This is a genomic window from Mariniflexile sp. HNIBRBA6329, from assembly GCF_043558645.1.
GTDB lineage: Bacteria > Bacteroidota > Bacteroidia > Flavobacteriales > Flavobacteriaceae > Mariniflexile.
Genome location: NZ_JBIFXS010000008.1, coordinates 1 through 57,671, shown reverse-complemented (window position 1 = coordinate 57,671; position 57,671 = coordinate 1). Strand labels below are relative to the sequence as shown.

49 protein-coding genes (1 of these 49 running past the window's edge) are annotated in these 57,671 nt (G+C 32.5%); 27 read left to right on the top strand and 22 right to left on the bottom strand.

What is annotated here, in order from left to right:
* Positions 1–560, bottom strand: the start of a protein-coding gene (locus ACGK9U_RS10505) for an HD domain-containing protein (RefSeq protein ID WP_394466331.1). It extends 667 nt beyond the left edge of the window; the window shows 560 of its 1,227 coding nt (coding positions 1–560); its start codon is at positions 558–560; the stop codon falls past the left edge of the window.
* A gap of 105 nt (positions 561–665) precedes the next feature.
* Between ACGK9U_RS10505 and ACGK9U_RS10500 the strand changes: the two genes are divergently transcribed.
* The 3 genes from ACGK9U_RS10500 to ACGK9U_RS10490 all read left to right on the top strand — a co-directional run bounded on the left by ACGK9U_RS10500 (position 666) and on the right by ACGK9U_RS10490 (position 3,665).
* Entirely contained in the window at positions 666–2,219 is a 1,554-nt protein-coding gene (locus ACGK9U_RS10500) for a PglZ domain-containing protein (protein WP_394466330.1), read from the top strand.
* Between the two features lie 91 nt (positions 2,220–2,310).
* On the top strand, positions 2,311–2,718 hold the full coding sequence (tsaE, locus tag ACGK9U_RS10495; RefSeq protein ID WP_394466329.1) for a tRNA (adenosine(37)-N6)-threonylcarbamoyltransferase complex ATPase subunit type 1 TsaE: 408 nt from the start codon (positions 2,311–2,313) through the stop codon (positions 2,716–2,718).
* Between the two features lie 278 nt (positions 2,719–2,996).
* A complete protein-coding gene (locus tag ACGK9U_RS10490; RefSeq protein WP_394466328.1) occupies positions 2,997–3,665 on the top strand; it encodes a hypothetical protein in 669 nt (222 codons plus the stop codon).
* Positions 3,666–3,668: 3 nt separating this feature from the next.
* On the opposite strand, the gene ACGK9U_RS10485 is transcribed toward ACGK9U_RS10490, so the two are convergent.
* Positions 3,669–6,086 carry an outer membrane beta-barrel protein gene (locus ACGK9U_RS10485; RefSeq protein WP_394466327.1) on the bottom strand — a complete coding sequence of 806 codons (2,418 nt, stop codon included), beginning with the start codon at positions 6,084–6,086 and terminating at the stop codon, positions 3,669–3,671.
* 201 nt (positions 6,087–6,287) lie between these two features.
* Here ACGK9U_RS10485 and ACGK9U_RS10480 point away from each other — a divergent pair, with 201 nt between their 5' ends.
* The 4 genes from ACGK9U_RS10480 (at position 6,288) to ACGK9U_RS10465 (ending at position 9,747) form a co-directional block, all read left to right on the top strand.
* Complete coding sequence (locus ACGK9U_RS10480; protein ID WP_394466326.1) at positions 6,288–7,487, top strand: alanine dehydrogenase; 1,200 nt, start codon at positions 6,288–6,290, stop codon at positions 7,485–7,487.
* A gap of 122 nt (positions 7,488–7,609) precedes the next feature.
* The gene (locus tag ACGK9U_RS10475) at positions 7,610–7,984 is read left to right on the top strand and encodes a hypothetical protein (protein WP_394466325.1); all 375 of its coding nucleotides are present in this window, start codon (positions 7,610–7,612) and stop codon (positions 7,982–7,984) included.
* Positions 7,984–8,580: a sugar transferase gene (locus ACGK9U_RS10470; protein ID WP_394466324.1), complete on the top strand. Its 597-nt coding sequence runs from the start codon at positions 7,984–7,986 to the stop codon at positions 8,578–8,580. Before ACGK9U_RS10475 ends, ACGK9U_RS10470 begins: the two co-directional genes overlap by 1 nt.
* 96 nt (positions 8,581–8,676) lie before the next feature.
* The gene (locus ACGK9U_RS10465) at positions 8,677–9,747 is read left to right on the top strand and encodes an SDR family NAD(P)-dependent oxidoreductase (protein WP_394466323.1); all 1,071 of its coding nucleotides are present in this window, start codon (positions 8,677–8,679) and stop codon (positions 9,745–9,747) included.
* Between the two features lie 3 nt (positions 9,748–9,750).
* On the opposite strand, the gene ACGK9U_RS10460 is transcribed toward ACGK9U_RS10465, so the two are convergent.
* On the bottom strand, positions 9,751–10,929 hold the full coding sequence (locus ACGK9U_RS10460) for a proline dehydrogenase family protein (RefSeq protein WP_394466322.1): 1,179 nt from the start codon (positions 10,927–10,929) through the stop codon (positions 9,751–9,753).
* Between the two features lie 97 nt (positions 10,930–11,026).
* On the opposite strand from ACGK9U_RS10460, the gene aroB reads away from it, so the two are divergent.
* Complete coding sequence (gene aroB, locus ACGK9U_RS10455; protein WP_394466321.1) at positions 11,027–12,094, top strand: 3-dehydroquinate synthase; 1,068 nt, start codon at positions 11,027–11,029, stop codon at positions 12,092–12,094.
* A 74-nt stretch (positions 12,095–12,168) separates the two neighbouring features.
* Here aroB and ACGK9U_RS10450 read toward each other — a convergent pair whose 3' ends face one another.
* Entirely contained in the window at positions 12,169–13,299 is a 1,131-nt protein-coding gene (locus ACGK9U_RS10450) for an aminotransferase class I/II-fold pyridoxal phosphate-dependent enzyme (RefSeq protein WP_394466404.1), read from the bottom strand.
* 483 nt (positions 13,300–13,782) lie between these two features.
* Between ACGK9U_RS10450 and ACGK9U_RS10445 the strand changes: the two genes are divergently transcribed.
* Both ACGK9U_RS10445 and ACGK9U_RS10440 read left to right on the top strand, forming a co-directional pair.
* On the top strand, positions 13,783–14,790 hold the full coding sequence (locus tag ACGK9U_RS10445) for an SDR family oxidoreductase (protein WP_394466320.1): 1,008 nt from the start codon (positions 13,783–13,785) through the stop codon (positions 14,788–14,790).
* Entirely contained in the window at positions 14,791–16,071 is a 1,281-nt protein-coding gene (locus ACGK9U_RS10440) for a nucleotide sugar dehydrogenase (protein WP_394466319.1), read from the top strand.
* Positions 16,072–16,177: 106 nt separating this feature from the next.
* Here the strand turns inward: ACGK9U_RS10440 and ACGK9U_RS10435 are convergent, their stop codons facing one another.
* Entirely contained in the window at positions 16,178–16,657 is a 480-nt protein-coding gene (locus ACGK9U_RS10435; RefSeq protein ID WP_117177339.1) for an Lrp/AsnC family transcriptional regulator, read from the bottom strand.
* Between the two features lie 70 nt (positions 16,658–16,727).
* Positions 16,728–17,888 carry a M14 metallopeptidase family protein gene (locus ACGK9U_RS10430; protein ID WP_394466318.1) on the bottom strand — a complete coding sequence of 387 codons (1,161 nt, stop codon included), beginning with the start codon at positions 17,886–17,888 and terminating at the stop codon, positions 16,728–16,730.
* Between the two features lie 289 nt (positions 17,889–18,177).
* Here ACGK9U_RS10430 and ACGK9U_RS10425 point away from each other — a divergent pair, with 289 nt between their 5' ends.
* Positions 18,178–18,549 carry a helix-turn-helix domain-containing protein gene (locus tag ACGK9U_RS10425; protein ID WP_394466317.1) on the top strand — a complete coding sequence of 124 codons (372 nt, stop codon included), beginning with the start codon at positions 18,178–18,180 and terminating at the stop codon, positions 18,547–18,549.
* A gap of 38 nt (positions 18,550–18,587) precedes the next feature.
* Positions 18,588–18,962: a DNA topoisomerase IV gene (locus ACGK9U_RS10420; protein WP_394466316.1), complete on the top strand. Its 375-nt coding sequence runs from the start codon at positions 18,588–18,590 to the stop codon at positions 18,960–18,962.
* On the opposite strand, the gene ACGK9U_RS10415 is transcribed toward ACGK9U_RS10420, so the two are convergent.
* Complete coding sequence (locus ACGK9U_RS10415; protein WP_394466315.1) at positions 18,955–19,455, bottom strand: hydrolase; 501 nt, start codon at positions 19,453–19,455, stop codon at positions 18,955–18,957. The two genes, ACGK9U_RS10420 and ACGK9U_RS10415, sit on opposite strands and share 8 nt — an antisense overlap.
* 11 nt (positions 19,456–19,466) lie before the next feature.
* Positions 19,467–20,228, bottom strand: a complete 762-nt coding sequence (locus ACGK9U_RS10410; RefSeq protein WP_394466314.1) for an MBL fold metallo-hydrolase — start codon at positions 20,226–20,228, stop codon at positions 19,467–19,469.
* Between the two features lie 256 nt (positions 20,229–20,484).
* On the opposite strand from ACGK9U_RS10410, the gene ACGK9U_RS10405 reads away from it, so the two are divergent.
* Entirely contained in the window at positions 20,485–21,957 is a 1,473-nt protein-coding gene (locus tag ACGK9U_RS10405; RefSeq protein ID WP_394466313.1) for a TonB-dependent receptor, read from the top strand.
* A gap of 40 nt (positions 21,958–21,997) precedes the next feature.
* Here ACGK9U_RS10405 and bcp read toward each other — a convergent pair whose 3' ends face one another.
* Entirely contained in the window at positions 21,998–22,450 is a 453-nt protein-coding gene (bcp, locus tag ACGK9U_RS10400; protein WP_394466312.1) for a thioredoxin-dependent thiol peroxidase, read from the bottom strand.
* Positions 22,451–22,482: 32 nt separating this feature from the next.
* Between bcp and nth the strand changes: the two genes are divergently transcribed.
* On the top strand, positions 22,483–23,148 hold the full coding sequence (nth, locus tag ACGK9U_RS10395) for an endonuclease III domain-containing protein (RefSeq protein WP_394466311.1): 666 nt from the start codon (positions 22,483–22,485) through the stop codon (positions 23,146–23,148).
* A gap of 229 nt (positions 23,149–23,377) precedes the next feature.
* Here the strand turns inward: nth and ACGK9U_RS10390 are convergent, their stop codons facing one another.
* Positions 23,378–23,962, bottom strand: coding sequence for an RNA polymerase sigma factor (locus ACGK9U_RS10390; RefSeq protein WP_394466310.1), 585 nt, complete (start codon positions 23,960–23,962; stop codon positions 23,378–23,380).
* A gap of 236 nt (positions 23,963–24,198) precedes the next feature.
* Between ACGK9U_RS10390 and uvrA the strand changes: the two genes are divergently transcribed.
* The 3 genes from uvrA to ACGK9U_RS10375 all read left to right on the top strand — a co-directional run bounded on the left by uvrA (position 24,199) and on the right by ACGK9U_RS10375 (position 32,515).
* A complete protein-coding gene (gene uvrA, locus ACGK9U_RS10385; RefSeq protein ID WP_394466309.1) occupies positions 24,199–26,985 on the top strand; it encodes an excinuclease ABC subunit UvrA in 2,787 nt (928 codons plus the stop codon).
* 215 nt (positions 26,986–27,200) lie between these two features.
* The gene (locus tag ACGK9U_RS10380) at positions 27,201–29,663 is read left to right on the top strand and encodes a hypothetical protein (protein WP_394466308.1); all 2,463 of its coding nucleotides are present in this window, start codon (positions 27,201–27,203) and stop codon (positions 29,661–29,663) included.
* Positions 29,664–29,875: 212 nt separating this feature from the next.
* The gene (locus tag ACGK9U_RS10375) at positions 29,876–32,515 is read left to right on the top strand and encodes a hypothetical protein (RefSeq protein WP_394466307.1); all 2,640 of its coding nucleotides are present in this window, start codon (positions 29,876–29,878) and stop codon (positions 32,513–32,515) included.
* Between the two features lie 82 nt (positions 32,516–32,597).
* Here the strand turns inward: ACGK9U_RS10375 and ACGK9U_RS10370 are convergent, their stop codons facing one another.
* Together ACGK9U_RS10370 and ACGK9U_RS10365 are read right to left on the bottom strand one after the other, a co-directional pair.
* The gene (locus ACGK9U_RS10370; protein ID WP_394466306.1) at positions 32,598–33,455 is read right to left on the bottom strand and encodes a DUF3667 domain-containing protein; all 858 of its coding nucleotides are present in this window, start codon (positions 33,453–33,455) and stop codon (positions 32,598–32,600) included.
* Positions 33,456–33,470: 15 nt separating this feature from the next.
* Positions 33,471–33,635: a hypothetical protein gene (locus ACGK9U_RS10365; protein ID WP_394466305.1), complete on the bottom strand. Its 165-nt coding sequence runs from the start codon at positions 33,633–33,635 to the stop codon at positions 33,471–33,473.
* Positions 33,636–33,869: 234 nt separating this feature from the next.
* Between ACGK9U_RS10365 and ACGK9U_RS10360 the strand changes: the two genes are divergently transcribed.
* Together ACGK9U_RS10360 and ACGK9U_RS10355 are read left to right on the top strand one after the other, a co-directional pair.
* Complete coding sequence (locus ACGK9U_RS10360; protein WP_394466304.1) at positions 33,870–34,517, top strand: hypothetical protein; 648 nt, start codon at positions 33,870–33,872, stop codon at positions 34,515–34,517.
* 285 nt (positions 34,518–34,802) lie between these two features.
* Complete coding sequence (locus tag ACGK9U_RS10355) at positions 34,803–35,984, top strand: hypothetical protein (RefSeq protein ID WP_394466303.1); 1,182 nt, start codon at positions 34,803–34,805, stop codon at positions 35,982–35,984.
* Positions 35,985–36,085: 101 nt separating this feature from the next.
* On the opposite strand, the gene ACGK9U_RS10350 is transcribed toward ACGK9U_RS10355, so the two are convergent.
* The 4 genes from ACGK9U_RS10350 to ACGK9U_RS10335 form a co-directional block, all read right to left on the bottom strand.
* Positions 36,086–37,546 (bottom strand): polysaccharide biosynthesis C-terminal domain-containing protein, encoded by a 1,461-nt coding sequence (locus ACGK9U_RS10350; protein ID WP_394466302.1) that lies wholly within the window; start codon positions 37,544–37,546, stop codon positions 36,086–36,088.
* Positions 37,547–38,827: a glycosyltransferase gene (locus ACGK9U_RS10345; RefSeq protein WP_394466301.1), complete on the bottom strand. Its 1,281-nt coding sequence runs from the start codon at positions 38,825–38,827 to the stop codon at positions 37,547–37,549.
* 81 nt (positions 38,828–38,908) lie between these two features.
* The gene (locus ACGK9U_RS10340) at positions 38,909–41,350 is read right to left on the bottom strand and encodes a YfhO family protein (RefSeq protein WP_394466300.1); all 2,442 of its coding nucleotides are present in this window, start codon (positions 41,348–41,350) and stop codon (positions 38,909–38,911) included.
* Positions 41,351–41,379: 29 nt separating this feature from the next.
* Positions 41,380–41,655, bottom strand: a complete 276-nt coding sequence (locus ACGK9U_RS10335; RefSeq protein WP_394466299.1) for a DUF4834 family protein — start codon at positions 41,653–41,655, stop codon at positions 41,380–41,382.
* Between the two features lie 156 nt (positions 41,656–41,811).
* On the opposite strand from ACGK9U_RS10335, the gene ACGK9U_RS10330 reads away from it, so the two are divergent.
* Together ACGK9U_RS10330 and ACGK9U_RS10325 are read left to right on the top strand one after the other, a co-directional pair.
* On the top strand, positions 41,812–42,810 hold the full coding sequence (locus tag ACGK9U_RS10330; protein ID WP_394466298.1) for a transporter: 999 nt from the start codon (positions 41,812–41,814) through the stop codon (positions 42,808–42,810).
* Between the two features lie 21 nt (positions 42,811–42,831).
* Positions 42,832–43,950 carry a GTP cyclohydrolase gene (locus ACGK9U_RS10325; RefSeq protein WP_394466297.1) on the top strand — a complete coding sequence of 373 codons (1,119 nt, stop codon included), beginning with the start codon at positions 42,832–42,834 and terminating at the stop codon, positions 43,948–43,950.
* A 50-nt stretch (positions 43,951–44,000) separates the two neighbouring features.
* Here ACGK9U_RS10325 and ACGK9U_RS10320 read toward each other — a convergent pair whose 3' ends face one another.
* The 3 genes from ACGK9U_RS10320 to ACGK9U_RS10310 all read right to left on the bottom strand — a co-directional run bounded on the left by ACGK9U_RS10320 (position 44,001) and on the right by ACGK9U_RS10310 (position 48,706).
* A complete protein-coding gene (locus tag ACGK9U_RS10320) occupies positions 44,001–45,260 on the bottom strand; it encodes an aminotransferase class I/II-fold pyridoxal phosphate-dependent enzyme (RefSeq protein ID WP_394466296.1) in 1,260 nt (419 codons plus the stop codon).
* Between the two features lie 255 nt (positions 45,261–45,515).
* Positions 45,516–46,556 carry a PLP-dependent cysteine synthase family protein gene (locus tag ACGK9U_RS10315; protein ID WP_394466295.1) on the bottom strand — a complete coding sequence of 347 codons (1,041 nt, stop codon included), beginning with the start codon at positions 46,554–46,556 and terminating at the stop codon, positions 45,516–45,518.
* Between the two features lie 83 nt (positions 46,557–46,639).
* The gene (locus ACGK9U_RS10310) at positions 46,640–48,706 is read right to left on the bottom strand and encodes a S9 family peptidase (RefSeq protein ID WP_394466294.1); all 2,067 of its coding nucleotides are present in this window, start codon (positions 48,704–48,706) and stop codon (positions 46,640–46,642) included.
* 73 nt (positions 48,707–48,779) lie between these two features.
* Here ACGK9U_RS10310 and ACGK9U_RS10305 point away from each other — a divergent pair, with 73 nt between their 5' ends.
* Positions 48,780–49,103: a YbaB/EbfC family nucleoid-associated protein gene (locus ACGK9U_RS10305; RefSeq protein WP_394466293.1), complete on the top strand. Its 324-nt coding sequence runs from the start codon at positions 48,780–48,782 to the stop codon at positions 49,101–49,103.
* A gap of 22 nt (positions 49,104–49,125) precedes the next feature.
* Here the strand turns inward: ACGK9U_RS10305 and ACGK9U_RS10300 are convergent, their stop codons facing one another.
* Positions 49,126–50,148 carry a threonine aldolase family protein gene (locus ACGK9U_RS10300; RefSeq protein WP_394466292.1) on the bottom strand — a complete coding sequence of 341 codons (1,023 nt, stop codon included), beginning with the start codon at positions 50,146–50,148 and terminating at the stop codon, positions 49,126–49,128.
* A 95-nt stretch (positions 50,149–50,243) separates the two neighbouring features.
* Between ACGK9U_RS10300 and prfB the strand changes: the two genes are divergently transcribed.
* From prfB to ACGK9U_RS10280, 4 genes are all read left to right on the top strand, one after another.
* Positions 50,244–51,354, top strand: a protein-coding gene (prfB, locus tag ACGK9U_RS10295) for a peptide chain release factor 2 (RefSeq protein WP_394466291.1) whose coding sequence is annotated in 2 segments (ribosomal slippage) — positions 50,244–50,306 and positions 50,308–51,354 — 1,110 coding nt in all. Because the reading frame shifts where the segments join, the coding sequence is not laid out codon by codon here.
* Between the two features lie 42 nt (positions 51,355–51,396).
* The gene (locus ACGK9U_RS10290; protein ID WP_394466290.1) at positions 51,397–52,014 is read left to right on the top strand and encodes an HAD family hydrolase; all 618 of its coding nucleotides are present in this window, start codon (positions 51,397–51,399) and stop codon (positions 52,012–52,014) included.
* Positions 52,014–52,355 (top strand): arsenate reductase (glutaredoxin), encoded by a 342-nt coding sequence (gene arsC, locus ACGK9U_RS10285; protein ID WP_394466289.1) that lies wholly within the window; start codon positions 52,014–52,016, stop codon positions 52,353–52,355. The genes ACGK9U_RS10290 and arsC overlap by 1 nt, the downstream gene beginning before the upstream one ends.
* Positions 52,356–52,453: 98 nt before the next feature.
* A complete protein-coding gene (locus ACGK9U_RS10280) occupies positions 52,454–54,988 on the top strand; it encodes a TonB-dependent receptor domain-containing protein (protein WP_394466288.1) in 2,535 nt (844 codons plus the stop codon).
* A gap of 97 nt (positions 54,989–55,085) precedes the next feature.
* Here ACGK9U_RS10280 and ACGK9U_RS10275 read toward each other — a convergent pair whose 3' ends face one another.
* Positions 55,086–55,262 carry a hypothetical protein gene (locus ACGK9U_RS10275; RefSeq protein WP_394466287.1) on the bottom strand — a complete coding sequence of 59 codons (177 nt, stop codon included), beginning with the start codon at positions 55,260–55,262 and terminating at the stop codon, positions 55,086–55,088.
* 93 nt (positions 55,263–55,355) lie between these two features.
* Entirely contained in the window at positions 55,356–55,997 is a 642-nt protein-coding gene (locus ACGK9U_RS10270) for a peroxiredoxin (RefSeq protein ID WP_394466286.1), read from the bottom strand.
* Positions 55,998–56,184: 187 nt separating this feature from the next.
* Between ACGK9U_RS10270 and fumC the strand changes: the two genes are divergently transcribed.
* Positions 56,185–57,582 (top strand): class II fumarate hydratase, encoded by a 1,398-nt coding sequence (fumC, locus tag ACGK9U_RS10265; RefSeq protein WP_394466285.1) that lies wholly within the window; start codon positions 56,185–56,187, stop codon positions 57,580–57,582.
* The last annotated feature ends 89 nt before the right edge of the window (positions 57,583–57,671 follow it).

Genomic DNA, 57,671 nt, shown 5'->3' with positions numbered 1-57,671 from the left:
GTTATTAAGCGTTCGCTATTTACGTTACCTTCTGCAACACCGGTGTAAAAACTATCACGTTTTAAATAATCGGCTCTATCCATGTCAAATTGCCCCGAAATAAGTTGGCACATGAACTTTCTAGGGTATTCACCTTTAAATATTTGGATGGCAAGCGTTAAACTTCCGTTAAATTCTTCGTTTAATTGTTGCATAAAAAGCAACGAAATTTGCTCGTGAGATACACTTTCTACTATACTATGTTCCATAGCATGGGAGAACGGGCCATGACCTATATCGTGCAATAAAATAGCGGCATACAAGCCTGACTCTTCTTCGTTTGAAATTGTAACTCCTTTAAAACGAAGTACATTAACCGTTTTTTGCATTAAATACACACAGCCAATAGCATGATGAAACCTGGTGTGGTGTGCACCCGGATATACCAAATAAGACATCCCCATTTGTGTAATTCTTCTTAAGCGCTGAAAGTACTTATGTTGTATTAAATCAAAAATAAGAGAATTTGGAATTGTAATAAATCCGTAAATTGGGTCGTTTAATATTTTAAGTTTGTTCAAACTTTAAAAGTTAATGTTTTACAGACACAAATATAAATACTATGATGTGTATATAAAAGCCTATAATCAGAACAAATTGAATTAACACTTATTTAAAACACTTAAATGAATACAATAAAAATACTTTGGGTAGATGATGAAATTGATTTACTAAAACCACACATTATATTTTTACAGCAACGCAATTATAACGTAACTACTTGTAAAAGTGGAACAGAAGCCATTGAAATATTAGAAAGTGAAAATTTCGACATTGTTTTTTTAGATGAAAATATGCCAGGACTTACCGGTCTTGAAACATTAAATGAAATAAAAGAAAAGCAAGACAATCTTCCTATTGTAATGATTACAAAAAGTGAAGAAGAATATATAATGGAAGAAGCTATTGGAAATAAAATAGCCGATTACCTTATAAAACCAGTGAACCCAAACCAAATTCTTTTAAGCCTGAAGAAAAATTTAGACCATTCCCGATTGGTTTCAGAAAAAACGACTTCTAATTATCAACAAGAATTTAGAAAAATAGCCATGGATTTATCTATGGTGAATTCCTATGAAGAATGGGTAAGCTTGTATCAAAAACTAATTTATTGGGAAATCAATCTTGAAAATATAGAAGATGCAGGTATGTTTGAAATTTTGGAGTCCCAAAAAACAGAAGCCAATACGCAGTTTGGAAAGTTTATTGAAAAAAATTATGCCAAATGGTTTCAGCCAAATAATGATGCTCCCATAATGTCACATACACTTTTTAAAGAAAAAGTAGTGCCAGAGCTAAGCAAAGAACAACCTACCCTATTGGTTGTTGTTGATAATTTGCGATATGACCAATGGAAAGTTTTTGAACCCATCATTAATAACCATTATAAAAAAGAAAAAGAAGAAGCTTTTTTTAGCATACTCCCCACAGCGACACAATATGCCAGAAATGCTATTTTTTCGGGTTTAATGCCGAGTGATATGGAAAAACTTTTTCCTCAATTTTGGAAAAATGATACCGATGAAGGTGGTAAAAATCTACATGAAGAAGATTTTTTAAAAACCCAAATGAAACGCTTAGGGTTAAATCAATACACCCATGAGTTTCATAAAATAACCAATTTAAAAGCTGGAAAAAAATTGGTTGACAACTTCAAGACTTTAAAAAACAACGATTTAACTGTAGTTGTCTATAATTTTGTTGATATGCTTTCGCATTCTAAAACTGAAATGGAAGTTGTTAAAGAATTAGCTTCTAATGATAAAGCATACCGTTCATTAACATTAAGTTGGTTTAAGAATTCGCCTCTTTTGGAAATGGTACAAATGGCTCAACAGTTAGGGTTTAAGCTTATTTTAACTACCGATCATGGCACCATTAATGTAAAAAACCCTTCAAAAGTAATTGGAGATAGAGATACAAGTTTAAATTTACGCTACAAAACTGGTAGAAGTTTAACCTTTGAAAGCAAGGAGGTTTTGGTATTTAAAAATCCTCAAGATGTACACTTACCATCAATAACCATGAGCAGTTCTTATATTTTTGCAAAAAATGACTTGTTTTTTGCCTACCCAAATAACTACAATCATTATGTAAGTTATTTTAGAAACACATACCAACACGGTGGTGTTTCACTTGAAGAAATGATAATTCCTTTTGTTGTTTTCAACCCTAAATAATCTATGTAATGCTAAAAACATCGATAAAATACACTTTTTATTAGTTTATTTTAGTTTTAATTTGTAATATTGTCTTTAAAATAAAATTAAGTTGGAAATAGAATATCAACTAAGTGATTTAGAATCTGTTGCAAAGCAATTATTAAATAATTTAAATTCAAAAACCCTTTTATTTCATGGGGAAATGGGGGTTGGTAAAACCACTTTAATAAAAGCTTTGGTAAAAGAGTTAGGAGGTAATGATGAAGTTAGCAGTCCAACGTTTTCAATAGTTAATGAATATGAATTAAAAAAAGATAAAATTTTTCATTTTGATTTATATAGAATAAAAAACTTAGAAGAAGCGTACAATTTTGGAATTGAAGATTATTTAGATGCAGGTCATTGGGTTTTTATAGAATGGCCAGAAAAAATAGAAACGATTTTAAATAACGATTTTGATAAAATAATTTTAGAGTTAAATATTCAAAATATCAGAAAATTAACCCTTAAAAGTTAAGTAAAACAATAAAGCAAAAAGCTATAAACAACAACATAAACCAACCAGAAATGTGCTAAATTTTAAGTTGTTACGGGAAACCCACAGCGAGAAATTTAAAAAAGATTGTTTTTAACATAATTTTAACATTTTGTCATACACTCCGATATAGTCTTTATTTACATTTGGGTAATTAATTAATTAAATCCCTTATAAAATGAAAACTAAAATGTATTTAATTGCATTTGCAATTATCGGAGGCATGTTGTTTACGGCTTTTACAATTAACACCCTAAGCAATGAGCAACAATCAACAAAAGTTGACAAAGCAGCAAGACCAATCCTTGCAGAAGCAAGAGTTGACAAAGCAGCAAGACCAATCCTTGCAGAAGCAAGAGTTGACAAAGCAGCAAGACCAATCCTTGCGGAAGCAAGAGTTGACAAAGCAGCAAGACCAATCCTTGCTTAATGATAAATTTGTCAGTAAAAAATTAATTATAGGGAGTCTAATTGCAACCCTTGTTGCCCTGACTCCCTATTTATTTTCTTTATATGAAAGTGTTCCAAATACACCAGTTTGGGACACTTTTTTATTTACATATAATAGTGGTTTTTTTGGGGATGCTAATTACGCGATGTGGGTGCTAACTGGCAAATTAATCCCTTTATATATATTGTTTATTTGGTTTTTTACCTGCAGGCATTGGTGGTATCATACTTTATTAGTACCAATAGCTATGTACATCTTTCAAATAGGAGTTGTGTTTAGTGGTGAAAGTAAAATTGTTGATGAATTTCAGTTAATTTATTTATTGCCAATAATGGCCATTGTTATTCCAACCATTTACTTAATTAGAGCCAAAATGTTTAACCAAATTAATACAGCAAGTAAAAGCTTACAGGAGTTGGAAGATGAATTTAAAATATCACCGAAAAGTTTTTGGGGTAAGGTCAAGCAATATTTCTAGTCATTACTTTAATCGATCTCTTTCTTCAAAATCAATTTGCTTTTTATTGTTTTTTAAATAAGAGTTTCCAAATTTGTAGGTAAACCCAAATGTAAAGGTTCTATTCTCACTCCTGTATTTGGTATATGCATTTTGATTTAAGTATTTAACAGTATTATCGAAATTTTGGGTATTAAATATATCGGTTACCCCTAAATTTAAAGACGCCCTGTCGTTCCACAACGATTTTCTCATACTTATATCCAATCCTGATCTAGAACTAGTATCTGTTGGTCCGTCGTTTGTTGCAGATATGTATGTGAATAAAACATCTGCTGACAAACTTTTATCTTTTAAAAAAGAAAAACTATTGGTTATTTCTCCATAAACGGACCACTTGTCAGCAATAAATAATTCGTCACTATCCAAGGTAAAAAATTTATTTTTATAATAAAAAAAAGATGACAATAAATATAAATTCCAGTTTGGTAGTATTTTGGTATAAGTAGTAAAATCTAAGCCATAAGAAAAAGCCGTATCTGTATTTGTATTCTTATATATAATTTGTTTGTTTTCATTATCCTGAAAAATAAATTGGAGTGTTGGATTAGCTTCATTTCTATAATACAGTTCAAAAGTGTAATTTTTATTAAATGTATAGCCCAAAGTAAAAACATCATCAATTTGAGGTTTTAAATTGGGATCGCCAATAACATACGTATTGTCATTTAAAAAATATTTGAATGGATTTAACTGACTGTATCGTGGACGGTAAATACGCTTCTTATAATTAAAGTAGATTTCATTATTGTCATTCAGTTTATTAACTATTTGCAACGAGGGAAAAAACTTTATGTATTTGGAGTTATTAATTTGATTAGTAGACAATGAGTTTCCCATAATTTTAGTATACTCAGTTCTTAATCCTGATTTTAAGCTCCATTTATTCCATTCATTTGAGTATAAAAAATAGGCAGCATAATTAGTCTCATCATATAAAAAAGTATCTGAATTTAGTAAATCTTCCTTTTTTACACCATTTTCAAAAACATATTGTGTTATAATATTACCTGTACCAATATTAGAAATTTTAATTCCAGTTTCAAACTGCGAAGTATTGCTTATTGGCAATTCATAATCTATTTGGCCTGTATATAATTTAGCATTTTGACTAGAGAATGTCTGAAATATATTGTTTCTTATAAGAGACTCATCGGGGAAAAAATAATCAGTATTTACATTTTGGAAACTTGAGAAATCATAATTTGTATGATGAACATTTATAGAGAGCTTCTCTCCTATTTTTTTAAATTTGTGCACATATTCTAAATTAAATGCCAAATTGAATGTTTCATCTACGCGTCTATTCAACGTTTTGAACGTTGAATCTAAAATTCTGCTAGAATCAAAAATCTCGGTTAAAGAATTAGAAGCGGTTTTATTATGGTCCCTTGGTAATACTAATATAGTTGTAGAAAAGCCTAAAGTGTTTCTATCGTTTAATTCATATTCAATATTGGCTTTTATATTATGGGTTCGGGTTTTACGGGTTCTTTCAAAATTTGTTTCCCAAATAGATTTAACTAAAGATTGATCATCTAAAAAGTTTATAAATTCGGTATTCTGCAAGTATTCCTTTCTTGGAGCAATACTATAATTTAAATAAGTGCTTAACTTTTTTGTTTTAAAAAAATGACTTGTTCCAAATAGGTATTTTGGATATTCGCTTCCTTGGGTATAATTACCAAATACGTTACCATTATACCCTGCAATAATATTTTTACTTGTAACAATATTTATCACCGATCCACCTTCAGCATCATATTTTGCTGATGGATTTGTAATAACTTCAATAGACTTGATATTATTTGCAGAAGTACCTTCTAAAAGTTGCTGAATCTCGGAAATAGATAAATGTACTTTCTTATCATTTATATAAACAGTTGGGATGGATTGTTTTACCGTTATTTTGCCATCATGTACCAAAACCCCTGGGGTATATTTTAAAACATCCAGCACATTGTTGTTGGAAAGCGTAGAATTTTCAACATTAAAAACCAAACGGTCTACCAAGCGATTAACAGTTGGTCGTTTAGCAACAACAGTAATACCATCTAAAGTTTCAATTTTTTCTTTAAGAACAATCGTTCCTATACTTTTTGTTTTATCAAGATTGATAGTGCTTTTGTTCTCTTCAAAACCTAAATAACTCACTATAATAGTATAGTTATTAGGCTTTAAATTTTCAAATTGAAACTCCCCATTTTCATTGGTTGTTGTTCCTTCAACGAAAGTGAAATTTTCAGCATTATATAAAACAACATTAGAGAAACTAACAGGGAAACTTCTGTCATCAACAACATTGCCTGTTAAAACAAAATTTTGTGTAACACTAATTAAAGGTAATAAGTAAAAAAAATAGATTAATAATTTTTTAGGCATATAGTTGTTTCTCTCAACAAAAATATAAATTTATACTAATTACTGGTATACTGCGTTAAATTTTGGGCTTTTTCGTTCAAATTCAAAAAATACTATTAATAATTATAAAATGCCAACTTTTAAAATCTAAAATATTATTTTTGATATGTTTCAATTCAATAAAATTTTATTTGTAATTTGAAATTTGAAAATTAAATAACCATGGGTAAACAATTATCTCCTTTTACTAAACAACAACTCTTACCACAAGAAGAAACCCTTGAGATATTTAAACGTAAGGGAGAATTATTTATTGGCATTCCCAAAGAAACTGCTTTTCAAGAAAAACGTGTTTGCCTAACGCCCGATGCTGTTTTCGCTTTAGTTAGCAACGGACACAGAGTGTTGTTAGAGTCAGGTGCTGGTGATGGCGCAAATTTTAGTGATAAAGATTATAGTGAAGCTGGTGCAGAAATAACCAACGATACTGCAAAAGTTTTTTCTTGCCCTATGATTCTTAAAGTAGAACCGCCAAGTTTAGAACAGATTAAACTTATCAATCCACAAACCATTTTAATTTCTGCTTTACAAATAAAAACACAAACCAAAAAGTATTTTGAGGCACTCGCTTCAAAGCGCATTACCGCCTTAGCATTTGAGTTTATAAGAGATTCCGATGGTACGTATCCTGCAGTAAAATCGTTGAGTGAAATTGCAGGTACGGCATCAGTTCTTATTGCTTCAGAATTACTTTCAGACACAAAAGGTGGCAATGGCTTAATGTTCGGCAACATAAGTGGCGTTCCTCCTCTAGAAGTGGTTATTTTAGGTGCTGGTACTGTTGGAGAGTTTGCTGCAAGAAGCTCCATAGGTTTAGGTGCCAATGTTAAGATTTTTGATAATTCAATTACAAAACTAAGACGCATACAAACACATTTGGGTAGACCGCTTTTCACATCTACCATCCAACCAAAAAACCTCACAAAAGCTTTAAAACGTTGCGATGTAGTAATTGGTGCCGTTCGGGGTAATAACCGATCGCCTATTGTTGTATCCGAATCTATGGTGCAAAACATGAAAAAAGGTGCCATTATTATTGATGTAAGTATAGATATGGGTGGGTGTTTTGAAACCAGCGAAGTAACATCGCATAAGCAACCTACTTTTATCAAGCATGGCGTTGTACATTATTGTGTACCAAATATCCCTGCAAGATATTCCAGAACAGCTTCAGTGTCAATTAGTAACATCTTTACACCGTATTTATTGAAAATTGCTGAAGACGGTGGATTGGAAAATTCGCTTCGTTTTGATAGAGGTTTGAAAAATGGGTTGTATTTTTACCACGGAATTTTAACCAGCAAATCTGTTGGTGAATGGTTCGATTTAAATTATAGCGATATTAATTTGATTATTTTTTAATAAATCGCTTAAATAAAACGTCTTCAAATTAAATGTAACATACATGTTAAAAGCACTTTTATTAAAAGAAATTATGGTTAAGTATGTAACATCTGACCTTAAAAAACAATTTAAATAAACAGATGAAACTAATTCAACGTATTGGCTATTATTTAGGAGGTTTTTCTCTTGGATTAATAATATTAGCTTTCTTTTTTAATGGTAAAAAAACATCGTGTAGTTATGGGCCTGATGCCCGTGTACTTAAAAATATTCGATTGAAAAAAATAGAATATTCTAACGATGCCTACTCTCAATTAACCAACAACAACTTAGATTCTACAGCTATAAACCATGTTTTGAAAAAAGGAAATATCAATTTTTCTGAGAGCAATGCAAGGCAAAAACCATGTGGCGTTTATTTGGTTGAAGGTGATTATAATGAAAAGGACATAGAATTAACTGTTGAAAACTGCGATAGCATAGCTACCATAACTAATTTTAGAATTACCCGTTAATGATTGCTAAACGTTGTTTTGACATTGTATTTTCATTTATAGGTTTAATCATTCTACTTCCTTTTCTCATTATAATAGCTCTTATTATCAAAATAGATTCCAAAGGACCTGTTCTGTTTATCCAAGGGCGTGTTGGAAAAAACAATAAAGATTTCAATATTTATAAGTTTCGTACTATGCATATGCAATCTGAAATTAAAGGATTGCTTACCATTGGAAACCACGATTCCAGAATTACCAAAGTGGGATATTTTTTAAGGCGCTATAAAATTGATGAATTTCCGCAACTTATAAACATATTAAAAGGCGATATGAGTTTTGTTGGCCCCAGGCCAGAACTTCGCCATTATGTGAATTTTTATAGTGAAGACGATATGAAAATATTTTCAGTAAGGCCAGGTATTACGGGTCTCGCTTCATTAAAATATAGAAATGAAGTAGAGCTTTTAAAAGCCGCCGAAAATCCCGAGGAATTCTTTATAAAAACGATTATTCCTGATAAATTGAAGTACAACAAAACGTATATTAAAAATCGTAGTTTCTTCTTTGATTTAAAGCTTATTCTCATCACCATTATAAAAGTTGTAACAAAATAATGCTTGGCAGTTTTCCGTTTGTATAAATAGTATATTATTTCTACTTTGTAGGTGAATTTATCCCGTAAATTAGCACTTAACCCGAATACGCATTTAATGAATCAAGATACCTGCAGCGATATAAAACAATTAATAGTAGATTCTGGATTAATTCATTCAAAAGAAAAGACCGAGAAACCGTTTCAGCACTTTAATTTTGAAAACGAAACTATATTAATTACTGGTGCTGCGGGTTCTATAGGGAGTGAACTTGCTAGACATTTATTGGTTTGTAATTACAAGAAACTTATTCTTATTGATATTGCTGAATCACCACTTTACAATTTAATTAAAGAGTTTGAAAATGAAGATTCAAACAAAATAGACTGTATCCTTTTAAATATTAACGAAACAGATTCTGTTGAATACCTTTTTAAAACCAACAAACCCACCATAATTTTTCATGCTGCAGCTTACAAACATGTGCCGTTAATGGAGAATCATCCTTATGAAGCGGTTAAAACAAATATTTTGGCAACAAAATTATTAGCAGATTTAGCTATAAAGTATGAAGTTAAAAAATTCATTTTCATATCTACCGATAAAGCAGTAAACCCTATAAATGTTATGGGTATTTCCAAACACATTGCTGAAAATTATATTATAGAATTAGCTGAAAAAAGTGAGACTCAGTTTTCAATAACCCGATTTGGAAATATTATAGGATCGAACGGTTCAGTATTACCACTTTTTATAAAGCAAATAGATTCAGGTTTACCATTAACAATAACCAGCAAAACCATTACACGTTATTTTATTGATAAACACAAGGCTTGTAATTTAATTTTGAAAATTGCTACTTTTAATAAGTTAGACGAAAATGTGTTTACCTTCAATATGGGCGAGCCCATTAAGCTGATAGATTTAGCTAATTGCCTCATAGAGCTCTATGCCAATAAGCATACTAAAACCGACATAAAAATTACAAGCTTACGCCTAGGAGAAAAACATGAAGAGGATATTATTTCAAAAAACGAATTACTTGTAGCAACTTCAGACAAAGATATTTTAATGGTGAAAAGAAAAAACAATAAACCATATAAAAAATCCGATTTTAGCAATTTGATAAATATAACTCCTTACCAATCTTCCGAAACAATAAAAAATATTCTATTAAGCTATATTTAATATTTACAGTGTTTTACGCCTTTTTTTTTCTTTAGTCAAAAGCACTAATTCTCTACCCGTCTGTCCTGCTACCGAGGTGTTTTCTTCTGCACGACGTATCAAATAAGGCATCACATCCTTCACTGGGCCAAATGGCACATATTTAGCAACATTATATCCTTTGTTGGCCAGATTAAAGCTGATATGGTCGCTCATGCCATATAATTGTCCAAACCAAACTCTGAAATCGTTGTTCTCTAAGCCTTTTTCTGCCATCAAATCCATAAGTAAATAAGAACTTGCTTCATTGTGGGTTCCTGCAAACAACCACATATCATTTAAATTATCTAGAATATAATTTAATCCAGCATTAAAGTTGTCATCTGTAGCGGCTTTGCTTTTACAAATAGGCGACTCATAACCCATCTCTTCTGCCCGTTCATTTTCTTTTTCCATATAGGCACCACGCACCAACTTATACCCTAAAAAATAACCACCTTCTTTTGCTTTTTTATGTTCGTTTTTTAAAAACGCTACTCTATCATGTCTATACATTTGTAAGGTGTTAAAAACAACAGGTTTTTCAGTATTGTATATTTTCATCATTTGGGTTACCAAGGCATCGGTAGCATCTTGTATCCAACTTTCTTCCGCATCAATTAAAACAGCAATATTATTTTCTTTAGCTTTTTTACAAACTACATGAAAACGTTCTACAACTTTTTCCCATTCCATTTGTTCCTTCTCAGTTAGGTTTTTCCCGTTACTCACTTTTTCATATGAATGGAAGCGTCCAAATCCCGAGGGTTTAAAAACAGCAAAAGGAATTGCTTTAATTTCTTTGCAAAAATCTATAATTTTTAGGGTTACATCTCGGGCATAATCAAACTCATTTTCACTTTCTTTGGCTTCTACAGAAAAATCTAAAACCGAGCTTACGCCTTTTTCATACATTTTATTAATAACAGGCAAACAATCTTCTTCATTAACGCCTCCACAAAAATGGTCAAATACCGTAGAGCGAATCAATCCTTCAATAGGTAAGTGTGCTTTTAATGCAAAATTAGTGGCGGCTGTACCTATACGAACCAAGGGTTCAATGGAAATCATTTTAAACAAAAAATAGGCACGTTCCAATTCAGAATCACTCTTTAAAGCAAAGGCAATTTCAGTATTATCAAAGATAAGGTGTTTTTTTTGCATTTTATTCAAGATTTGAAGCAAATATAATTAACCGCAAGTTATCATTTTATATAAAATCTCCTTAATTTCGTGGTTTCAAAAAAAAATTAACTATTTCATGGATTCAATTACAACAAACAATTGTACTATTCATTTTAATAACATTTGTTATTCGTCTTTAAACGAACATATTAAAGAACGAAATTTTTCTAAAATATTTATTTTGGTGGATGAAAACACACATCAATATTGCTTACCATATTTTTTAGAAAAACTGGAAACAACTATTGCTATTGAAATTATTGAAATAGAATCTGGCGAAATTAATAAAACCATTGACACCTGCGTTGGGGTTTGGAATACGCTTTCTGAACTTAATGCCGATAGAAAAAGTTTACTTATAAATATTGGCGGTGGTGTTATTACAGATTTGGGTGGTTTTGTAGCATGTACTTTTAAACGAGGTATTGCTTATGTAAATGTGCCTACTACCCTACTTTCTATGGTGGACGCATCTGTTGGTGGTAAAACTGGGGTAGATTTGGGGCATTTAAAAAATCAAATAGGCGTTATAAGCAATCCCGATTTAGTTCTTATTGATACCTATTTTCTAAACACACTCCCACAAAACCAGATGCGTTCCGGTTTAGCAGAAATGCTAAAACACGGGTTAATTAGCAATGAAAACTATTGGAACAAATTTCAAGATTTATCTAAACTTTCTTTGGATGATTTAGATGAATTGATTTATGAATCTGTGGCTATAAAAAAGAATGTGGTTGAAGAAGATCCTTTTGAAAATGGTTTGCGTAAAACTTTAAATTATGGACATACGCTTGGTCATGCTATAGAATCTTATTTTTTGAGTAATCCCAACAAAACAACATTATTACATGGCGAGGCAATTATTATAGGTATGATTTTGGCATCCTATATTTCTACTGAATTAGCGGGGTTCCCCAAACAAATTGCACACCATATCAAAACGCTTTTTATTGATTATTATGGTAAGGTAACCATTGATAAATCAGAATACGCAACCATTATCGAATTGCTTAAATACGATAAAAAGAACAACCACGGTAACATTAATTTTGTGTTGTTAGAAAACATTGGAGTACCAAGAATAGATTGTTTGGTAGATGATGCCATTATAATTGATGCCTTTGAATTTTATGCTTCATAGGCAAAAAAACAAATTTTATTAGCCATCTATGCTGCTGCATATTTTTTTTGAAAGATATGTAATACAACTGCTTATTATAAGTTTGGTGTTTTTAAAATAACACTTATAATTCTGTCTAAATCTAATTGGCTCAGATTAGATCCACTTGGTAATGAAAGTCCTTTTTCAAAAAGTTCTTCTGATGTACCGTCTGTAAAATACAAACAATTTTTAAAAACAGGTTGCATATGCATTGGTTTCCATAATGGTCTTGACTCAATATTTTCTTCTAAGAGATTCAGCCTTATTTGTTCTCTCATCTCAAATGAACTTGTTTTAATACAAGTAAGCCATCTATTAGAAAAGAAACCATTTGGCTCTTCTAAAAGTGAAATTGAATTAAAATCCGATAAATTTGCTTTATAAAAATTATAGTTGTTTCTTCTTGCTACAACGCGGCTATCTAAAACTTCCATTTGTCCACGTCCAATACCTGCTAAAACATTGCTCATCCTGTAATTAAATCCAATAGATGAATGTTCATAATGAGCTGCATTATCTTTGGCTTGGGTTGATAAAAAAATAGCTCTGTTTTTTATATCTAAATTATCAGTCACTAATGCACCGCCTCCAGAAGTTGTAATTATTTTATTGCCATTAAATGATAAAATACCTATGTCAGAAAGCATTCCACAAGCTGTATTGAAATAAGTACTTCCCAAAGCTTCTGCACTATCTTCCACTACAGGAATATCATATTTTTTAGCAATAGCATTAATTTCAGTAACTTTATAAGGCATACCGTATAGATGGACAGCTATAATGGCTTTAGGTTTTTTGTATTTTTTAATCCTATCTAAAATAGCAATTTCAAGTAATTCTGGAGACATGTTCCATGTATCCGACTCACTATCTATAAAAACAGGCGTAGCCCCTTGGTAAATAATTGGGTTTGCAGAAGCAGAAAAGGTGAAACTTTGGCATAACACCTCATCTCCTTTAGTCACATTTAATAGCAGAAGCGCTAAATGGATAGCTGCAGTTCCAGAACTTAAAACCGCAACTTGAGAATTACTTCCTAAATAATGCTGTAAATCTTTTTCAAAACCATCTATATTGGAACCTAATGGAGCAATCCAATTAGTTTCAAAGGCATCATTAACAAATTTTTGCTCCGATCCACCAATGTGAGGTGGTGATAAGTATATTTTAGTTTTAGTCAATATTAAATTTGGTATTTAAAGTGATAAAGGTTGAAAATTGATGTGTAGAAAGATGCCTTCAGCAAAACTAACATTTTAATCCACGTGGTTATTTTTTAATTGTTGAATCTGTCATATATAAACAAAATTTATTAATTATTTAGCCAAACTTTAACTGACATTAAATGCTTCAATAATACTTTATCCGTTTTGAATCGTTAGTTATTGAAAGTTAGAAAAATTAGTTGCCATTTATAAAATTAAACTAATAATACTATTGATGAATTCAATTTTATGCTTAACGGTATAAATTTAGCAATTGTTTTCGATCCATAAGCTAAGAAGAATGTTGATTTGCCAGTAGAGCAATTTAAATCAGCTAACTAAATGTTAATTTTTACATAGTTTTAAATTTCTTAGGAAAAACCACAACATTAGTATAATAGTTAACATATCTAAATATTTTTTACAATATTTGTTCTGATATTAATCGTACCAAATCTAAAAATGACCGAACAGCAATTAGAAATACTAAATAATAAGCGCATTCTTATAACGGGAGGCGCTGGCTTTATTGGGTCTAATCTGTGCGAAACCTTACTTATCAATAACATTCAAGTAGTTTGTTTAGATAATTTTTCTTCGGGAAAATTAGAAAACATAGAACCTTTCCTTAAAAATAAACTTTTCAAACTTATTAAAGGAGATATAAGGAATCTTGAAGATTGTAAAGCCGCTTGTAACAATATAGATTATGTGTTGCACCAAGCAGCTTTAGGGTCAGTGCCAAGGTCTATTAAAGATCCCATCACTACTAACGATGTGAATGTTTCGGGGTTTTTAAACATTCTTGTAGCAGCTAGAGATGCGGGCGTTAAACGCTTTGTTTACGCCGCTAGCTCATCTACATATGGAGACCATGAGGCTTTACCTAAAGTAGAAGAAACCATAGGCAAGCCACTATCTCCATACGCCATTACTAAATATGTAAACGAGTTATATGCTGATGTTTTTCATACCACCTATAATTTTGATACGATTGGGCTTAGATATTTTAATGTTTTTGGAAAAAGACAAGACCCTAATGGTGCTTATGCAGCTGTAATACCAAAATTTATACAGCAGTTTATCAATCATGAATCTCCTATCATTAACGGTGATGGAAGTTATTCAAGGGACTTTACTTATATAGATAATGTTATACAAATAAATATTAACGCGTTAACTACTTCTAATAAAGATGCTTTAAATACTATATATAATGTTGCATTTGGTGAAGAAACCACACTTTTAGAATTAACTAGTTTATTAAAATCATACTTATCTGAATTTGATTCAGAAATAAATAATGTTGAAATAAAGCACACAACAAACAGGGCAGGAGATATTCCACACTCTTTAGCATCAATTGAAAAGGCTAAAAAATTATTAAATTATCATCCAAATTATAATATTAAAAACGGCTTAAAAGAAGCTATTAATTGGTATTGGGAAAATTTAAAAAAACAAAAGTAAATGGATAGTATTAAAATTGCTATAATAGGTCTTGGTTATGTCGGATTGCCTTTAGCTAGACTTTTTGCCTCAAAATATAGTGTTGTTGGATTTGATATTAATCAAAAACGAATCAGTGAATTAAACCAAGGAAAAGATATAACCTTTGAGGTTGAAGAGAGTCTTCTTCTATCGGTTTTAAAGAAAAATTTAAATGATGATATTGGTCTATATTTATCCACAAATTTTGAAGATTTAAAAGATTGTAACCATTATATAGTAACAGTCCCTACACCAATTGACAAAAACAATAGGCCTGATTTGACACCTTTATATAAATCGAGTGAAATTGTTGGAAAGGCACTTAAACATGGTGATATTGTAATTTACGAATCAACAGTATATCCTGGTGTTACAGAAGAAGAATGCGTACCCATCCTAGAAAAAAATAGTGGATTGAAATTTAATGAAGGGTTCTATGCAGGTTATTCTCCAGAACGTATTAATCCTGGAGACAAATTACATACTGTAGATAAAATACTTAAAGTAACTTCTGGTTCTACACCCGAAATAGCAAAAAGGGTAGATTTGTTATATGCCAGTGTTATTACTGCAGGAACTTATCTTGCGCCTACAATTAAGGTCGCAGAAGCAGCAAAAGCAATTGAAAACACCCAACGTGATATAAATATTGCATTTGTGAACGAATTAGCAAAAATTTTCAATTTAATGGATATTGATACCCATGCTGTACTGGAAACAGCTGCTACCAAATGGAATTTCTTGCCTTTTAAGCCAGGTCTAGTTGGTGGGCATTGTATTGGTGTAGACCCCTACTATTTAGCTCAAAAAGCCCAAGAGATTGGATATCATCCCGAAATTATTTTGGCAGGACGTCGTGTAAATGATAGTATGGGTAAATATATAGCCTCAGAAGTTATTAAACTCATGCTTTTAAAAGATATAAAAGTTAAAGATTCTAAAATATTAATACTCGGTATAACATTTAAAGAAAACTGTCCAGATGTTCGCAATACAAAAGTTGTAGATGTTATTCGCGAATTAAAAAGTTATGGAACACATGTTGTTGTTCATGACCCTTTGGCTAATCCACAAGATGTGAAAAAGGAATATGGGATAATTACTTCAAATGCATTGCCACAAGATACTTTTGAAGCAATTGTTCTAACAGTTGCGCATAATGACTATTTAAGTATCGATTTAAGTCCTTTATTAAAGAATAATAGTGTTTTATATGATGTTAAAGGAGTTCTAAAAAAATATGTAGATGGAAGATTGTAAACCTAGAAAACATAAACTTTGAGTCAACTTATTTCAGGACGAGAAAAATTCAAAAAAAAGCCAGTTCAAAATTGAACTGGCTTTTTTTTGAATTTTTATATGTTATCTACATCTCATTAAAAATAGAGTGCATCAGTCGTTTTTTATCATTGATACTTTCTTCTAAAGAAATCATGGTTTCTGTTCTATAAACACCATCAATATCATCTAATTTAAATATAATTTCTTTTGCGTGCTCTGTACTTCTCGCTCTGATTTTACAGAAAATATTAAATTTCCCCGTTGTTATATGTGCCACAGTTACAAAAGCAATTTCATTAATACGCTCTAATACAAATTTAGTTTGCGATGTATTATTCAAATAAACACCTACATAAGCTATAAATGAATAGCCTAATTTTTTGTAGTCCAGCATTAATGATGAGCCTCTTATAATGCCCTGCTCTTCCATTTTTTTCACACGTACGTGAACCGTACCTGCTGATATTAATAATTTTTTTGCAATGTCTGTAAACGGAATTCTTGTGTTATCGATTAACATGTCAAGAATTTGATGATCGATTTCGTCTAATTTAATTTTCCCCATAATTAACTATTCTTAAATATAAACCAAAATTAATACATTTTCACTAATAATTATGCATTATACCTGTACTTTATTTCGGTAATAATGAGATTTTTTCATTATTTATTATTACGAAAACGTTTTCGTCACCAATTTTCAATAATTGACTTTCATTATCAAATACCTCTGTTCTATTGCTATGAATTGTTTTATGAGCAAAATACATATCAAGATTTTCAATTTTTTCAACTTTAGGAATAAAATGAATTTTTTCATCTACTAATTTCTCTTGATACAAAATACCTATATCTGTTATAACCGTTTTGTTGTTCACTTTCGTTTTTGCATCCTTTATAATTATGTCAAAAAAGTATTTTTCATTCTCTGGAATATTGAAATAAGGTTTGTAATTATCTCCAGAAATATCGTTTTTTGAAATATAGTCCAATGAAATTAAATATGATATAAAAATAAATTCTCTTGTTTTATCGCGTGCATAATCATTATTGTAATGACCAGCTTCAAAAAGGATTGTAGGGATATTTTTACTTTGAAATGTATCTCCCACACAATTTAAATTAAAAGCGTCATCGTAAACACCAACTTGATTTGGAATTATTTGTTGCAAAGTATCGTTCATTACTCCAATAATTTCCATAGCTATTTTTCTATTGGGGGTTACGGTACAATCTTTATCTTGCGCTGGCGCTAAAAAGGACACGGTGGCGGGTTTATTGGTATTTCCTGCGCTAAATATAGTACGCTGCCCGTGTAAATTATAGCAATAGTGTGGCTTAAAAGAATTAAAAGCATCTTGAAGCACTTTGCTTTCTGGTTGTGTTAAATTTTGGGCATCTCTATTTAAATCAACTTCATTGGCGTTTATCCTAGTATAAGCGTTTGCACCATCCGGATTCAAAATAGGTATGATATATAAAGTACAGGTATTTAAAATGTGATTTATTAATGCATCTTCTGCTAAAAATGTATTAAATAAATCAAATATTGCTTTTGTAGTGGTCGATTCATTTCCATGCATTTGAGACCACATAAGTATTCGTTTGTCCCCGTCACCAATCTTTATTCCATAAATAGGATTATTTAAAACTGAACTTCCAATTGTTTCAATCTCCAATTTATTAGCCATTTTTTCCAACAAGGGTTCAATGTGCTTATTGGTAATATAGCGATGACTCAAACTGATTTCTTTATACTTTAAAAACAACGATTTTATAACTTCTATTTGCATCATAATACTTTAAGGATACAAATGTAAACAATTACAAATTTACATTTGTAAACACAAAAAATCATCAATTTGTTTACAATATTATACACTTAAAAGTATTGATTCAACACATTACTTAAGCAAATTATTTTAAATCATATTTATAAACTTCAAATAATTGCATTTCAGTATAATAAGACACACTATATGAAGTTGTAATATAAGTAAAATACACTTTTAACACTCCTTTATACCCATTTTAAATTATATATTGTTACATTTGTAAATCATAATTGCATTTATTTATGTTACAATGGTAAACATTGAGGATTTTTCTAAAAGACTACAAGAAGTAATAGATTATTACGGAGAAACAGCATCTTCTTTTGCTGAAAAAATTGGTGTGCAGCGTTCGAGTATTTCCCATATTTTATCGGGCAGAAACAAACCCAGTTTGGAATTTGTTTTGAAAATACTTGGCTCCTTTCCTGAAGTTGAATTGTATTGGTTGTTAAATGGTAAAGGTGAATTTCCCTCAACAAAAAAAACTCCTGAACCAGATTTAGTTTCTCCCACTTCTACCATTATAGAAAGTAAAATTGAAACAAAAGCAAAAGAAGACAAAACCATCGAGCGCATTGTTATTTTTTATTCTGACGGAAGTTTTAAAAATTTCCAGAATTAACTATTTAGTTTAGTAATTTTGTGATGAAATTTTTTATTATGAAGTTTACCTGTCTTTTACTTTTTTTAAGTTTTTTAAGTTGCTATGAAACCACTCGCAACTGCACCGATTATAAAACTGGTAACTATGAAAGCGAGGTAATTATTGACGGAAAAGTTTTTAAATCGAAATTTAAGCGCACTGAAACGCTACAAATTGAGGTTTATAACAATAAAATCGATTCCACTCAAATACGATGGATAAATGATTGCGAGGTTGTATTTAAAACCATAAAACCAAAAAATATGGCTGAGCAGAAAGATATTCATTTAAAAATACTTACCACCACCGATTCCTCATATACGTTTGAATACTCGTATGTTGGAGAAACAAAAAAACAAAAGGGAATTGCTTATAAGATTGAATCTAATTAAAAGGGTACAAAAACGATTCTACTAAATTGAATTTAAGTTGCTTTTCTTCCGTAATTTCATAGGTCAAAAAAAGCTCGCCCCAATAGTGTCCATCTGAAAAATCTGCTATAATCCATTTGTGGTTTAGCAGTTTAACAGTGTTTATCATCATACGTTTTCCTTCTTCCGATGCATAAGGAATTATTGGGTGCTCATCCTTTTCTTCGTTCAACTTGTAAAGTTCATCTTTTATTAACGGAATCAATTCGGCTACGTTATAACCTTGGTTTTCAAAATAACTAATGGCATCTTCATTTCTTTCCAAATTGAAATGTGATAAATCTAAATTTTCATCTTCTAAAACCGCCAAAGAATCTTTACAGTGCTCTAATTGATTTTTGTATCCTTCTAATTTTCGATTCATATCTTCAAAAACACGTTTAGAATTTACGTACTGAAATAAAACCAGTAGGATTGAAAAAACGAATAAATACATGAAAATTTTCTGTCTCATTTTATAAAAATTTAAATTGTTATTTGCAAACTATCATAAGCTAAAAACACGTTTTTTGGCAATGTTTTTTCAACCTCGTCATGAAACCCTAACATATGGCTTATATGGGTTAAATAAGCTTTTTCCGGTTTTACCTTGTCAATAAACTGCAACGCTTCGTCTAAATTAAAATGCGATTGATGCGGTTCAATCCGTAAAGCATTAACTACCAAAACCTTTATGTTTTTTATTTTTTCAATTTCCTTTTCTTTAACAGTTTTCATGTCCGTTAAATAAGCAAAATCTCCAAATTTAAAACCAAAAACCTGTAATGTATCGTGTTTTCCATTTACTGGAACCACCTCTAGATTATTCAAAGTAAACGCTTCGTTTTTTATTCGATGTGTAATAACAGAAGGTGCTCCAGGATATTTATTTTTAGTTGTAAATATATAATCGAACCGTTTTTTAAGCGATTTTAAAACCCGCTTGTGTGCATAAATTGAAATATCGCCTTGTCTAAAATAAAAAGGTCTAATATCGTCTAAACCTAATGTGTGATCTGAATGTTCATGTGTATATAAAACCCCATCTAATTTAGTACATCCCGCACGCAACATTTGGTATCTAAAATCCGGTCCGCAATCTACAACATAAGTAAATGTATCCCATTCAACCAGAATCGAAACACGCAAGCGTTTATCCTTTTTGTTGTCACTTAAGCACACAGGATGCGTACTCCCAATTATAGGAATACCCTGTGATGTCCCAGTGCCTAAAAACGTTATTTTCAAAAATTAAATATTTACTTTTTATTCAACTATTTATACTTAATTGCTTCTTTTTCAAAATAATTAATACGAAAATTGAAATTCCACATTGAAATTGATAATTTTTGCTCTATAATTTTACAGAAATATTAAAATAATGGAGTCCTTTTTAATGCATACTAAAAGGGCTCTTTTACACGAACAAAATTAAAGTTATTTTTTTATTTACTTCCATTATTTGATACCTTTGTTAAAATTACTAAGTAACCCAAACAGTAACATGGAAATTACCTTAAAAGGAGACAGGGAATTTGAAGAAATACCTTCGTTAAAAACCAAAGCACTCCGAATAAATTTAAACGAAAACATTTACGGTACTTTTGCGGAAATTGGAGCAGGACAAGAAACCAGTCGGCATTTCTTTAGAGCTGGCGGTGCTTCTGGAACCATAGCAAAAGCAATGTCTGCTTACGACAAGGCCTTTAGTGATGCCATTTATGGAGCTGAAGATGATGGGCGCTATGTGACTGAAGGTCGTTTAAGAAAAATGCTTAATCATGAAATAGACCTTATTGAAAAACGTCTTTCTAGAAAAGATTACCCAAATAAGCTATTTTTCTCGTTTGCAAATACGGTTACCACCATCGATTTTGCTAAACAATTTAAAGGTCATGGCTGGATTGGAATTAAATACCAAATAGAGCCAAACCAAGAATATAACGACATTCTTTTGCATATCCGTTTTAAAGAAACGGACGCTAGGCTACAACAAGAAACCCTTGGAGTTATTGGTACAAATTTAATTTATGGTGCTTTTTACAAATATAATGAGCCAAAAAAATTATTACGTTATTTGTACGACCATCTAGATAAAGATCAATTAGAAATTGATACCGTTAATTTTTCTGGGCCTTTATACAAAAATGTTGATAACCGATTAATGAGTTTACAACTTGTAAAAAATGGTATGACCGATGCCGTAATGTTTGGACCTGATGGAAAGAACGTACTGCCAGCTCGTGTATTTTACAAGAAAAATATTCTAGCTTTTAGAGGAAGCTTTAGACCTGTAACACAAGTAAATATAGATATGTATGAAAATGCATATAAAATGTTTATTGAAGAGAAAAAAGTTGATAAAGAAAATACCGAAGTGGTTTTTGAAATTACATTATCTAACTTAAGAGCTGAAGGCGAAATTGATGAGCAAGATTTTATGGATAGAGCCGATTTGTTATGCTCTTTAGGACAATCGGTTATGATATCCAATTTCCAAGAATACTATAAGGTAGTTGAATATTTCTCAAACTACACAAAAGCTAGAATGGGACTTGCTATGGGTGTAAGCAATTTGGTTGATATTTTTGATGAAAAATATTATCGCCATATGAGTGGAGGCATTTTAGAAGCGTTTGGAAAATTATTCTTTAAAGACTTGAAAGTCTACTTATATCCCATGATTGATGTAGCTACTGGCGAACTGATCACCAGTGAAAACCTAAAAGTGTACCCACGTATGAAAGAATTGTACAAATTCTTTAAATACAACGGAAAAGTAATAGATATTAAAGATTACGACGATAAATGCTTAACCATATTCTCTAGGGAAATTTTACAACAAATAACCGACGGAAAAAGCGGTTGGGAAGATAAATTACCCGAAGGTATTGCCGATTTAATTAAAGATTACCGCATGTTTGGCTACACTAGAAAGCCTTTGGTTTTGCCCAAAAGAAAGAAATACACCAAATAAAAAAACTAAAAATCCTTCTAAAAATTAAGAAGGATTTTTTTTATTCTAAAATTTGTGCGGCATGAATTTTTGCTTTTACAGCGTCGATAACACGATCCACTTTGCCTTCTTCATCTATTACAAATGTTTTTCTATGGATGCCATCAAACGTTCTGCCCATAAACTTTTTTGATCCCCAAACACCAAAGGCATTAATCATGACTTTATCTACATCTGCAATTAAAGGGTATTGAAATTCGTGCTTCTTTTTAAAATTAGATTGCTTTCTTTGGGTATCGGCACTCACACCTAATATTTCATAACCAGCATCGGATAATTCTTTATAATGATCTCGTAAATTACAAGCTTCTACAGTACAGGTAGGTGTACTTGCAGCCGGATAAAAGAAAACCACAAGTTTTTTTCCTTTATAATCTGATAATTTTATAATGTTTCCTTGTTCATCAAATACCTCAAAATTTGGTACGATATCGCCTTGTTTTAATGTGTTCATAATAGTAACTTTGATTTTTACAAACATACAACATGACAAAGGATAAAAAGGTAGAATTCGTAATAAAAACACTCCAGGAATTATACCCGACCATACCCATTCCATTAGACCACAAAGATCCATACACCTTATTGATAGCAGTTTTAATGTCTGCACAAAGTACCGATGTTCGCGTTAACCAAATAACTCCTTTATTATTTAAAAAAGCTGATAATCCGTATGATATGGTAAAACTTTCGGTTGAAGAAATTAGGGAAATTATAAAACCCGTTGGCTTATCGCCGATGAAAAGCAAAGGCATCCACGGGCTTTCTAAAATTCTAATTGAAAAACACAATGGAAAAGTGCCTCAAAGTTTCGAAGCTTTAGAAGAACTTCCTGCTGTTGGCCACAAAACGGCAAGCGTGGTGATGTCTCAAGCATTTGGAGTACCGGCATTTCCTGTTGATACACACATACATAGATTGATGTATCGATGGAATTTAACAAGTGGAAAAAACGTGGTTCAAACCGAAAAAGATGCCAAAAGATTATTTCCAAAAGAACTTTGGAACGATTTACACCTTCAAATTATATGGTATGGTCGTGAATACTCACCTGCAAGAGGCTGGGACTTAGAAAAAGATATCATTACTAAAACCATAGGAAGACAATCGGTAATTGATAATTATTACAAATTAAAAAGCCCTAATAAATAAATAAAATATTAGGGCTTTTCACCACTCAGTTTAGAAGCGCTTCAAACTTCATCTTATTACAATTTATAACACTTAAAGCTTTTGAGTAGTTTAGAATAAAGTTAACCGTTTCTTTTCGCGGTTCTAGTTCGTTCAAATTTTTAATAGAATTTTCAGAGTAAAGTTTTGCCATTTTAATAATTTAAGGTTGAATTTAATTTATTAACGCAGCTAATTTTACTTTATTGTGCTAATTTGTTAAAATTATATTGTGCTTATCTATAATTTTTCTCAAGTTGATTAATGCATAACGCATACGCCCCAAAGCTGTATTGATACTAACACCTGTTTTATCTGAAATTTCTTTAAAGCTTAAATCTTCGTAAATACGCATCAACAATACCTCTCTTTGGTCTTCAGGAAGTTCATCAACCAAACGTCGTACATCTGTTTCAACCTGTTCTTTTATTATGCTATTTTCTGCATTTAGACTATTATCACTCAATACAGAAAAGATATTAAACTCATCGGTATTATCAAATTTTGGCATTCTGTTGTTCTTTCTGAAAAAATCAATCACCAAATTATGGGATATACGCATTACCCAAGGTAAAAATTTACCTTCTTCATTATAAGCACCTCTTTTAAGTGTACGTATTACTTTAATAAAAGTGTCCTGAAAAATATCTTCAGCAACATCTCTATCATAAACTTTCGAATAAATAAAACTGTAAATTTTTTGCTTGTGCCTGTTTATAAGAGTCTCTAAAGCACTTTCATCACCTTTAATATAGTTACTAACTAAGGTAGAATCTTGTATAAGTTCGTATTGCATAATCATTACTTTTAGGGCATAGAAATAGCTTCTCTGCTTGGGGTTTTTAGTTTAAAAGTAATATTCTGCTATAGGCGAGAGCTGTTTAAAGTGTTGATTAATAGATTCAAATATACCAATAATCATTCCAAAAAAACAAAAAATAATGCGATTATTTAACTTTTATTTAAAGTATCGTGCATTTTTTAGCTTGAAATACTTGTAGTATCTTTGCGAAATTATTCCCGTAAAAGCTTATGATTACTAATATTTCTGAAGTAAATCCGAAAGAAAACATCATTATTAAAGGTGCGAAACTGCATAATTTAAAAAATATTGATGTTGTTATCCCCAGAAATCAGTTAGTAGTTATTACTGGGCTATCGGGTTCTGGAAAATCCAGTTTAGCATTTGATACGCTTTATGCTGAAGGACAAAGACGTTATGTTGAAAGCTTATCGAGTTATGCGCGCCAGTTTTTAGGCCGATTAAACAAACCAAAAGTAGATTATATAAAAGGTATAGCACCTGCCATAGCCATTGAGCAAAAGGTGAATTCTACCAATCCGCGTTCAACCGTAGGAACCACCACCGAGATTTACGACTATTTAAAACTTCTTTTTGCCAGAATTGGAAAGACCTATTCGCCTGTTTCTGAGATTGAAGTGAAAAAAGACACTGTTACAGACGTTTTAAATTATTTAAAAACATTTTCTGAAGGTGAAAAACTCCTACTCCTCGCTCCTATTTATTTAGAAGAAGGACGCACTATGGAAGATAAACTTAAAGCTTTACAACAACAGGGCTATGCCAGAATAAAGGTAAATAATGATGTTGTTAGAATTGAAGAAATAAATGCAATTAAAAAGAACGACACCATTCAATTAGTGGTTGATAGAATCATTATTAAAGATGAAGAAGATTTTTTAAACAGACTTGCAGATGCTGTACAAACAGCTTTTTTTGAAGGTAAAGGTGAATGTGCCATTGAAACGTTGTCCGACAACAAACAACGTCCGTTTAGTAATAAATTTGAAATGGATGGCATTAATTTTTTAGAACCAAATGTTCATCTATTCAGTTTTAACAATCCTTATGGTGCTTGCCCAAAATGTGAAGGTTATGGCGATATTATTGGCATTGACGAAGATTTAGTGATTCCAAACACCGGACTTTCAGTTTACGAAAATGCTATTTTCCCTTGGCGTGGAGAAAGTATGAGTTGGTATAGAGACCAATTGGTTAACAATTCACACAAATTCGATTTTCCTATACATAAGCCTTATTTTCAATTAAACGATGCCCAAAAGCAACTTATTTGGGACGGAAATAAGTATTTTGAAGGATTAAATTCCTTTTTTGCTGAATTAGAAGCTAAAGCCTATAAAATCCAAAACCGTGTGATGCTATCGCGCTACCGCGGAAAAACCAAATGTAAAACCTGTAATGGTAAACGCTTACGTATTGAAGCGAATTACGTTAAAATTGGTGGCGCCACCATTACCGATTTGGTAGAAATGCCCTTGGATAAATTAGCAGTTTTTTTCAAACAATTGGAATTAAACGATTTCGATACCCAAATTGCAGACAGGTTATTGAAGGAAATCAACAATCGTTTATCATTTCTAGCCAATGTAGGGTTGGATTATTTAACGCTGAACAGAAAATCGAACACGCTTTCTGGTGGTGAAAGTCAACGCATCAATCTTGCAACTTCTTTAGGCAGTAGTTTAGTAGGTTCTATGTATATTTTAGATGAGCCTAGTATTGGTTTGCACCCCAAAGATACCGAACGCTTAATATTGGTTTTAAAACAGCTTCAAAGCTTAGGGAATACTGTTATTGTGGTGGAACATGATGAAGATATCATGAAAGCTGCCGATACCATTATAGATATTGGTCCTGAAGCTGGAACTTTTGGTGGACATGTAGTGGCTTTTGGTACTTATGATGATATTTTGGCTTCTAACTCCTTAACAGCGCAATATCTAAATGAAACATTGAAAATTGAAGTTCCGAAAATCAGAAGAACTTCAAAATACTATGTAGATGTTATTGGTGCGCGCGAAAACAACTTAAAAAATATTGATGTTCGTTTTCCTTTAGGGATGCTAACGGTAATTACAGGTGTTTCCGGAAGCGGAAAAAGTACTTTGGTAAAAAAGATTTTATATCCTGCACTTCAAAAAAAATTAACCGATTTTAGTGATAAACTAGGGCAATTTACATCTTTAGAAGGTAATTTCAGCAATATAAAACATATTGAATTTGTAGACCAAAACCCTATTGGAAGGTCGTCGCGCTCCAATCCTGTTACTTATATCAAGGCTTATGATGATATCCGTGCATTGTTTGCAAACCAGAAATTAAGTAATATAAGGAACTACCAAGCAAAACACTTTTCATTTAACGTAGATGGCGGACGTTGTGGGACTTGCAAAGGCGAAGGTGAAGTAACCATTGAAATGCAATTTATGGCAGATGTACATTTGGAATGCGAAACCTGCAAAGGCAAACGCTTTAAAAAAGATGTGTTAGAAGTCACTTTTGCAAATAAAAACATTGATGACATTTTAAACCTAACCATTGATGATGCCATTGCTTTTTTTGAAGCCAACAAACAAACCAAAATAAAAACCAAACTGCAACCTTTACAAGATGTTGGTTTGGGATATGTAACTTTAGGACAAAGTTCTTCTACCCTTTCTGGTGGCGAAGCGCAACGTATTAAATTAGCATCGTTTTTAGGAAAAGGCAACAACAAAGATAAAGCGTTGTTTATTTTTGACGAACCTACAACAGGTTTGCATTTTCATGATATTCAAAAACTTCTAAAATCATTCAATGCTTTAATTGAAAATGGCCATTCCATTATTGTTGTAGAGCATAATTTAGAACTTATTAAATGTGCTGATTATATTATCGACTTAGGACCCAAAGGAGGTGAAACCGGTGGGAACTTAGTTGCTACAGGAACTCCCGAAGATATAGTGAAGGTTAACACCTCTGAAACAGCCAAATATTTAACAGAAAAACTCCATTAACAATACGGTTTTTTACGTATTTTTGTTTTATCCTCATTTTTTTTATAAATAATTCATTTTTTCGAACCAAATGCTGCAGGTAATTTATTTATAAAATCGACCGCCGTTCAAAAATACCATTAAATTATTAATAACTACCCTATATTACACTCACAATATCACACGATACTGTGTGGTTTTTTATTAATTCAATTTAAATAACTAAACTATTAATTATGAAAAAACAATTTACTTTTTTACTATTTACTTTGCTTTTCGCTTTGACATCCAGTCAAATGATAGCACAACAAGATGTTCTGTATCTTATTCAAGATGGAACCAATGATTCGGACTATATAGCCAACGGAGGTTCGTTACCTGGTCAAGACCAAATTATAAAAATGTTGGAAGCTGATGCAAACTTTACGGTTTCTTGGGTAAAAATAGATCAAGCTTTTGTGGTTACCGAAATGGGAACTCAAGCAACAGGAGCCAACGCTATAGCTTCTCCGGTTAATTTTACAGACTTTGAGTTAGTCATTGTTTCTGAAAATATGGCGTCTTCAAATACTATTTTTAAGGTTGGAAACCCGCTTCATCCAAACCAATTAACTGTTCCTGTTATTTACGCTAAAGGTTATGCTTTTAGAGGTAGTTCTACCGCATTGGTTACTTCTGCTTCAGCTCTTACGCGAACTCAACAATTATCAATGGCCGTAGAAGATGAAACCAGCCCTATATTTAATGGTATTTCGGTTACTAATGGAAGTTCTATTGATTTGTTTAGAACCACTGCCGACGATAAAGGTAATGTAGGCCCTTATTCAATAGATGCTGTTAATGATCTTGAAATATCAAGCACCACTACTTTATTGGCTTCTGTTCCTCAAATAACAGATAAAACTAAAGCCGTTGCCATCAACTACTTCCCTACTGGTACCCAAATTGGTACAGATGCCTCTGGTACTTTTGCTAAAGATGCCATAGCATTTCCTTTTACTTGGGGAGCTTGGGTAAAAAAGGATGGAGGAAACATTACTTCAGAGTTTTTAACCCTTTGGAGAAACGCTGCTTATATGTTAACAGGACAAACGCCTCCTTCTACATTGTATGTTAATCCGGTTTTTGATGATTACGAACTTATTACTGAAACAACTATTTATGATTTTAGAGATGGTTCAATAATTCCAAATCCTTCGAACGGCTATGTAATTCAAGGGTCTCCTGAAGCGCTTGCTCAACCTCAAACTGATAGATTTAAAAGTGCTGACGGAAGATTAGATTACAGACATGCTGCAGGTGATAATTACCATAGTCCAACTTATGGACTAGATATGAAAGCGGGTTCTAGAGTTCTAATCAAACCCTTAGGAACTTCTGTTGTTAAAGTACCCTTGTCTGAATTTTCAAGTTTAGGCCTTGAATTAAAAATGCCAAACAACAACAATAAGTCTTGGATAAAAGTTAACGGCACACTTACTTCAAGTGCTTCTAGTACTACTTACCAGGAAACTCTAAATGCTACAGCTACTTCTGGTCAAGATTTAAATGAGTTCATTACTGTTGATTTTTATTCTACTGTTGGAAACTCTCAAAATTTAGAGTTTATGGCAGTTGCTGGTGCAGGTTCTGATATTTACTTACCGTATATTGAAGTAACCTATCAAACATTACAAGCGAAACCACAAGAGATAGCTTATGTACAAAAATCTACTTATTCTGGGACCGAAGCACCAGGTGCATCTTTATATGACAATGATCCGATAGTTAGAATGTTTACGGCAGATCCTAATTTTAATATCACTGTACTTCCTGTAGATGCTAATGGAACAGGGCTTGACCTTACAGGTTACGATTTGGTAATTGCTCAAGAAACTTTTGGTTCTGGTGATGGTATATGGAAACCAACGGGACCACTTGGTATCAAAAATATTGCAATACCAGTTATTTATAACAAAAGTTGGGCTTTAAGAAATGGTAGAGCTGTTACGGATGCTAATGCAGCTATGGCTATTTCACCTGCAACTACGCTTACTGTTGATCTAGTAAATCAAACCAATCCATTGTTTAGTGGAATCGCATTCACAGGAAATGAATTTATGCTATATAATGAAACTTCAGATAATAATGGTGGTACTGGTACAAATTCAATTGATGTTTTGAATGAACTAGACCTTTCAGTAACTGGAACTTTATTAGGCACAAATCCTAATGTTACCGTTGTTGATAAAGCCATTGTAGTTAATGATATTCCTGCGGGTACTCAATTTGGGACTGCAGTTACGGATGTATCTCAAGTAAGAATGATTGCTTTTGCTTTTAATTACGGAGCGATTATTAAAGGAGATGGAGCCAATATTACTTCTGAAGCATTAACCCTTTGGAGAAATGCAGCTTATGTATTAACCGGGCTATCTGTTCCAACAAGTTTATATGTAAATCCTGATTATGTTACTTTAAGCATAGACAAAGTGGGTGAAACGTCTGCTGTTTCATCAAATGTTAGAGCTATTGGAAATAGAATTTATGTATCTAATGTAAAATCTACAACTGAAGTTAATATTTATAGTATTACTGGTGCTTTGGTTAAAACAATCAAAACTAACGAGGATATTGATTTTAATTTCAAAACCGGTATTTGGATTGCTACTGTTGAAACCTTTGAAGGTACTAAAGCAGTTAAATTAATGACCAGATAATCCCTTTTCTAAATAAAATAATTAAAAAGGAGGTGTTTCATACACCTCCTTTTTTTATGTGTACAAGTTTTGGAGGTTTTCCATATAAATAAAGCATAAGAATAAAACGCAACTTATTTTACATAATTGACCACCGAACTTTTATAAGCCTATAAGTAATTGTGAGTGTATATTTTAGAGAAATACTAACACCAAATAAATTCATTAAAATCATGAAACACTACATTACCAGTTACCTATTTCTATTACTCATTACAGGCTTGTTTTCACCACTAGTCGCACAAGTAAAAAAGGTGTTATATGTCAATCAAACGGGTGTTGGTTCTTCCTCTACCAGTACTTCCGACCCTGATGAAGACCAAGTCATTGTTATGTTACAAAGTGATCCTAATTTTGAGCTCACTTATGTAGAAACCCCACAAGATGGTAGCAATTTGCCAAACTTAATAAATTTCGATCTAGTAATTGTTCAAGAGAATATGAGTTCAGGTGCTGGTCTTCTTAAACCAGACGGTGTCTTAGGTGTTAAAAATGTAACCATTCCTATAATTTATAATAAAGCATCTGCTTTTAGAAATGGCAGAGCCGTTACAGATGCTGATGCAGTAGCTGTAAATACACAAAACCTATTCATTACAGTTCCAGTAGCTAACCAAAGTCACGATATATTTAGTGGTATTGATTTCTCTGAAGGTGAACAATTAAGAATAACCTATCAATTGTCAAATAGTGACGGTTCGGAAATAGGAGACAAAGCCATTGAGATAGTAAACAATTTAGACATTTCAACGTCCGGCACTTTACTAGCTACGGTTCCTCAAGTAACCAATCAAGAAAAAGCTATTGTGGTTAATTATTTTCCTGTGGGAACACAACTAGGTGAAGCTGTTACAGATGTACTTAATGTAGATGCCGTAGCATTATCTTTTAGCTATGGCCCATTGGTTAGGAATAATGGTAAAAACATAACGTCTGAAGCATTGACCATTTGGAGAAATGCTGCGTACCTTTTAACAGGACTGCCTGTTCCTAGCGAACTTTATTACAATCCTGAAACCGCAAAGAAAATACTATATGTAAATCAAATTGGTGTTGACCCAGGTACAGGAGGAGGCTCTACCCCAGGTTACGATCCCGTTATAAGAATGCTGGAATTTGATAAACATTTTACAGTTACTTATGTAGAAACGCCACCTGATGGAAGCGGCATTCCTGATCTTTCTGGGTATGACTTAGTTGTTGCACAGGAAACCATCGATTCGGATGCTGCATTATTTCAACCAAACGGGGCACTTGGTGTAAAAAACGTTTCCATTCCTATTATTTATAATAAAACTTGGGCTTTCAGGGATGGAAAAGCTGTCACTGATGCCGATGCTACCGTAACCGCCACACAGAACTTTTTTATTACGGTGCCACAAGCAAATCAAAGTCACGATATGTTTAGCGGCATCGATTTTTCTGGTGGTGACCAAGTTAGAATTACGCACGAACTGGCTAACGATGATGGATCTATTGGTGGAACCAAAGCAATTGATGTATTAAATAATTTGGAAATTTCAACGTCGGGTACATTGTTGGCCACCGTTCCTGAGGTTGCCAATGTAGAAAAAGCATTTGTAGTCAATTATCTTCCAGCAGGTACTCAGCTAGGAGAAACAACAACAGATGTGCTTAGCGTAGATGCAGTAGCCTTATCATTTAGTTACGGTGCCTTAGTGAAAGGAAAAGGTACTAATATAACTGCCGAAGCGCTTACTATTTGGAGAAATGCTGCCTATTTATTAACAGGCATCCCTGTTTCAACAATATTATATAATAATCCTGCCTTATTTAAACAGATTTTATATATAAATCAAGAAGGGGTAGATGCCCCTTCTCCAGAAGTATCAACTCCTGGGCAAGATCCTGTAATCAAGATGTTAGAAGCTGATGGTAATTTTAAGGTTACTTATTTAGAGACCTATAGTGATGGTAATAAAATTCTTGATCCACAATTTTTCGACCTTGTTATTGCACAAGAAACTTTAAGTTCTGGAGGTGCCTTTTTCATGCCAGGAGGAAAACTTGGAGTCAAAGATATTCGAACTCCAATAATATATAACAAATCAAGTGCCTTTAGAAACGGCAGAGCCGTTACCGATGCCGATGCAGTAGCTACAAATACTCAAAATCTATCAGTTACAGTATCACCACAAAATCAAAGTCACGATTTATATAGTGGTATCGATTTTTCTGCAGGGAGCCAAATCAGGTTATTGGCTGAAACATCAGAAAGCAATGGTAATGATGGTGGTGACAAAGCTATTGAAATTATTAATGGACTTAACATTTCAACCAGTGGGACACTTTTGGCTACAGTTCCCGAAGTTTCAAATCCAGATCAAGCAGTTGTGTTTAATTTTTGGCCAAAAGGAACACAGCTTGGCGAGAACGTTGCAGATGTTCTAAATGTTGATGCTTTTGCCTTTTCATTAAGTTATGGTGCCAGTGTTAATGGTGATGGAGAAAACATCTCTCCTGAAGCTTTAACTATTTGGAGGAATGCAGCTTACATATTAACAGGATTAACAGTCCCAACCACATTAGTTGCAAATCCTGATTTTGTTTTAAGTATAGACAAAGTTGGTGAAACTTCTGCTGTTACATCAAATGTTAGAGCAATTGGAAATAGAATTTATGTATCTAATGTAAAATCTACAACTGAAGTTAATATTTATAGCATAACTGGTGCTTTGGTTAAAACAATCAAAACTAACGAGGATACAGATTTTAATTTCAAAACTGGTATTTGGATTGCTACTGTTGAAACCTTTGAAGGTGCGAAAGCTGTGAAGTTATTATTGAAATAATTATTTTAATTAATGAATTATGACAAGGGCTGTAATTTAATTACAGCCCTTCTTTTATTAGAATTTCTAAAGAATTGAAAAATCAATAAAACATGAAAGTAGCCAGTCCTACCATAATAATGGCAAAAGGGATCACAAATAATAGAAAAGTAAATGTGGTAACAGTAGTTTTTAAAAAAGTCAAAAACCAACCCTGTCCATAAAATCGTTTTAGGGCCAAAAGCAAATAAAAAAAAGTAGAAAGTATAACTATGGTAGTTACAAAGGATGGTAACTTAAAAATAAAATCAGCTATCATTAATAAACTAAATGCCATAAATAAAATCGAAAAAAAATAAAAACTGAATACCAAGTGATGTGGAAAACGACCTCTTTTAAAATAAAGTAGTTTTAATATGAGTGCAAAAATAGGAAGCAGAATAAACATAGCAATGGGAATACTATCGTAAAAAGCTTGTAAAAGAGAACCGCCGTCACGTTGCTTATAAAATTTGAGCATTTGCGAATAGAATTTTCTGGTAATATAACCAGCGTCATCATTCATGCCCATTGCTCTATAAATATCTTCTTTTGAAGCATTTAATTTTATTAAGGAATCTACTTCTTTCTTATGGACAAAATCAAAAGCGCTAACGCTGTTTAGTTCTTTTTGTTTTTCTGAAGTGGATATCGAATCCAACGCATCCATTCCTTTGATTTCAAATCCTTCTATATTTTTCAATTTATCATTTAACTCTTCAATATTTATTGTATCCAATGTTTTTATGGCTTTTATGTCTTCTTTAAAAACCTTATTTACATTTTCAACTTGAGTTCTACTTATAAACGAAAACAAAAAGAAAAACAACACAGAAATAAACAAATACATTTGGGCAGGATGCAAATACAATAATCTTTTCCCTTGAATAAAGCGTTCTGCCAAATAACCAGGTTTAATCATAAGCGGGATGAAACTTTAAAAAAATCGGGCATCAACTGAAAAATAGTTGCTAATGGTATTATAGAATAAAACACTTAAAGTTAAATCTTCGTTAGATTTTTGTCCACAGTACGGACAAAACTGAAAATCTTCTGCAAATTTTTGTTCGCAATTTGCGCAAGTAGTTAGCTTTTTTCTCATTGAGATGATTAGTTTATATAAAAATATACATTTTTTAAATAAAAACGTTAATCAATCTATATTTACATAACTAATTGTTATTCAAATTTTTAAAAGTTAAAAGTGTTTTCGTTTTTACATAAAGAATTGTTAAATAAACTCAAACTATTTTTTTGGCACGCATGTTGAAAATTTGAACGGTAATAGCGAATGCCGAAACGCGTAAAAGTAGGCAGAACATTAAATATTTGAATTATGAAAAGAATAGTACTTTTATTTGCAGGTATGCTAATAGGATTAGCAACTGCATCAGCAACAGAATTAGACAATAGCAATGAAGGAAACGATATTGATATTACCAAACGTTACCGTTATGCACAACCCATAGTATTTGTAGAACGCGGTGTGGAGTTTTTAATATTCCCTGATGGTAGTTTTGATTTTGATTTTAAATACAATAACACTTATTACAACTCAAATTCTAGAAGAAATACCATAAACGCTTCATATAATGGGCCGCGAGTAAGTATTAACTATTCTACAGCTCATGAAGCTAATAGATATATTTCACGTGATAGAAATGGTATTATTAGAAGTATAGGCGATGTAAACTTAAATTATGATAGATATGGTAAAATAACGCGAGTTGGTTCTGTATTTATAGATTATGGTAGAGGCAAAAACGCCACATTAGCACAAGTAGGTGGTTTAAGGGTTAATTATAACCATTGGGGAGAAATTGTTTCAATTCGTGGGGTTGTTAACCAATACAATCGTTTTAACGATTACCATATAGACAACCATAGTGCTTATACTAGTAGCAACAATTATTATCATACTGATTCCAATTATTACTATCACAAGCATAATGGCAAAATCAAAAAACATAAAAAAATTAAATAGTTTTTTATTAGTTAGTTGAATAAATCCCAAAACGCTTCGTTGTGTTTTGGGATTTATTGTACCATTTAATATGAAACCTAAACGTATGTGTCATTTGGAATGATGCTTTAGGTTTAAAACAAAATTTAGAAAATGTTTTTCAGAACTTTTGCATCACTTTCTCTTTTTTTATATCTGAAAAAAATAATTTTTATTTCACTGATTTACAAATACTTAAAATCTAACCTTGTTTTTTGGCACGCTGTTTGTAATTACCTAATCGTATAACAATTAATACCCACAATCATGAAAAAGTATATATTCTTATTAGCCGGTTTAATCCTTACAGGGTTTACTGTTAATGCAGCCACAATCAATCCAGAAAACACAACAACTATTGACAACAGAGGTTACGGTAACTCTTTCATTTTTGTTGAAGACGGTATTGAGTTTTCGGTGTTCCCAGATGGCCAATTCGATTTTAATATCTTAAGAGGTAATTCCAATTTAAATGTTTCTATTGGTTCGCCTCATGTAAACATCAGTTTCAACTCGGGGTACGATTATAATGCTTATGTTCAGTATGATGAGTTTGGAGCCATCATTCAAATAGAAAACACACCTATTTATTATGATTATTACGGACGTGTTTCACAAGTAGGCAACGTAAATATAAACTATAACAACCGTGGGTATGTTACTCGTGTAGGTGGTTTGTATGTGCACTACAACAATTACAATGTGATTTCACACTATACAGGATATATAAATGTTTATAACAGACATTATGTTTACAGACCTTGGCACCGTTATTACAGTGTTCCTTCATACGATTACTGTGTAGTTTACAACAGACCTTATAGACAATATTATACACCTGTGCGTTATGTTTACAACAGACCATTTTATAACAATTACAGACCAAGAACAGCTATTTATAGCAGACGTGGTGAAACCATTTCCAGAAACAGAAGTTATGCTACCGCTTACAGAAGTGATAAAAATAGAACACAAATAAACAGACATGCGACTTCTAGATATGAAGTTTCAAAAAATAATGATAACGGAAGACGTTACGATACTAATAGAGGTAACGATAGAAATTATCAATCTTCTAATAGAACAGATAGTAGAAGAGATTATTCAAACAACAACATATCAAGAAGTAATTCTCAAGCAAACAATAATAAAGTAACCAGAGAAAACGTTAATAGAACTGTTATTCAAAATAACAATACAAGAACAAATGATGTAAGACGTACGAGAGAAAATACTGTTACACAAAAACCAAATAACAATAATACTCGTACATATACTAAAAGCAATAGCACAAACAGAAGTACACCACAAGTAACACAGCGCACGACAACAAATACAAAACGTACTGTTACTAGATCGACTCAAAGTAAGCCAATGGCGGTACAAAGTAGAGGTAATTCTGGAAATAATAATTCAAGATCGGAATCTACATCAAGAAGACGATCATAACAAGTTTGGTTGGTTAGTTTGGAAATCCCTGCAATAAGTTTGCCTCAAAGCAACATTGTGGGGGTTTCTGTTTTATGTAACTACGCACGCAGGAATCTCAGCTAATTAAGAAATCTCAAATACTTTTTTATAACCACCGAAATATCTTCTGAAACATTCATCCTCAAAATAATTAGAACATAAAGTATTGTTGCTAATATCGATTTTAAAGCGATATTTATGATAGGATGAAAAGGAAATTCCCAAAAGTAAAAAAGTAAAACACTCAGCACTATCAACCCTAAAACCTTAGCGGTGTCTTTGTTGAAAGGCATCATATTAAACTTCACTTTAACAAAATAAATTTTAATAGTATTATAAACACACACAGCTAAAAAAGTTGCAAAAGCCGACCCATTAATACCAAACATGGGAATAAATAAAATGTTTAGAAATATGGTCAACACCGTTAAAATAACACCAAATAACAGCACCATTCTGTAATAATCACTATTAAACAATACCACATTGTTACAACCCATCAAACAATCGTAAAGTTTGGCAATTCCCACTAAAAAAACCACCAATAAGCCACCACTAAACTCCTTGGGAATTAAAAGGTACAACGTATTGATATTAATGATAATAATAAGAAAAATGAACCCTCCTATAATAAACAGGGTTTGCGAGCTTCTTACATATAAATCGTTAAGCGCTACTTTATTTTTATCGTTTAAATATTGTGCTGTTAATGGCTGAAGAATTTGTTGCATAGAGCGTGATGGCACCACAATAACCGTAGCAATATAAATAGCAACCCCATAATAAGCCACTTCTTGAATTGGGATATACATGCCCAACATAAACGAATCGATATCCAAAATAATAGTGGCAACAGAACCGGCTATAATAATGAGCGATGCATATTTTAAAATAGCACCCAACCCTTCAATTCTGTAAAACTTCAACACCGGAAATTTGATTGTGAAGGCGTACAATTTCATGATAATCATTCTAATAATGTAAACCCAAACCACACCAACAACAAATTGTTCTACATCAAGCCATTCGAAATACACTGCAAACAATAAAAGCATCACACCTACTCTATGAAATACTTCTTTCATAAAATTACCAAACACCGTTTGTAATTGCGTTTTAGACCATGCAAAAAACACTTCAAAATAGGCCATGGCTAGTGCCGAAACAAAAATGTACCATACATAACCTTTTACAATCTCATTTTTTTGCGACAACAACTCACCAATAGCTTCATAAGTAAAACAACCTATGAAACCAATAGGAATAATCATGGCTAAAGGCAAAAACAGCATCAAGGTTAAAAAACTGTTTAGGGAATTTTTAGTTTTAAAAGTTGAATAGAATTTTATAATGGTATTATGTGCTCCAAAAGCCATTAAGGGCATCACAATATTGGCTGTAGATAATATAAAGGCCACCAAGCCATAATAAACATCGGAAATAAAATAGGTGTACAAAAACAAGGTGTTAAGTGCACCAATACCAAAACCTAGATAGGTTGAAACGGTGTTTTTAAACGATTGTGATGTTACAATACCCATTTATATTAATTTCGACAATGCTTCAGTAAGTGACTTCCGGCTGTATTTTTGCAATCCAATTGGATATACTTGTAAAGCATTTTCTTGATATAATTTATAATGCTCTAAGATAACAGTTTTTAAAGAATCATAATCCTGATAATTAAAGTAGTGTCCCGTATTGGTTTCTTTTATTATTTTTTCGACATCTGAATCGTTTGGACCTATAGCAATAATGGGTCTGTTAGAAACCATATATTCAAATAATTTCCCAGGAATAATACACTTGGTGTCCTCTGAATCTATTTCAATCAACAATAAAATTTGTGATTTTTTTTGAAACACAATTGCTTCTTTGTGTGATACATAACCTATGTTATTTATACAGTCACTTAAATTATATTTTTTAACAGAATGAAGCACATCATCACTTACAAATCCAATAAAATTAAGTTGAAAATCTTTTGAAAAAGATTCATTTTCAGCTATTAAATCACCTAATACGCGCCATAAAATTTCTGGATTTCTTTTTGATAATAATGAACCTATGTGCGACAAAGTAAATTTTGAATCCATTTCAAACGGTGCAACAGCTTCGTAATCATAGCCATTTGTAATAACTTCAATAGGCTTATTTGTTAATTGCTGAAACTCTTTTTTAGTAACAAAACTGGTAACAATAAGTTGGTCGGCAGTATTTAAAACCTGCTTTTCTAAAGCCTTATGTTTTGCTTTTGAAGCCTCGGTAAGCATGAGCTCTTTATGGTACCCAATGGTAGTCCACGGGTCTCTAAAATCGGTTATCCACTTCACTCCTAGTTGTTCTTTTAATTGTAAACCAATTAAATGCAAACTATGTGGTGGCCCTGTAGTAACAATGGTTTCTATGTTTTCTTTTGAAATATATTCTGAAAGAAATGCTACCGATGGTTTTACCCAAGCCTTACGGGCATCGGGAATGAAATAATTCCCTCGAATATAAAGCATGACTTTTTCAATAAAACTTTGGGTTTTCTTTTCAGAAATAATGCCTTTACTAATGGTTTTTGATGTTTTTTTTGAAAATAACCCCGCTAACTTATAAGGTTCGTTTATGGGTTGCTTTAAAATGGTAAGATTGCTTGCAACCTCTGTATTTAAATTAGCATCAACAATAGGATAATTAGGATTCTCAGGAATGTAAACAATAGGTTCTATATTGAAATCTGGTAAATATTTTACAAATTTTAACCAACGCTGTACTCCTGGACCTCCTGCAGGTGGCCAATAATAGGTAATGATGAGTACTTTTTTCTTGTTCATTTTTGTCATTCCTGCGAAATCAGGAATCTAATAATAAATAATAACATTCTAATGGATTCCTGTCTTCGCAGGAATGACAATCTATTTCTTTTTGAATTCGTAAAACAAACCACCTAACAATAATAACCCAAGTAAAATAGAACTAGCTAAAGCAATCCCGCTACCTGTTTTAACAACATCGGGATCAAATTTAAACTCAACAGTGTGCTTACCTGCTGGAATTTCCATACCTCTTAAAGTGTAATTGACACGCATATGCGTTGCACCCTTTCCATCTATAAACGTTTTCCAACCATTACCATAATAAATTTCAGAAAACACAGCAAAACCATCGTTTGTATTATTGGTTTCGTATTTTAAATAATTTGGTTTATAGGAAACAAGTTTTATAGTCGCTAAAGAATCAACTTTATAATTGTTTTTCAAATTTTTGTAAACCGTTGCATTGTAAACGGCCTTGTTCTTATTATCTAAACTATCCAAGGCTTTAATTTCTTCATTTGAAGAACTTACTTGTTTTAGCTCCTTAACAAACCACGCATGTCCATTGGCTTGATCGTTTTCATATGGAAACAAATTCCCTTCGTTATCTTGTGCGATAAGATACTTTGTGTTAAGCATACTAAGCACGTTTATGTTATTCTTAGCAACATAAAAATCGAACAGTTCACTGTATCGTTTTAATTCTGCAGCGTTATAGCCGTTCAATGAATTATGAAAATAAGAAGGTTTTGCAGCCCCTCCAACCAAATCGAACACGCGGTAATAGCCTTTATCTTGTAATATGTAATTGTCAACCTCGGTAGCTTCAAAAGGTTTGTTTACCTCGATAGCCGAAACAAAATCATCATTATTCACATAGCGTCTATCTACACCTACCAAATCGAATAAAATAAGGATTCCAAAAGCTACCACTACCCATTTTTCTTTCAGTTTATCCTGTAAATACATATAAATAGCACCTGCTGAAAGCAACACTAAAATCAGGGTTCTTAACGTATCTGTTGTGAAAATGGATTTTCGATCTTTTTTTAAAGCATCAACAAAAGCATCACCGTAATTTTGGCGATAAAAACCATCGTTCACGCCAACAAAATCAAACAAGGATGATTTAAACAATAAAAATATTAGTGCCAGCCCTCCTGTTATAATAGCCGAATATTTTAAAGCCTTTAGTTTTTCTTCTTTCTTTTCAAAATCATTAAACAATCTTACCAAACCGAAAATTGCCAATACAGGAATACATAACTCTAATATAACTTGAATGGATGTTACGGCTCTAAATTTATTGTAAAACGGAACAAAATCAATAAAGAAATTAGTAATTGGGTTACTATCCGGTTGAGGATTCGTTAAAAAAAGCCAATTTTTGCCTAATGACAAAATCCAAGAAAGAACTGTTCCTCCAACAAGCCACCATTTTAGGCGTCCTTTCACTAAAAACAAAGCAAATACAAATAAAAACAGAACCACAGCTCCAATATATGCCGGAGCTTCCACAATAGGTTGGTCGCCCCAATACATGGGTGCGCGTTTCGCTTCTTGGGCCGCTTGGGTTGTGGTAGCGCCTAATTTTCTAAAAGCTTCGTAAGTTGCAGAGTCTTTACCAACATCTTCACCATTACCACCACCCATAAAGCGAGGAATGAACAAGTTAAAGGTTTCAGCAAATCCATAGCTAAATTGAGTAATATAGTCTCTATCCAACCCTGAAGTAGCTTCTTTGGGCGAACCGTCTGGGTTAATGGTTAATTCACTTTTTCCTCGTGTACTTTCTTTAACGTATTCTTGGGTTGCCAATACATTTGTTGCGTTTAACGCTATTGCCAAAACTACAGCCCCTACTAAAATACCAACGGTTTTAAAAAAATGAGGCAGTTCTTTCTTTTTATAAGCATCAATTAAATACGCAATGCCTAAAACGAGAACCAATAACATTAAATAGTAAGTCATTTGAAAATGGTTTGCCACCATTTCGAGTCCCATGGCAACAGCGGTGAGTAAAAACCCTGCCACATAACGTTTTTGAAAGGTTAGTAGAATACCACTTAAAACCAATGGCATATAAGCAATAGCATGCGCTTTACTATTGTGCCCTACGCCCAAAATTATTATCAAATAGGTTGAAAAACCAAAAGCCAGTGCGCCAAGCGTTGCTAATTTAAAATCGACTTTCATTACTAATAAAAGCACATAAAAGCTTAGGAAATATAGAAACAAATAATCGGCAGGTCGTGGCAAAAACCGCAATACAGAATCTAATTTTTTAATATAATTGTGGGGATATTTTGCTCCTAATTGATAGGTTGGCATACCTGCAAAGGCACTATTGGTCCAATAGGTTTCTTCACCAGTGGCTTCCCTAAAATCGTTTTGCTGCTTGCTCATGCCAATATATTGCATGATATCGCTTTGAAAAATTTGTTTTCCTTGTAAAACAGGATTAAAATATGCTAATGAAATAATAACAAATCCCAGAATAACTAGAATATGAGGAAGTAGCTTTTTTATTGAAAACTGCATGAAATTATATTAAAAAGAATGTTGTGAAATTAGTCAATTTCTTCATAATCCACATATTCACCAACATCTTTATTTGAAGTTTTAGTATTTGGAATTTTATCAATGGTCACTTCACCTTCTTTTTTTGGCTGTTGCTGCTGGGGTCTCTGCTGAAATTGACCTCCAAATTTTTCTTCGGCTTTTTTAGCTATATATTTTAAAAGTAAAGGTGCAAAAAGTCTTGAAAGAATCTTTAATCCATAATAAATAAGAAGTATAATTAATATGGTTCTCACAAAACCAGTTACAGATGCTTGTTGTAACATAAAAAATAATTTTTAACAAAAATACAATTCTATACGCTTAAAAAACGTTCAAAAATGATAAAAAAAGTATAAAATATCTATATTTGAAAAGCCTTAAGTAAGTATTTTTTTAATCATCAGTAAATAAAATATTTTACAACAACTAAAATCATCATTATGAACCCAATCAAACCTACCTTATTTTTTTTACTAAGTTTAATAACCACTCAAGCCTTTTCGCAATACACCGATGTTATAAATTCCAATAGACCGGGTGTCTCTAGAAGTGCCTATTCCGTTGGTACTAATGTTGTTCAATTTGAAGTTGGTCCTTATATGATAAAAGAAAAAAGAACCCCTGCTACTAGCTATGATATTGATGGTTTTGGTGTTGATTTTGCTGCAAGATATGGTTTGTTGTGGGAACAATTAGAGCTTAATGTTGAAGGCTCTTTTCAAAGCGATACCAAAACTTATACATCTAATATCTTGGCAGAAGACAAACGTGCCAATTTTAAATTTTTAACCGTTGGTGCAAAATATTTGGTGTACGATCCCTATAAAAATTCTGAAAACGAAAAGCCAAATTTATATAGTTGGAAAGCAAACCATCGCTTTAAATGGAAGACGTTAATTCCCGCAGTATCAATTTATGCAGGTGCAAATTACGACACAGAAAACAATCCTTACACAGCTCAGGGCATTGAAGGTTTTAGTCCAAAAGTAATGATAGCAACCCAACATAATTTTAATGGCGGTTGGGTATTTGTTATGAATTTTATTAAAGATAGAATTGGAACCGACCAATCGGACTTCCAGTATATTTTAACTTTAACGCACTCCTTCAGTCCTAAATGGGCCATATTCGGTGAGACACAGGGTATTAAAAGTGATTTTTATGCCGATAATTTATTTAGACTTGGAGGCGGGTATTTATGGAGTAAAGATTTTCAGTTAGATACCGCAGTAACATTCAACACAAAAGACACACCATCGGTTTTTGGCATTAATTTTGGCATGTCATATCGATTGGATTTCCATAAAGACAAAGAAATAGACAATGGTACTTCTGCTAAAGACGAAGGAGAAAGAAGAAAAAACAAGTCTAAAAAAACAACCGACGTTATAGAAGAGTATAACAAGAAACAAAAACGAAAAGATCAAAATTTCAACTAAAAAGATTTACGACATTACTAAATGATTTCAATAAAAGAAGTAAAATCAAAAAGCGATTTAAAGGCTTTTGTAAAATTTCCATTCAAACTATATAAAGACTCAAAATACTGGGTTCCCCCTATTATTAGTGAAGAACTAAAAACCTTCAACAAAAAAGAAAACCCTGTTTTTAATGATGCTGAAGCTAAATTATTTTTAGCCCTTAAAGATGATGAAATTGTGGGTCGTGTAGCGGCTATTATAAATTCATTAGAGGTTGAAAAACAAGGTGTAAAAAAGATGCGCTTCGGTTGGTTTGATTTTATTGATGATTTAGAAGTTTCTCAAGCACTTTTCAATCAAGTAGAAACCATAGGAAAAGAACATGGGCTGGAATTTACCGAAGGTCCTGTAGGGTTTTCAAACTTAGATAAAGTAGGTGTTGTTACCGAAGGTTTTGATACCATTGCTCCTATGGTTACTTGGTACAATTTTCCTTATTATGCAAAACATTACGAACATGCGGGTTATGCTATAGAAAAATCGTATTCTGAAAGCAGGTTTCCTTTTGAAAATGTAAAACCAGAATTCTTTTTTAAAGCGCAAGAACTTATAAAGAAACGCTATCAGCTTAAAGCATTAAAGTTTACAAAAACTAAAGAAGTTATGCCTTATGCCGATAAAATGTTTGATTTATTTAATGAAAGTTATGCTTCATTATCATCTTTCGTCGCTATTACAGATATTCAAAAAGCTTATTTTAAAAAGAAATTCATCAGTTTTATAAACCCTGAATATATTAAGTTTGTTGTAGATAAAGATGATAAACTTATTGGTTTTGCCATAGTAATGCCGGCATTTTCCAAAGCGTTACAAAAAATGAAAGGAAAACTTTTTCCTTTTGGATTCAGACATGTTTTGCACGCAAAAAAGCATAGCAAAGAAGTAATTTTCTATTTAATAGGTATTCATCCAGAATATCAAAACAAAGGTGTGCATGCCGTTATTTTTAACGAATATTACAATACATTTAAAGAAAAAGGTATTGAAACCTGTATTCGAACTCCCGAGTTAGAAGATAATTATGCTATTCACCAAATATGGAAACATTTTAACCCTGAAGTTTATAGACGCCGAAAGACATTTAGGAAAGATTTATAAAAAAAAAAGAGCTTCAAACGAAGCTCTTTTTTTTACAGTATGTTTATCAACTACTCACCCATTGCAGCCATAACAGCAGCGGATAAGCGTTGGTAAGTTCCGTTTTCTAAACGTGTTCTAATAGCATCAAAAGCATCTAATGTAATATTAACATCTTCTAATGTGTGTGTAGCTGTAGGTATTAACCTTAGTAAAATTAATCCTTTAGGTATTACAGGATAAACTACTATAGAACAGAATATTCCAAAATTTTCACGCAAATCTTTCACCAAAGCCATTGCTTCTGGAATACTTCCTTTTAAATACACTGGAGTTACGCAGCTTTGTGTTGTTCCAATATCAAAACCTCTGTCTTTAAGTCCAGATTGTAAAGCATTTGTATTTTCCCAAAGCTTGTTTTTTAGTTCCGGCATGGTTTTAAGCATCTCTAAACGCTTTCTTGCCCCAACAACCAATTGCATTTGTAACGATTTTGCAAACATTTGCGAACGCAGATTATATTTTAAATAATCCATTATTTCTTTATCACCTGCAATAAACGCCCCTGTCCCAGCCATAGATTTGGCAAACGTAGCAAAATACACATCTATATCATCTTGAACACCTTGCTCCTCACCAGCACCAGCACCAGTAGCGCCTAAGGTTCCAAAACCATGTGCATCATCTACTAAAAACCTGAAATTATATTTCTTTTTAAGAGCAGCAATTTCTTTAAGTCTACCTTGTTCTCCTCGCATTCCAAAAACACCTTCAGAAATTACAAGAATCCCTCCGCCTGTTTGTTCTGCCATTTTAGTAGCTCTATCAAGATTTTTCTCTAAACTTACAATATCGTTGTGTTTGTAAGTAAAACGTTTCCCCATGTGCAAACGTACACCATCAATAATACAAGCGTGCGCATCTACATCATAAACGATAATATCATCTTTCGAAACTAAGGCATCAATGGTAGAAACCATTCCTTGGTAACCAAAATTCAATAAGTAAGCGGCTTCTTTACCAACAAACTCAGCTAATTCATTTTGAAGTGTTTCATGCAAATCGGTATGACCAGACATCATTCTAGCTCCCATAGGATACGCAGAACCGTATGCTACACCAGCTTCTCCATCTACCTTTCTAACTTCAGGATGGTTCGCCAATCCTAAATAATCATTTATACTCCAAGTAATAACGTCTTTTCCTTGAAATTTCATCCTGTTAGATATATTTCCTTCTAGTTTTGGAAACACAAAATACCCTTCAGCTTGAGACGCCCATTTTCCTAACGGACCTTTGTCTTTATAAATCTTCTCAAATAAATCTTTCATTTATTATAAATCTTATTGCTATTAAAATTAAGACTTAACTATTAACTTGAAGTAGTTTAAAAAATTCAAAAAACACCTATTAAAGTGTTTAAACAAATTCTTCTATAGCTTTTTAGTTCTTAGTTAGTTCGTGCAAAATTAAATATTTATATTGTTTGTACATAATTTTTAGTGTTCAATTATTTATAAAATAAAAAAAGAGATAACTTTTTGTTACAAAACAAATGTTACCTCTTAATTATGTACTCGATTTTATTATTTTATGTACTCGATTTTTTGTACTGCGGCTTCGTTCATACTATCAAAGAAACCTTGTTCTTGCATCCATTTATCGCTATATACTTTACTCATATAACGGGAGCCGTGATCTGGAAAAATCACTACAACATAATCATCTTCTTTAAACACGTCTTGTTCACCAAGTTGTCTAAGTGCTTGGGTTGCAGCACCAGATGTATAACCTACAAAAAGTCCTTCGGTTCTTGCTAATAATCTAGCAGTGTGCGCACTTTCTTCATCGGTAACCTTAACAAACTCATCAATAACATCAAAATCTGTAGCCGAAGGGATTAAATTTTTACCTAAACCTTCAATTCTGTATGGATAAATTTCTTTTTCGTCAAATTCTCTGGTTTCATGATATTTTTTAATAACCGAACCAAAGGCATCAACACCAATAACTTTAATATTAGGATTTTGTTCTTTTAAATATTTTGCAGTTCCAGAAATAGTACCACCAGTGCCGCTACATGCAATAAGGTGTGTAATTTTACCTTCGGTTTGTTTCCAAATTTCTGGACCTGTAGATTTATAATGGGCATCTATATTCAGCTCGTTGAAATACTGATTGATGTATACAGATCCTTTCATCTCTTCATGCAATCGTTTTGCAACTTGATAATACGATCTAGGATCATCGGCACTTACATGCGCTGGACACACATACACCTTTGCTCCCATAGTTCTTAACATATCTATCTTATCAGCCGAAGATTTAGAACTTACCGCCAGCACACAATCATACCCTTTAATGATACTTACCATAGCAATACTAAAACCTGTATTACCAGAGGTCGTTTCTATTATAGTAGAACCTGGAGTTAAAATACCTTTTCGCTCTGCTTCCTCTATAATGTATGTTGCGATTCTATCTTTGGAAGATTGTCCTGGATTGAAAGATTCTACTTTTGCGTAAAACTTTCCTTTGAATTTTGAAGCGACTTTATTAAGTTTAATAAGCGGTGTATTGCCTACTAAGTCTAATACATTATCAAAAACTTGATTTCTGTGTCTCATAAATGCCTTTTAGGGAAGTTACTGTAATATTAGTGAAAATATTTGTAACTTAAAACCTGACAAAAGTAAAACTTTTTTTTTTATTAACCATGAATTCCTTCCAAATCTAACAAAAAGGCATATTCCAAAGCCACTTCCTTTAAGCTTTCAAAACGCCCTGAAGCCCCACCATGCCCCGCATCCATATCGGTATGCAATAGTAATTTATTAGTATCCGTTTTTAATTCTCTAAGCTTTGCAACCCATTTAGCTGGTTCCCAATATTGGACTTGAGAGTCGTGCAAACCAGTTGTAACCAACATATTAGGATAGTTTTTAGGTTCAACATTATCGTATGGTGAATAGGATTTCATATAATTATAATACTCCAATTCGTTAGGATTTCCCCATTCATCGTATTCGCCGGTTGTTAAAGGAATAGTATCATCAAGCATAGTGGTTACTACATCTACAAAGGGAACTGCTGCAAGAACCCCATGGTACAATTCAGGATTCATATTAATAACCGCACCCATTAATAAACCTCCTGCGGAACCTCCATAAGCATACAGATGATTTGGCGACGTATATTTTTGTTCGATTAAATATTTAGAACAATCAATAAAATCATAAAACGTGTTTAATTTATTTAGAAGTTTTCCGTTTTCGTACCAATCTCGACCTAAATATTCTCCACCACGAATGTGTGCAATGGTGTAAATAAACCCACGATCTAGCAAGCTTAATCGGATGCTTGAAAAAGACGGATCTATAGTTGAACCATACGAACCGTAGGCATATTGCAATAATGGATTATTACCATCTAATTTTATACCTTTTTTATAAACCAAAGACATAGGCACTTTTACACCATCGCGTGCTGTTGCCCAAACTCGTTTCGATTCGTAATTTTCTTTTTTGAATTTACCTCCTAAAACTACTTGTTCTTTTTTAATTTCGCTTTGTTTCGTTTTAAAATTATAGTCAATAACCGAACTTGGCGAGGTAAGTGAATTGTATGAATAACGCAACACGTTACTATCAAAATCAGGATTATTACCTATATAAGTAGTGTAAGTTTCACTTTCAAAAGGCAAATAGTAGTCTTCTGCCCCATTCCAGCTTATAATTCTAAGATTGTTTAGTCCGTTTTCACGTTCATTCACAACCAAATAATCTTTAAAAATCTCGATATCTTCCAATAAAACTTCTTTTCGGTGCGGAATAACATCTTCCCAATATTTCTTTTCTGTTGTAAGTTCGTTTGTCTTTAATAATTTAAAGTTTGTTGCCCCATTACAGTTTGAAATGATATAGAAGCTATTTTCATAATGCGCAATACTGTATTCCAAGTCACGTTTTCTTTTTTGAAATATCTTGAAATCGCCATCGGGTGTATCTGCATTTAAAATTCTGTATTCTGAAGAAACTGTACTAGATGAGCCTATAATGATATATTTTTTTGACTTTGATTTATACACAAACGTGTTAAACGTCTCATCGGCTTCATGAAAAACCTCTGTATCTTCGTTAGTATCAGTATGTAATTTGTGTTTGAATATTTTATGTGAACGAAGGGTAACTTCATCCTTCATACAATAAAACAAGGTTTTGTTATCATTAGCCCAAGTAGAACTGCTTGTGGTATTTAAAATTTTATCTGGGTAAATTTCACCTGTAACCAAATTTTTAATTTGAATGGTATATTGCCTTCTTCCAACAGTATCAACTGCAAAACTAGCCATGGTATTGTCAGGACTTATAGACATGCTTCCTAAGTTAAAAAAAGCAAAGTCTTTTGCCATGTTGTTACAATCAAAAAGAATTTCCTCTGGCGCTTCCAAACTGTCTTTTTTACGCGTGTATACTGGGTAATCTTGCCCTTTTTCATAACGAGTTATATACCAATAACCATTTAATTTGTAAGGAACCGAGGTGTCATCTTCCTTAATTCTACCTTTCATTTCTTCAAATAATGCTTTTTGAAAGGCTTCAGTATGTTGCATAACGTATTTTGTATAAGCGTTTTCAGTATTCAGATAATCAATCACTTCTGGGTTTTCCCTATCATTTAACCAATAATAGTTGTCAATCCTAACATCTTTATGCTTTGTTAGTTTTTTTGTTTTCTTTATTGCTTGAGGTATTTGAACCATGGATTTTAAAGACATATTTATTCTTAAATTAGGGCTGCAAAAATATAAAAATTAAATAGCTTTGTGGTAAATTATAAATTATAAAATTATGTTTGGAGATATGATGAATATGATGGGGAAACTTAAAGAAACCCAGCGAAAAGTTGAAGAAACAAAAAAGCGTTTAGATACTGTTTTAATTGATGAAAAAAGCAACGACAATAAACTTAAAATTACATTAACTGCCAACAGAACCATTAAATCCATTGATATTGATGAAAGTTTGCTTGAAGATAAAGAACAACTTGAAGACTACTTAATTTTGACTTTGAATAAAGCAATCGAAAAGGCTACTAACGTAAATGAAACGGAACTTGCTGCCGTTGCAAAAGAAGGCATGCCAAATATTCCGGGTTTGGATATGTTTAAGTAGTCTTCTTAGAGTTTTAGACGGTTTAGACAATTAGGTTTTTCAGAATTTCTAGAAATTTTTCATGCATGGCATCGGTATAATCTAAATGTGTAACGATGCGCAGTTTATTGGTACCCATACCTATAATATGAACATTTTTTTCTGAGAGTTTTCGAATGAATGCTTTTTCATTAACATCTGTATTCAATTCAAAAATAACAATATTGGTTTCAATAGGTTCAACAGTTTTTATAATAGATAATTCAGAAAGCATCTGCCCTATTTCCCTAGCTTTGTTATGATCGTCAACCAATCTATCTATATTGCTATCTAAAGCATAAAGTGCGGCAGCAGCTAAATACCCAGCCTGCCGCATGTTACCACCAAAAACTTTTCGGATTCTGATGGCATTTTTCATAATAGTTTCATCGCCCACCAAAACTGAACCTACAGGACAACCCAAACCTTTACTGAAACACACCGAAATGGTATCGAAAACTTTACCATATTGCTCAGTAGTTTCATTTTTTTCAACCAACGCATTCCATAATCGAGCCCCATCTAAATGAAACCCTAATTTATTTTCAACACAAACATTTTTTATTTTTAGGATTTCATTAAAATCCCAACAAGAACCTCCACCTCTATTGGCTGTATTTTCAATTTCAACCAAACGCGACGGACTGTAATAATATGCTTCCGGATTTATAACATCCAAAACCTGTTGCGCTGTAAACATCCCTCTTTCTCCATCAATCAACTTACAGGACACACCACTATTAAACGCAGCACCTCCTGATTCATAATTATAAATATGGGCATATTTATCACAAATTACCTGATCGCCTGGGCTTGTATGCAATTTTATTGCCGTTTGGTTTGCCATCGTGCCGCTGGGAAAAAACAATGCCGTTTGTTTACCAAACATTTTGGCAATATGTGTTTCCAGTTGATTCACGGTTTCGTCTTCCCTAAAAACATCATCACCCACTTTAGCATGCATCATGGCCTCTAACATGGCTTTTGATGGTTTTGTAACGGTATCGCTTCTTAAGTCTATTGTCATATCTAAAAAATATAAGTAAAGCTATAAAATTATATTTAAGAATTGTTTTCTGCTCCTACTATAAATCCTATTTTTGTTCAAAATAATAATGAGCTATGATTACTTCAGATCAAATCAAAAATCTTAATACCCGCCTAGACAAACTTAGGCACTATCTTTGACGTAGATAGAAAACTTATTGAAATACAAAACGAAGAAGAAAAAACTTTTGACCCCAATTTTTGGAACGATGCCAAAGCTGCCGAAGCTATTATGAAATCGCTTCGTGTGACTAAAAAATGGGTTGAAGACTACAATAAAGCCAAAACACTTACCGAAGATTTAGAGGTACTTTATGAATTTTATAAAGAAGGTGATGCTACTCCTGAAGATGTTGAACAGCAATATGATAAAGCATTCACATTATTGGAAGACATCGAATTTAAAAACATGCTTTCTGATGAAGGAGATAGTTTGAGCGCTGTACTTCAAATAACTGCTGGTGCTGGTGGTACCGAAAGTTGCGATTGGGCAAGTATGCTTATGCGTATGTACCTAATGTATGCCGAAAAAAGCGGATTTAAAGTAAAAGAACTCAACTTTCAAGAAGGTGATGTTGCTGGTATAAAAACAGTAACTTTAGAAATTGAAGGTGATTTTGCTTTTGGTTGGTTAAAAGGCGAAAATGGCGTACACCGTTTGGTGCGTATTTCTCCATTTGACAGCAATGCAAAGAGACATACCAGTTTTGCTTCTGTTTATGTTTACCCGTTGGTTGATGATACGATTGAAATTGAAATCAATCCCGCCGACATTGAAATAACAACGGCACGTTCTAGTGGTGCTGGCGGACAAAACGTAAACAAAGTTGAAACCAAAGTACAATTACTTCATAAACCAACAGGGATTCAAATTCAATGTTCTGAAACACGTTCGCAGCACGATAACCGCTCTAGAGCACTTCAAATGCTTAAATCACAATTATATGAAATTGAGCTTCAAAAGCAATTAGCGCAACGTGAAGATATTGAGGCTAGCAAAATGAAAATTGAATGGGGAAGCCAAATTAGAAATTACGTGATGCAACCCTATAAACTGGTTAAAGACGTAAGAACGGGACATGAAACCAGTAATGTTGATGCCGTAATGGATGGGAATATTGGTCCGTTTCTAAAAGCATATTTAATGATGATGGGGCAAAAACAAGAAGACACTAACACTTTATAAATTTGGAAAAAGCCCTTCCTTTGGAGGGATTTAGTGAGGATTATGAAACAAATTGATACCGTAATTTTTGATCTTGGAGGTGTGTTAATCGATTGGAATCCTGAGTACGTTTTTCTAGACGCTTTTAGTGGCGATAGAAAAAAAATGGAATGGTTTTTTGAAAACATTTGTACAAGTGATTGGAACGAAAATCAAGATGCAGGCTATCCATTGGCTCAAGCTACTCAAGATTTGATTGATGAATTTCCAGAACACGAAAATTACATTAAACTATTTTATGGCAATTGGGAAAACATGCTTGGTGGTGCTATTGATGGCACCGTAAAAATTTTAGAAACCCTCATAAAATCTGGAAACTATAAAGTTGTAGCTTTAACCAATTGGAGCAACGAAACCTTTCCTATCGCTCAAAAACGTTTTGAGTTTTTAAGTTGGTTTGAAGGTATTGTGGTTTCTAGCGATGAAAAAACCAGAAAACCATTCAAAGACATTTATGATATTACCTTAAACAGGTTCAACATTACTCCTGAAAAATCAATATTTATTGATGATAACTTAAGAAATATTGAAGCGGCAAATGCTTTGGGAATAAATGGTATCCATTTTGAAAACCCAGAAAAACTCATTCAACAATTAAAAAACTATAATATACATCTATAATGATAAAAATACTTCACAATAACAGATGCAGTAAATCGCGATGCGGATTGGAATTTTTAGAAGACTCAGGAAAACCATTCGAAATTGTAAAATATCTTGAAGATAATTTATCAGCAAAAGAATTAAAAGAAATCATTAAGCTTTTAGGTATAAAACCCATCGATTTAGTTAGAAAAAACGAAGCCATTTGGAAAAGCGACTTTAAAAACAAGATATTAACCGATGAAGAAATAATTGATGCCATGGTTAAAAACCCTAAACTTATTGAACGCCCAATAGTTATAAATGGCAACAAAGCAGTTGTTGGAAGACCTACCGAAAAAATTGCTGAAATCATCTAAAAACCCCCTAAAACCTTGTTTAAGTTAATTAACTTTTATTTAACAAAATCGAGTTAAACCATGGTTAGTTTTGCAAGTCTAATTCGCAAAACGTAATTATGTCAAAATTTTCAAGCTTCATTTTCTTATTTTTTACTTTCATTTCTTTTGCATACGCACTACCTGAAAATGCCGAAAAAAACCTAACTATTACTGGAAAAGTAATAGATAAGGACACCAAAGAACCTTTAGAATATGCCACCGTAGCATTTTTTAGTAAAAAAGAAAACAAAATAATTGATGGAGGTATTACCGATTCCAATGGTAATTTTAGCATAAAAATTGAAGACGGTGTTTACGATATTACTGTTGAATACATTTCCTATAAAAAAATAACGATTTCAAATAAGAAGTTAGTGTCTGATGTAAATTTAGGCACTATTCCTTTAGAAATTGATTTTGCTTCTTTGGGTGAAGTTGAAATTATTGCAGAACGTACAACCGTTGAAATAAAGCTTGATAAAAAAATATACAACATTGGTAAAGATCTTACCACAGCTGGAGGTACTGTAAGCGATGCACTAAATAATGTACCATCAGTTTCAGTAGATATTAACGGTGGTATAAGCCTAAGAGGAAATGAAAACGTTAAGATTTTAATTAACGGAAAACCATCTGCTATGGCTGGTTTTGGAGATACGAACGTATTAAGCCAATTACCTGCTGAAGCTATTGAACGTGTAGAAGTAATAACTTCTCCATCAGCAAGATACGATGCTGAAGGTACTGCAGGAATTCTTAACATCATACTTAGACAAAAAGAAACTTTAGGTTTCAATGGGTCATTAAATATAACAGTTGGTAACCCTGATAATGTTGGTGTTTCAGCAAACATAAATTACAGAACCGAAAAATTCAATTTATTTTCTAATATTGGTTTTAGATATTTTGATTCTCCTAGAAATAGTATCAACGACACAAAATATTTTGATAGAATTATTAATGGTGTTACTTCAGCTCCAGAATTTGAAAGAATTAGAGAGGTTCAAAAAGTAGAACGCTTAAACAGAAACTATAATGCTAATGTAGGTATTGAATATTTTCTATCTACAAAAACATCGCTAACAGGTAGTGTTTTTTACAGATATGGTGAAGACAGGGATAAATCGCTTAACAATAGTAACCGTTTTAACGGTGGCAGCATCGTCGAACAGACCTTAAGAACAGAAAGACAAAGTGAAGATGGTAACAACTATCAATTTGCGTTAAATTACATCACTAAGTTTAATAATAGTGGTCATGAACTTACTGCCGATGTTCAATATGAAAAAGGAGATGAAAAACAATTCACCTTTTTTAATGAAGATTATATAACGACTAACCAAACGAATCCTGAGCCTTTTCAAATAGAAAATGTTTTAGAAATTCAAGATCAAAAGGAATCTTTATTTCAAGTAGACTATGTTTTACCGATAGGAGAAAACACTAGATTTGAAGCAGGTTATAGAGGTAATTTTGAAAACACTATCAAAGATTATACCTTAGAACAAGAAGACCTAAATACAGGTAATTTAGTTGTAAATGATACTATTTCTAATATATTTGACTACACAGAAAATGTGAATGCATTTTATTCACAATACGGAACAAAGTTTGGTGATTTCTCGTTTCTTTTAGGTTTACGCTTAGAAAACACACAATTAAAAGGAAACATAGATTCTGCACTGACAGATGAAGAATTAGAAGCATCTTTCGGTTTTCCTATTGATGTTGATTTTAATAAAAACTATTTAGGCCTATTCCCAACTTTAAACTTAATATATAATTTAGGAAAAGAAGGCGAAAGTGAAGAAAGCATAACATTAGGTTACAATAGAAGAATAAATAGACCACGCGGTTGGTTTATTAACCCATTCCCTTCTCGTTCTAGTCGTACCAACGTATTTCAAGGTAATCCTAATTTAAATCCAGCATTTGCTAGTGCTTTTGATTTAGGATATTTAAAACGATGGGACAAACTAACATTAACAACATCTGTGTATTACCAGCATGAAACAGATTCTTTTGAACGTGTCCAAGAAAATACAGGTGAGCAAACATCAGATGGTATAGATATTATAAGAACCATACCTATAAACCTATCTACAAACAAAAGAACTGGTGCAGAGTTTGGTATTCTTTACAATCCAAAAAAATGGCTTAGACTAAATACTAGTTTTAACTTTTTTCAGTTTGAAACAGATGGTGAGTTTAATGGTGTAGATTATAGTGCTAAAAATAATAGTTGGTTTGCTCGTTTAAGCAGCAAAGTAACATTGCCATCTAAAATAGATTGGCAAACTAATATGTTTTATAGAGGTGCAAGACAAGATGCACAAAGTGATAGCAGAGGTGTGTTTTCATTAGATTTAGCATTTAGTAAAGATATATTTAAAGATAATGCTACTATTTCACTTAACGTAAGAGACTTACTTAATTCAAACAAGTATAATTCCATAACAACAACTGAGTTTTTTCAAAGAGATAGTCAATTTCAATGGAGACAACGCCAAATAAATTTATCTTTAATTTACCGATTTAAACAACAAAAAAAATCACCAGACAGACAACGCGGTGGCGAAAACGGCGGTGCAGATATGGAGTTTGAAGGATAAAAACATAAGTTCTAATAACGCTCATGTTTAAATTAATAAGCACAAAAAAAGGGAAACAATTAAATTGTTTCCCTTTTTTTATAAAATATAATGCAAACTATGAGTTTTGACGTTTCGCCTTTTTCTCTTCTCTAATTTCTTTTAATCTTTCAATTAAAGCGCCACCTATCCAATAAGGAATTACAAACGTTAATAAGAAAATCATTAACCAAAAGCCTATTGTTAAAATGGTTAAAAAAGCTAAAAATCCTAAATATTGGTCAAAATCAAACATAATTGTAAGTATCTGTTAAAAAATCTTTCGCAAAGATAATGCAACGGTTTTTGTAAAACAATAGTTAAACCAAAAATTATTAACAGCCCGTTGTTAATCTAAATTAGGTTGCGGCGTCATCCGCAAATACGGCTTTATCTCTTTATGCCCTTTTGGAAACATTGCCGGTATTTCCTCATTTGTAATTGCTGGCGAAATAACCACATCTTCACCATTTTTCCAGTTTGCAGGCGTAGCAACTTTATGGTAAGCGGTTAACTGTAAAGAATCGATAACGCGTAATAATTCTTCAAAATTTCTCCCTGTAGAAGCAGGATACGTTATAATTAACTTTACTTTTTTATCATCACCTATAACAAAAACTGAACGCACCGTAAATTTATCACTGGCGTTTGGATGAATCATATCGTATAATTCAGATACTTTTTTGTCTTCATCTGCAATAATTGGAAAATTTACCGTAGTATGTTGTGTTTCATTAATATCGTTAACCCAACCTTTATGAGATTCTAAACCATCAACACTCAATGCAACTACTTTTACGTTACGCTTGTCAAATTTTGGTTTATATTTTGCTACAGTGCCTAACTCGGTAGTACAAACCGGCGTGTAATCTGCTGGATGCGAGAATAAAATTCCCCAACTATCCCCTAGCCATTCATGAAAATTAAAGTCTCCTTCGGTAGATTTTGCTGTAAAATTTGGAGCAACATCTCCTAATCTAATTGTTGCCATAATTATATACTATTTTTAGTAAAGTTAATAAATGTTTTATATCAAGCTAAGTTACCTAATTTTATTCAATTAATTAAAACGAAGGCGTTATAACTCTGTTAAAAAAAACTTGGAAAAACTAATAAATAACTTACTAATAAAAACCATAAAACAGTTAACTTTGCAACTTAAATTAAATCATTTTACGATGAGTTTTAGAATAGAAAAAGATACCATGGGCGAGGTAAAAGTACCTGCCGATAAACTTTGGGGAGCACAAACAGAACGCTCTAGAAATAATTTTAAAATAGGGCCATCGGCATCTATGCCTTTAGAAATAATTTACGGGTTTGCCTATCTAAAAAAAGCTGCTGCTTACACCAATTGTGAACTTGGAGTTTTACCAATTGAAAAACGCGATTTAATTGCTGCTGTTTGCGATGAAATATTAGCAGGAAAGCACGATGAACAATTTCCTCTTGTAATTTGGCAAACGGGCTCGGGAACACAAAGTAACATGAATGCTAACGAGGTAATTGCTAATAGAGCACAACAATTAGCTGGTAAAGTTATTGGTGATGGAGAAAAAGCAATTCAACCTAATGATGATGTTAACAAATCACAATCATCTAACGATACGTTTCCAACGGGCATGCACATTGCTGTGTACAAAAAAGTAGTAGAAGTTACCATTCCCGGGGTAAAACAACTTCGAGATACATTGAAGAAAAAATCAGAAGCATTTAAAAATGTTGTAAAAATAGGTCGTACACATTTAATGGATGCGACACCATTAACTTTAGGTCAAGAACTTTCTGGGTATGTAGCTCAATTGGATTATGGCTTAAAAGCATTAGAAAACACATTGCCTCACTTAAGCGAATTAGCATTAGGAGGAACGGCCGTTGGAACCGGTCTAAACACACCTAAAGGCTATAGTAAACGTGTTGCTGAATATATAGCCCAATTTACTGGACTTCCATTTGTTACAGCTCCAAATAAGTTTGAAGCGCTTGCTGCACACGATGCTATAGTTGAAACACACGGAGCTTTAAAGCAATTAGCTGTTTCTTTAAATAAAATCGCAAACGATGTAAGAATGATGGCATCTGGACCTAGAAGTGGTATTGGGGAAATTATTATTCCTGCAAACGAACCAGGAAGTTCTATTATGCCCGGAAAAGTAAACCCAACGCAATGTGAAGCTTTAACAATGGTTTGTGCTCAAGTAATTGGTAATGATGTGGCTATTTCTGTTGGTGGCTTACAAGGACATTATGAACTGAATGTATTCAAACCTGTAATGGCTGCAAATGCTATTCAATCGGCACAATTAATTGGTGACGCTTGCGCTAGTTTTAACGAGCATTGTGCTGTTGGTATTGAACCAAACCACGATGTTATTAAAAAGCTATTAAACAACTCATTAATGCTGGTTACTGCATTGAACACTAAAATTGGTTATTATAAAGCTGCTGAAATAGCAAATACAGCCCATAATAATGGTACTACCCTAAAAGAAGAAGCTGTTAATTTAGGCTATGTTACTGCTGAAGATTATGATGCGTGGGTAAAACCGGAAGATATGGTTGGTAGCTTAAAATAAATAACCCTATTATTGTCTAGTCCTAAATAACCGATACAGATTATTAAAGGATTAAATTTATAAATTAAAGCTGAACAATGTTATCATTG

Coding starts and splice junctions, on each gene's coding strand:
- uvrA (WP_394466309.1), top strand. CDS start 24,199: ATGATTACTAATATTTCTGAAGTAAATCCGAAAGAAAACATCATTATT.
- fumC (WP_394466285.1), top strand. CDS start 56,185: ATGAGTTTTAGAATAGAAAAAGATACCATGGGCGAGGTAAAAGTACCT.
- ACGK9U_RS10480 (WP_394466326.1), top strand. CDS start 6,288: ATGGGTAAACAATTATCTCCTTTTACTAAACAACAACTCTTACCACAA.
- ACGK9U_RS10425 (WP_394466317.1), top strand. CDS start 18,178: ATGGTAAACATTGAGGATTTTTCTAAAAGACTACAAGAAGTAATAGAT.
- ACGK9U_RS10370 (WP_394466306.1), bottom strand. CDS start 33,455: ATGATTAAACCTGGTTATTTGGCAGAACGCTTTATTCAAGGGAAAAGA.
- ACGK9U_RS10430 (WP_394466318.1), bottom strand. CDS start 17,888: ATGATGCAAATAGAAGTTATAAAATCGTTGTTTTTAAAGTATAAAGAA.
- ACGK9U_RS10325 (WP_394466297.1), top strand. CDS start 42,832: ATGATTTCAATAAAAGAAGTAAAATCAAAAAGCGATTTAAAGGCTTTT.
- ACGK9U_RS10485 (WP_394466327.1), bottom strand. CDS start 6,086: ATGCCTAAAAAATTATTAATCTATTTTTTTTACTTATTACCTTTAATT.
- ACGK9U_RS10460 (WP_394466322.1), bottom strand. CDS start 10,929: ATGCAAAAAAAACACCTTATCTTTGATAATACTGAAATTGCCTTTGCT.
- ACGK9U_RS10340 (WP_394466300.1), bottom strand. CDS start 41,350: ATGCAGTTTTCAATAAAAAAGCTACTTCCTCATATTCTAGTTATTCTG.
- ACGK9U_RS10275 (WP_394466287.1), bottom strand. CDS start 55,262: ATGTTTGATTTTGACCAATATTTAGGATTTTTAGCTTTTTTAACCATT.
- ACGK9U_RS10280 (WP_394466288.1), top strand. CDS start 52,454: ATGTCAAAATTTTCAAGCTTCATTTTCTTATTTTTTACTTTCATTTCT.
- ACGK9U_RS10305 (WP_394466293.1), top strand. CDS start 48,780: ATGTTTGGAGATATGATGAATATGATGGGGAAACTTAAAGAAACCCAG.
- ACGK9U_RS10345 (WP_394466301.1), bottom strand. CDS start 38,827: ATGAACAAGAAAAAAGTACTCATCATTACCTATTATTGGCCACCTGCA.
- ACGK9U_RS10420 (WP_394466316.1), top strand. CDS start 18,588: ATGAAGTTTACCTGTCTTTTACTTTTTTTAAGTTTTTTAAGTTGCTAT.
- ACGK9U_RS10380 (WP_394466308.1), top strand. CDS start 27,201: ATGAAAAAACAATTTACTTTTTTACTATTTACTTTGCTTTTCGCTTTG.
- ACGK9U_RS10415 (WP_394466315.1), bottom strand. CDS start 19,455: ATGAGACAGAAAATTTTCATGTATTTATTCGTTTTTTCAATCCTACTG.
- ACGK9U_RS10315 (WP_394466295.1), bottom strand. CDS start 46,556: ATGAGACACAGAAATCAAGTTTTTGATAATGTATTAGACTTAGTAGGC.
- ACGK9U_RS10405 (WP_394466313.1), top strand. CDS start 20,485: ATGGAAATTACCTTAAAAGGAGACAGGGAATTTGAAGAAATACCTTCG.
- ACGK9U_RS10435 (WP_117177339.1), bottom strand. CDS start 16,657: ATGGGGAAAATTAAATTAGACGAAATCGATCATCAAATTCTTGACATG.
- ACGK9U_RS10335 (WP_394466299.1), bottom strand. CDS start 41,655: ATGTTACAACAAGCATCTGTAACTGGTTTTGTGAGAACCATATTAATT.
- ACGK9U_RS10270 (WP_394466286.1), bottom strand. CDS start 55,997: ATGGCAACAATTAGATTAGGAGATGTTGCTCCAAATTTTACAGCAAAA.
- ACGK9U_RS10330 (WP_394466298.1), top strand. CDS start 41,812: ATGAACCCAATCAAACCTACCTTATTTTTTTTACTAAGTTTAATAACC.
- ACGK9U_RS10375 (WP_394466307.1), top strand. CDS start 29,876: ATGAAACACTACATTACCAGTTACCTATTTCTATTACTCATTACAGGC.
- ACGK9U_RS10290 (WP_394466290.1), top strand. CDS start 51,397: ATGAAACAAATTGATACCGTAATTTTTGATCTTGGAGGTGTGTTAATC.
- ACGK9U_RS10310 (WP_394466294.1), bottom strand. CDS start 48,706: ATGTCTTTAAAATCCATGGTTCAAATACCTCAAGCAATAAAGAAAACA.
- arsC (WP_394466289.1), top strand. CDS start 52,014: ATGATAAAAATACTTCACAATAACAGATGCAGTAAATCGCGATGCGGA.
- aroB (WP_394466321.1), top strand. CDS start 11,027: ATGGATTCAATTACAACAAACAATTGTACTATTCATTTTAATAACATT.
- ACGK9U_RS10500 (WP_394466330.1), top strand. CDS start 666: ATGAATACAATAAAAATACTTTGGGTAGATGATGAAATTGATTTACTA.
- ACGK9U_RS10440 (WP_394466319.1), top strand. CDS start 14,791: ATGGATAGTATTAAAATTGCTATAATAGGTCTTGGTTATGTCGGATTG.
- ACGK9U_RS10300 (WP_394466292.1), bottom strand. CDS start 50,148: ATGACAATAGACTTAAGAAGCGATACCGTTACAAAACCATCAAAAGCC.
- ACGK9U_RS10320 (WP_394466296.1), bottom strand. CDS start 45,260: ATGAAAGATTTATTTGAGAAGATTTATAAAGACAAAGGTCCGTTAGGA.
- bcp (WP_394466312.1), bottom strand. CDS start 22,450: ATGAACACATTAAAACAAGGCGATATCGTACCAAATTTTGAGGTATTT.
- nth (WP_394466311.1), top strand. CDS start 22,483: ATGACAAAGGATAAAAAGGTAGAATTCGTAATAAAAACACTCCAGGAA.
- ACGK9U_RS10355 (WP_394466303.1), top strand. CDS start 34,803: ATGAAAAAGTATATATTCTTATTAGCCGGTTTAATCCTTACAGGGTTT.
- ACGK9U_RS10390 (WP_394466310.1), bottom strand. CDS start 23,962: ATGCAATACGAACTTATACAAGATTCTACCTTAGTTAGTAACTATATT.
- ACGK9U_RS10350 (WP_394466302.1), bottom strand. CDS start 37,546: ATGGGTATTGTAACATCACAATCGTTTAAAAACACCGTTTCAACCTAT.
- ACGK9U_RS10475 (WP_394466325.1), top strand. CDS start 7,610: ATGAAACTAATTCAACGTATTGGCTATTATTTAGGAGGTTTTTCTCTT.
- ACGK9U_RS10445 (WP_394466320.1), top strand. CDS start 13,783: ATGACCGAACAGCAATTAGAAATACTAAATAATAAGCGCATTCTTATA.
- ACGK9U_RS10365 (WP_394466305.1), bottom strand. CDS start 33,635: ATGAGAAAAAAGCTAACTACTTGCGCAAATTGCGAACAAAAATTTGCA.
- ACGK9U_RS10490 (WP_394466328.1), top strand. CDS start 2,997: ATGAGCAACAATCAACAAAAGTTGACAAAGCAGCAAGACCAATCCTTG.
- ACGK9U_RS10360 (WP_394466304.1), top strand. CDS start 33,870: ATGAAAAGAATAGTACTTTTATTTGCAGGTATGCTAATAGGATTAGCA.
- ACGK9U_RS10465 (WP_394466323.1), top strand. CDS start 8,677: ATGAATCAAGATACCTGCAGCGATATAAAACAATTAATAGTAGATTCT.
- ACGK9U_RS10470 (WP_394466324.1), top strand. CDS start 7,984: ATGATTGCTAAACGTTGTTTTGACATTGTATTTTCATTTATAGGTTTA.